The organism is Erwinia artemisiae (assembly GCF_051400835.1).
GTDB lineage: Bacteria > Pseudomonadota > Gammaproteobacteria > Enterobacterales > Enterobacteriaceae > Erwinia > Erwinia aeris.
On record NZ_JBLFFM010000002.1, the window covers coordinates 412,814 to 467,803 of the forward strand.

The window sequence follows — 54,990 nt, forward strand, 5'->3', positions numbered from 1 at the left end:
ATTGGGGTGTCGCCAAGCGGTAAGGCACTGGTTTCTGATACCAGCATTCCGGGGTTCGAATCCCTGCACCCCAGCCAATAAGTAAAGAAGCCCGCGCAAGCGGGCTTTTTTACGTCTGCGATCTTTCCTCACAACTGCTTTGCGATGCGCAGAATGTACAACCGTTTATCACACTCCCCGTCGTATTATCACCAAAAGACTTAAGAAAGTTCCTTTAATGCCCGCTTGCCGCTTTCTTCAGTACGGATGGATTAAAGAGTCGCACCTGAAAACCGATGGGCCTGTTGTCCTCCTCTTATTGATTTGCACCATACACGAGTAGGAATGACGACGAATTCGTTTACCGTGAAGGGCAATGCCGCCTGACAACATGCTACCGAGCGCGCAATCGCTTATCACTCACGACATTATTGGCAAAGTGGAGGTATGTTAGCTCCAGGAGCATGAGTCCGGTCAGGCTAACGCTGGGTTCCGGGCTTTTGACTATATTAGTGCTACATGTAACTACTTCAACATGCGGTTGCGGATAACAATTTTGTAAGGAAGGCGCGGCGACCAGCGAAACAGGCATGGTCCACTGAGATGGTATCAGGTTGGGTCAACATGACATTGATTGAATATAACTGTGGCTATATACTGAACTCGTAAATCACGATGCGTGATAAGGAGTAACATATGACACAGAAGCATGAAGTTAAAAACAGCGAGAAGCCGCGGCAAACTCTTCGACGTTCCGCTGAATACAAGGCACGACTAAGTGCTGCTTCTGAAATTCTTGCGGCCAAAATGGAAGAGAAGCGGCAACAATGGGATTTAAAATAAGCAGATCTCAGGCACTTACAGACATTATCAGCCAATACCCGGTGGCAGCATTACCTATCGAAGAATTTGAGCAATATAAGCGGGAATGCATGGATTTTGGTGACATTCCCGCCCCTCCAATTCATGTTCAGTTACAGCATCCAGCACATATCGATACTATAGGTCGGGATAAGTTAATGGAGCGGCCATCATCTGCCCGTGAGGAAGAGTTGCACCATGTTCACATCTGGCAAGAAGGGTGCTGTTGGGAGGATGAAAGTGGACTAAAGATACAATGGGCGTCGACAAGCGACAGTTATGTGGTTTACTCGTATTTCATCGACCGCGACCGCGACTATCATTTTTATGTGATCGACTACTGCCAGGACGCAGCTCACGCGTTGATAGAAGATGAACGTCAGGTTACCGCGTGGACAGAGCAAGCTAAAGTATTTCGCCAACAAAACATCTAAACATACCATCACGAAGATAAAGCTAAAAAACCAAACTTTGAAAGGTGAGTGAACGTCTTGTTGATGTTACTCAGCAAGTGTTTGCCCTCACGCATTCCACTCGTTCCAGCCTTGATGCCATAGCGACCCTCTATGCGCACCTTAAAAGAGCCAGCCGGTAATGCAACACCTCAGCAGAGAACCTGCCGATATTACCCCATGAACAACCAAGGCATTGTGGTGTTGGGATCTGCAGCTCAGCAAGCATAGATAGTTAAACCCCTACCCAAACGGGATAAGTGCCAATCTGCGTCAGCTAATCCAGTAAGCAGTGCTTATCTACTCTGCCAGAGAAAGTAACGCAGTCAGTAAACAGAAGCTGAACGCCGCAAATAATAAGGTCCTGTCGGACCTTAAGCTTAAAGAAACCTCTTGCGCTTCATACCTGCGCGCTGCATCTGAAGCTGCGTATTAAAACCTATAATCCCAATGCGTAGCGCAACGCCTGCCGCTTCAGCACGCCCGACCTCTCCGCCGCCATCAGACCCAGATTACGCAAAATACGTAGAGGCGCCGCCTGCGTACTGAAGGCGAAATAGAAGAGATCCATGCCGCTCTGCATCAGCAGATTATCCGTATGGCGTGAGCGCTGGTAGCGCAGCAGTACTCTTTCCGACGCCCAGTCTTCGGCCCGCTCACGTGAGGCGGTCAGCGTATCAATCAGCGCGTCCACGTCGCGATAGCCTAAATTCACGCCCTGCCCCGCCAGCGGATTAATGGTGTGTGCAGCGTCGCCTACCAGTGCCAGCCCCGGCAGCACGTAGCGGGTAGCATGTCGGCGTACCAGCGGAAAGGATCCTGCCGCTACCGGCGTCACTTTGCCTAACCGCGCCGGGAAATGCGTTTTGATCTCCTCCGCCAGCTGCGCCATGCTCATAGCCTGTAGCTGACGAATCCTCGCCGGGCTGTCGTACCACACCAGCGACGCCCAGCCGTTAAACAGCGGCAAGAAAGCTCTTGGCCCCGTTGGCGTAAAGTGTTGCCAGGTACAGTCGCCGGCGTCGTGCTCGCAGCGCACGCTGATCAGCATACAGGCCTGCGCATAGTTCCAGCCGCGAATGCCAATGCCTGCCAGCTGGCGTACCTGTGAACTGGCGCCGTCGGCGCCCACTACCAGCCTGGCGTGAAGCTTTTCGCCGTCCGCCAGCGTCAATGCCCAGCCGCCGTTACAGGCCTGCAGCGTTTGCAGCCGCGCAGGCGTTTTCAACGCGACTTCCTGCTGCTGGAGCCGCTGCCAGAGCGCCCGTTGCAGTACGCTGTTCTCCACCATAAAACCCAGCTCCGGCAGGCCCAGCGAAGCGGCGTCAAAACCAACCTGCGCCGTCTGCCACTCCCATGTCTCCAGCTTGCGGTAAGGCGCGCTGCGCATTGCCTGAACGCGAGGCCAGACCTCCAGCTGCTTCAACAGGTCAACCGAAGAGGCGCCCAGCGCGGAAATGCGGATATCCGGATCGCTCTCGGCCACGAATTCAGCCGGCTCCTGCTTTTCCAATACCGTTACCTGAAAGCCCTGCACCGCCAGTCCGCTGGCCAGCGCCGCGCCTACCATCCCGCCGCCCACGATAGCGACATCCCATTTTTGCGTTGTTTCTGTCATCATATTTTCCTGTCCAGTGGACGTCCGACGGGCTAATTCTGTTACCCTAAGTGTACCGGATTTTTAGCGGCTGTTGAGAAAACGGCGCGGTGCTGGTCACCACAGCAGCAAAGCTTTACAATACGCGCCCTGCATTCTCTCCTGCATGATAAATGGCAACCAGATGACGAAAAAACTTTATATCAAAACCTGGGGCTGTCAGATGAATGAGTATGACTCATCCAAAATGGCTGACCTGTTAAACAGCACCCACGGCTATTCCCTGACGGAAGTGGCGGAAGAGGCGGATGTGCTGCTGCTCAACACCTGTTCCATTCGTGAAAAGGCCCAGGAAAAAGTTTTCCATCAGCTTGGGCGTTGGAAAACGCTGAAGGATCGCAATCCCGATGTGGTCATCGGCGTGGGCGGCTGCGTGGCGTCGCAGGAAGGCGAACATATTCGCCAGCGTGCGCATTTCGTCGATATTGTTTTCGGCCCGCAGACGCTGCATCGCCTGCCGGAAATGATCAATACCGTGCGCGGCTCCAAAAGCCCGATTGTTGATATCAGCTTCCCGGAGATTGAAAAATTTGACCGCCTGCCGGAACCCAAAGCAGACGGCCCGACGGCCTTCGTTTCTATTATGGAAGGCTGCAATAAATATTGTACTTTCTGCGTGGTGCCTTATACCCGCGGTGAGGAAGTCAGCCGTCCATGCGACGATATTCTGTTTGAAATCGCCCAGCTGGCGGCGCAGGGCGTGCGTGAAGTCAATCTGCTGGGTCAGAACGTCAACGCCTATCGCGGCGAAACCTTTGACGGCGAAGTCTGTACCTTTGCCGACCTGCTGCGTCTGGTGGCGGCGATTGACGGCATCGACCGCATTCGCTTCACCACCAGCCATCCGATTGAGTTCACGGACGACATCATTGAAGTCTACCGCGACACGCCGGAGCTGGTCAGCTTCCTGCATCTGCCCGTCCAGAGCGGCGCAGACCGTATTCTGACGCTGATGAAGCGCGCCCATACCGCGCTGGAATATAAAGCGATTATTCGCAAGCTGCGCGCGGCGCGACCGGACATTCAGATCAGCTCGGATTTCATCATCGGCTTCCCTGGCGAAACCCAGCAGGATTTCGAGCAGACCATGAAGCTGATCGGCGAGGTCAATTTCGACACCAGCTACAGCTTTATCTATTCTGCCCGTCCGGGTACGCCTGCCGCCGATCTGCCGGACGACGTGCCGGAAGAAGAGAAGAAGCAGCGTTTGTGGATCCTCCAGGATCGCATTAACCAGCAGGCGATGGCATGGAGCCGCCGGATGCTGGGCACCGTTCAGCGTATCCTGGTGGAAGGCACCTCGCGTAAGAACGTGATGGAGCTGTCCGGCCGCACGGAAAACAACCGCGTGGTAAACTTTGAAGGCACGCCAGAGATGATCGGCAAGTTTGTGGATGTTGAGATCGTCGATGTCTATACCAACTCGCTGCGCGGCAAAGTCGTGCGCACCGAAGAGGAAATGGGCCTGCGCACTATTGAATCCCCGGCTTCCGTGATTGCGCGCACGCGCAAGGAAAACGAGCTGGGCGTTGGCCTGTTCCAGCCCTGATCCCACCGAATTTTTGCGGCGAATCTCACAGGTTCGCCGCCTGAAAACGCGTACGCGGCTTGCTTTCTGCGCACTGTGCCCAAATATCTTCACCTGCGCTTGCGCATTAGGGCGCAGCCATAAATAATTCCCTTATGGTCACGGCGTTACCGGCGTGACCAGCCTGTAAAAAGCCATCCTCAACCTGGCCCTGAGCGACCCAAAGGATTAGTTTGAATATTGAAACACGCGAAATCACTTTAGATCCTGCTGATAATCATCGTCTGCTGAGCCTGTGCGGCCCGTTCGACGACAATATCAAGCAGCTGGAACGCCGGTTAGGCATTGAGATTAATCGTCGCGATAACGCCTTTAAGCTGACGGGCAAATCACTGATTGTCGACGCCGCCGTTCGTATTCTGCGCGACCTTTATGTCGATACGGCTCCCGTACGCGGCAATATCCCGGATATCGATCCCGAGCAGATCCATCTGGCGATCAAAGAGAGCCGGGTGCTGGAACAGTCGGCGGAGAGCGTGCCGGAATATGGCAAAGCGGTCACCATCAAGACCAAACGCGGCGTCATCAAACCGCGTACGCCTAACCAGGCGCAGTACGTGGCAAATATGCTCGATCACGATATCACTTTTGGTGTTGGCCCGGCCGGTACCGGGAAAACTTACCTGGCGGTAGCCGCGGCGGTAGACGCGCTGGAGCGTCAGGAAGTGCGCCGTATCCTGCTGACGCGTCCGGCGGTGGAAGCTGGCGAAAAGCTGGGCTTTCTGCCCGGCGATCTGAGCCAGAAGGTCGATCCTTACCTGCGTCCGCTGTATGACGCCCTGTTTGAAATGCTGGGCTTCGAGCGCGTGGAAAAGCTGATTGAGCGCAACGTGATTGAAGTCGCGCCGCTGGCCTATATGCGCGGCCGCACGCTGAACGACGCCTTTATCATTCTGGATGAAAGTCAGAACACCACCATCGAACAGATGAAGATGTTCCTGACCCGCATCGGCTTCAACTCCAAAGCGGTCATCACCGGCGACGTCACGCAGATTGACCTGCCGCGCAACCTGAAATCGGGCCTGCGTCACGCGATTGAAGTGCTGGCCGACGTGGAAGAGATCAGCTTTAACTTCTTCCACAGCGAGGACGTTGTGCGTCACCCGGTGGTCGCCCGCGTGGTTATCGCCTATGAAGCCTGGGAAGCCGCCGACCAGAAGCGCCGTGACGCGCTGGCCGAAGAACGTAAACGCGAGGCGCTGGCGCTGCAGCAGGCCGCGCAGGAGCAGAAATGAGTACCGTAATACTGGATTTACAGCTGGCGTGCGAACAGCCGGAAGGTTTACCGGCCGAAGCGGATTTTCAGCGCTGGCTGGAAGCGGTGCTGCCGCAGTTTCAGGAAGAAAGCGAAGTAACGATCCGCGTGGTGGATGAGGCAGAAAGCCGCGAGCTGAACCACACCTATCGCAGCAAGGACAAACCCACTAACGTGCTGTCGTTTCCTTTTGAAGCGCCGCCGGGCATTGAGCTGCCGCTGCTGGGCGACCTGATCATCTGTCGCCAGGTGGTGGAGCAGGAAGCGGCAGAGCAGGAAAAACCGCTGCTGGCGCACTGGGCGCATATGGTCATTCACGGCAGCCTGCATCTGCTGGGCTATGATCATATCGAAGATGACGAAGCCGAAGAGATGGAGGCGATCGAGACCGAGATAATGCTTGCTCTTGGTTATGCCGACCCGTACATTTCGGAGAAAGAGTTCTAAACCGCGTCCCTTCCCCACCGGAAGGGACACCCTTAATCTCAGCAAGAGTGACAGAAACAAAAACGCCATGAGCGATGACCATTCACAGAACAACGACAGTCCCAGTAGCAAAAAGGGATTTTTCACCCTTATCCTCAACCAGCTGTTTCACGGTGAGCCTAAAAACCGCGACGATCTGCTGGAGCTAATCCGCGATTCCGAGCAGAACGAGCTGATAGACCAGGATACCCGCGACATGCTCGAAGGGGTCATGGATATCGCTGAACAGCGCGTGCGTGACATTATGATCCCGCGCTCGCAGATGGTGACGCTGAAGCGTAACCAGTCGCTCGACGAGTGCCTGGATACCATTATCGAATCCGCCCACTCGCGCTTTCCGGTTATCAGCGAAGATAAGGATCATGTCGAAGGCATTCTGATGGCGAAAGATTTGCTGCCTTTTATGAGCAGCGAATCCGCCCCGTTCAGCATTGAAAAAGTGCTGCGTCCGGCTGTAGTGGTGCCGGAGAGCAAGCGCGTCGACCGGATGCTGAAAGAGTTTCGCTCGCAGCGCTACCATATGGCGATTGTGATTGATGAGTTCGGCGGCGTATCCGGTCTGGTCACCATTGAAGATATTCTGGAGCTGATCGTCGGCGAAATCGAAGACGAATATGACGACGAGGAAGATCGTGATATTCGTCAGCTGAGCCGTCATACCTACACCATCCGCGCCCTGACGCCGATTGAAGATTTCAACGAGGTCTTTGAAACGCACTTCAGCGATGAGGAAGTGGATACTATCGGCGGGCTGGTGATGCAGGCGTTCGGGCATCTGCCCGCGCGCGGCGAAAGCATCGAAATTGAAGGCTATCAGTTCAAGGTCGCCATGGCCGACAGCCGCCGTATTATTCAGGTGCACGTCAAAATTCCGGAAAACGCGACGCAACCGATACTGGAAGAATAATTTCCCTATGGCTATTGCCTCTTTATACCAGCGCCAGCGGGTTCGCCTGCTTTTAGCGCTGCTGACGGGTGCCGCTGGCACCCTGGCGTTTTCGCCTTATGATTTCTGGCCCGCCGCGCTGGTTTCGCTTTGCGGCCTGCTGGCGCTGACCCTTAACCGCTCGACGCGCCAGGCAACCGCTATCGGTTTCGTCTGGGGTTTCGGCCTGTTCGGCAGCGGCGTTAACTGGGTCTATGTCAGTATCGCCACGTTTGGCGGCATGCCTGGCCCGGTCAACGTTTTTCTGGTGATCCTGCTGGCGGCTTACCTTGCGCTCTACACCATGCTGTTTGCCGCTCTGCTGAACCGGCTGTTCCCCAAAACCTCGCTGACGCGGCTGGCGCTGGCCGCGCCCGTACTGTGGCAAATCACCGAGTTTCTGCGCGGCTGGGTGCTCACTGGCTTCCCGTGGCTGCAATTTGGCTACAGCCAGATTGACGGGCCGCTAAAAGGGCTGGGGCCGCTGACGGGCGTGGAGGGCATTACCTTTGTCCTGACCATCGTCGCCGGGCTGGTGGTCTTTGCTGCGGCAAAACGCAGCTGGATAGCGGCCGTCGGCGCGCTGGCGCTGCTGCTGCTGCCCTGGCCGCTGCGCATGATTAGCTGGTATCAGCCGCAGCCCGGACGCACGGTAAATGTCGCGCTGGTGCAGGGCAACATTCCTCAGTCGCTGAAATGGGATCCCAACCAGCTTATCAACACGCTGAAAACCTATACAGCGCTGACGCGGCCTTACGTTAATAAGACGCCGCTGATTATCTGGCCGGAGTCGGCTATTCCCGATCTGGAAACCAATCAGCAGCCTTTCCTGCAAACCATAGACCGCGAGCTGCGTTCCCAGGGCAGCAGCCTGATCACGGGTATTGTCGATTCGCGACTGGAAAATAATCGCTATCACGATTACAACTCGATCATTGTGCTGGGTGATAAGCAGCCTTACAGCTACGAAAGCGGCAGCCGCTACCAGAAAAACCATCTGGTGCCGTTTGGCGAATTCGTGCCGCTGGAGGCGTTATTGCGTCCGCTGGCGCCCTTTTTCGATCTGCCAATGTCTTCGTTTAGCCGTGGCGCCTATCGCCAGCCGCAGCTCCAGGCGGGCGGCTATAAGCTGACGGCGGCAATCTGCTATGAAATCGTGCTGGGCCAGCAGCTGCGGGATAATTTCCGTCCCGATACCGATTTTCTGCTGACTATCTCTAACGATGCCTGGTTCGGTCATTCCATTGGGCCGTGGCAGCATTTCCAGATGGCGCGGATGCGCGCGCTGGAGCTGGGCCGACCGCTGCTGCGCGATACCAACAACGGCGTGACGGCGGTAATTGATGCGGACGGCAGCGCGGAAGAGATGATCCCGCAATTTGTTCCGGATGTACTGGCAACCGGCGTTACGCCAACCCGTGGACTTACGCCGTACGCGCGTTTCGGCAACTGGACGGTATGGATTGTGACAGCGCTGTTTGCTGCGGCCGCCCTGTTTACCGGCCGGCGGAACAGACGCTGATAGTTAAAGCGCAGGGCGTTTTGCCGGCTCCCTGCGCTTTATTTCCTCCATGCCTTTCACATCCCGTTTTTCTGCTTTCTTCCGAACCTTTCCCGCGTAAAAACCACTCACAACAAAGCCATACGGAAAATCTGGCATGGCGATTGCAATTTATTTCCCGACTACGCTGAAAACGTCAGCGACAGCGACCGGCTGGCCGGAAATGCACCATAACTGCTCGTCCTCTGCGCCACCAGCGGGCAGCCCTTCAGGCAATGCATTATTTTGGTGCGGCACGCTTCGCAAAACCGAAACTTTATTGTTTCATACCGTTAACATTCAGCTATGTTATGGCTATCCGGCGCGGCCCTGGCGCTGAAAATACAACAATAAACGGTTACAAACACAACATCACAATCGGCGCACCGTTATGGCGCTTTACAACGAAGGAGTTGGAGATGAAATTTCGGAAAACTGGGCTGTGCCTGCTGGCACTGGCTGGCCTGTCCTCCGCCGTGGCTCACGCAGCTGATGCCCCGCAAAGCACGCTGGACAAAATTGCCAAAAACGGCGTTATCGTCGTCGGCCATCGTGAGTCTTCCGTTCCTTTTTCTTACTATGACAACCAGCAAAAAGTCGTCGGCTATTCGCAGGATTATTCCAACGCCATCGTGGCGGCGATCAAAGCCAAACTGAACAAGCCCGATCTGCAGGTGAAAATGCTGCCGATCACCTCGCAAAACCGTATCCCGCTGCTGCAAAACGGCACCTATGATTTTGAGTGCGGCTCTACCACTAATAACGCGGAACGTCAGCAACAGGCGGCCTTCTCCAATACCGTCTTTGTTATCGGCACCCGTTTGCTGGTGAAAAAAGGCAGTCCGATTAAGGATTTCCCGGATTTGAAAGGCAAAACCGTGGTGGTCACTTCCGGCACTACCTCTGAGATCCTGCTGCACAAGCTGAACGACGAGAAGAAGCTGGAGATGCGTATCATCAGCGCTAAAGATCACGGCGACTCGTTCCGTACGCTGGAAAGCGGCCGTGCCGTCGCCTTTATGATGGACGATGCGCTGCTGGCAGGCGAACGCGCCAAGGCCAAAAAACCGGATAACTGGGAAATCGTAGGCACGCCGCAGTCGAAAGAAGCCTACGGCTGTATGTTGCGCAAAGGCGATACCGCCTTTAAACAGCTGATGGATGAAACCATCGCTAAAGCGCAGACGTCAGGCGAGGCGACAAAATGGTTCGACAAATGGTTTACCCAGCCTATTCCGCCTAAAAACCTGAATATGAACTTCGCGCTTTCTGAAGATATGAAAGCCACGTTCAAAACACCGAATGATAAGGCGCTGAATTAATAACAAAAATAAGGGCGGCGTGCCGCCTTTGATTGTTGAACACGGGCAAGGACAGACAGCGGCCTGAAAAGTTCGGCACCAACAAGCCGACAGTCAGGCTGACGTTTGCCGCGGTCGTTCCCCACGGTAAACACGCCTCTCATCAATCTTCAGGGTAGCGCTGCTACCCTTTTTTCTACCGGAGTGACTTATGTCTATTGATTGGAACTGGGGTATTTTCCTGCAGCAGGCCCCGTTCGGTAATACCACCTATCTGGGATGGCTGTGGTCCGGCTTTCAGGTCACCATCGCCGTCTCCGTCTGCGCCTGGATCATCGCCCTCTGTGTCGGATCGCTGTTCGGTATTTTGCGTACCGTACCCAACCGCTGGCTTTCCGCTCTTGGCACCTGCTACGTGGAGCTGTTCCGCAACGTACCGCTGATCGTACAGTTTTTTATCTGGTATCTGGTGGTGCCGGAGCTGCTGCCGGAAAGCGTCGGCATGTGGTTTAAGTCAGAGCTGGATCCCAATATTCAGTTTTTCACCTGTTCTGTACTCTGCCTGGGCCTGTTCACCGCCGCTCGCGTCTGCGAACAGGTGCGCGCTGCCATTCAGTCGCTGCCGCGCGGTCAGAAGAATGCCGGCCTGGCAATGGGATTGACGCTGCCGCAAACCTACCGCTACGTGCTGCTGCCCAACGCCTACCGGGTAATTGTGCCGCCGATGACCTCGGAAATGCTGAACCTGGTAAAAAACTCCGCTATCGCCTCAACCATCGGGCTGGTCGATATGGCGGCACAGGCGGGTAAACTGCTGGATTATTCCGCGCACGCTTATGAATCCTTTACCGCAATCACCGTGGCCTACATCGCCATTAACGTCGTAATCATGCTGCTGATGAGCCTGGTCGAACGCAAAGTGCGCCTGCCCGGCGGCATGGGAGGCAAATAATGTACGAGTTTGACTGGAGCACCATTGTTCCCAATCTGCCCTACCTGATTAACGGCATGATTATCACGCTGAAAATCACCGCTATCGCCGTGGTGTTCGGCATTATCTGGGGCACGCTGCTGGCCGTGATGCGGCTGTCGAGATTTAAGCTCGTCAGCTGGTTCGCCAAACTGTACGTTAACCTGTTCCGCTCCGTCCCGCTGGTGATGGTGCTGCTCTGGTTTTATCTGGTGGTGCCCAGCTTTTTACAGCAGGTGCTGGGGATCTCCCCTAAAACCGATATCCGGCTGATCTCCGCAATGGTCGCCTTCGCCTTGTTTGAAGCCGCCTACTATTCGGAAATTATCCGCGCGGGCATTTTGAGTATCGCGGGCGGTCAGGGCAAGGCCGCGCTGGCGCTGGGCATGACGCAGTGGCAGGCGATGCAGCTGATTATTCTGCCGCAGGCGTTTCGCGCCATGGTGCCGCTGCTGCTGACTCAGGGTATCGTGCTGTTTCAGGATACTTCGCTGGTGTACGTCCTCAGCCTTGCCGACTTCTTCCGCACCGCCGACACTATCGGCATCAATAACGGCACCGAGATCGAGATGGTGCTGTTTGCCGGCGCGGTTTACTTTGTTATCAGCCTTAGCGCTTCGCTTTTGGTCAGCTATCTGAAGAAAAAAAGGACGGTTTAAATGATTACCCTGAAAAACGTTTCTAAGTGGTATGGTCACTTTCAGGTACTGACCGACTGCTCTACCGAAGTTAAAAAAGGCGAAGTGGTCGTGGTCTGCGGCCCTTCCGGCTCCGGCAAATCGACGCTGATCAAAACGGTCAACGGTCTTGAACCCGTTCAGCAAGGCAGCATCGCCGTCAACGGCACGGCGGTGACGGAGAAGAAAACTAATCTGGCGCAGCTGCGCGCGAAAGTCGGCATGGTTTTCCAGCATTTTGAGCTTTTCCCGCATTTGACGATTGTGGAAAACCTGACGCTGGCGCAGGTTAAAGTGCTCAGGCGTAATAAAGAAGAGGCGCGTCAGAAAGGCCTGAAGCTGCTGGAGCGCGTAGGGCTGTCTGCGCACGCCAATAAACATCCCGGTCAGCTTTCCGGCGGTCAGCAGCAGCGCGTGGCTATCGCCCGGGCGCTCTGTATGGATCCCGTCGCGATGCTGTTTGATGAACCCACTTCCGCGCTGGATCCGGAAATGATCAACGAAGTGTTGGATGTAATGGTCGAGCTGGCGAACGAAGGCATGACCATGATGGTGGTGACGCACGAGATGGGCTTTGCCCGCAAAGTGGCGAACCGGGTGATCTTTATGGATGAGGGCAAAATTATTGAGGATTCGCCGAAAGACGATTTCTTTAATAATCCCAGCTCCGATCGTGCGAAAGATTTCTTAGCCAAAATTCTGCACTAGTCCCTGAGCCAGCGCGGGCAGTAAAAAGGCCCGGCGCTTTAAATGGAATTCGACCCAGGATCTGCCGCGCGGGCAGTAAAGCAGCCCGCGCGTTTACCTGCTGCTCAGGGTTCAAAAGCCTGACGCTGAAACTGATCGTTGCCGCATTCCGGACAGCGCGTCAGCGTTTCCGGCGTATAGATAGCTCGGGTAAACTGGCATTTTTCGCAGACCAGATTGCCCAACCCGACCACCTCGCCGCTCTGATAAACGCCGTGATGATTTAAATCCTGGAAAACCTCGCGCCACTCCAGCTGGCTCTTGTCGGTGATATCCGCCAGTTCTTTCCAGACGCTTTCCCGAATAACCCGCATAAAAACGCTGTCGCCGCTGTCCGCCTGATTTTCCGTATAGCTGCGGGCGAACTCTTCCAGATCGCGGCGCACGGCGCGGGTAACGTCGTCAATCTGACTGCGCGTCAGTTCGCCGCGATTATTCATGCGCTGCCGGGCGGCCTCCACCAAAGCATCAATATCATGCTCGCCTTTATTAATTCTCTCGGTCAGAGAGGAAACCAGTTCACGATAATACTGAGCAACCTTGTTCATTTTATCTCCTGAGCGTGCCGATATATGCTTCATTCAGTTTAGCGCTAAACGGATTATTGCAGCGGGACGGCGGTGAAATTTGCCTGCCATCTTCCAGCTTGCAGAGAAATGCCCGTTGTCGGGGCGGTTACTGTTGTTGCGCCGGGGGCGGATCAGCTATGCTATGCGGATCTGAACGAACATTAAGCCCGGCGCGACTCACCAGGTGCCCGGCGCTATTTACAAAGGACCACTGGCTGCCATGCAAGAGCAATATCGCCCGGAAGAGATAGAATCCCGTGTTCAACAGCACTGGGACGAGAAGCAAACCTTTAAAGTCACCGAAGAGGAAGGCAAAGAGAAGTACTACTGCCTCTCCATGCTGCCCTATCCTTCTGGCCGCCTACATATGGGCCACGTGCGTAACTACACCATCGGCGACGTGATCTCCCGCTATCAGCGCATGTTGGGCAAAAACGTGCTGCAGCCTATCGGCTGGGATGCGTTTGGCCTGCCTGCCGAAGGCGCCGCGGTAAAAAACAACACCGCGCCAGCGCCGTGGACCTACGACAATATCGCCTATATGAAGAACCAGCTTAAGCTGCTGGGCTTTGGCTATGACTGGAGCCGCGAACTGGCAACCTGCCAGCCGGAATACTATCGCTGGGAGCAGTGGTTCTTCACCAAACTGTATGAAAAAGGCCTGGTCTACAAAAAAACCTCCGCCGTTAACTGGTGCCCGAATGACCAGACCGTGCTGGCTAACGAACAGGTTATCGACGGCTGCTGCTGGCGCTGCGACAGCAAGGTCGAGCGTAAAGAGATCCCGCAGTGGTTTATCAAAATCACCGCCTATGCCGACGAGCTGTTAAACGATCTGGACACGCTGGAAAGCTGGCCTGAGCAGGTCAAAACCATGCAGCGCAACTGGATTGGCCGCTCCGAAGGCGTGGAAATCACCTTTGACGTCAAAGACAGTGAAGAGAAGCTGACCGTCTATACTACGCGTCCGGATACCTTTATGGGCGTGACCTATCTGGGTGTTGCTGCCGGTCATCCGCTGGCCATCCAGGCCGCAATGAACAACCCCGTGCTGGCGGATTTCATCGCTGAATGCCGCAACACCAAAGTCGCCGAAGCAGAAATGGCGACAATGGAGAAAAAAGGCATGGCGACCGGTCTGTTCGCCACGCATCCGCTGACCGGCGAACAGCTGCCAGTGTGGGTCGCCAACTTCGTGCTGATGGAATACGGCACCGGCGCGGTGATGGCCGTTCCGGGCCACGATCAGCGTGACTGGGAGTTTGCCACCAAATACGATCTGCCGGTGAAGCCGGTTATCCTCAATGCGGACGGCAGCGAGCCGGATCTGAGCGCGGCAGCGATGACCGAAAAAGGCACGCTGTTCAACTCCGGCGAATTCGACGGCCTCTCCTATGAAGATGGCTTTAACGCCATCGCCACCCGCCTGGCGGAGAAAGGCGTGGGTGAGCGCAAGGTCAATTACCGCCTGCGCGACTGGGGCGTTTCCCGTCAGCGCTACTGGGGCGCGCCAATCCCTATGGTAACGCTGGAGGACGGCACGGTTATGCCGACGCCGGAAGATCAGCTGCCGGTGATCCTGCCGGAAGATGTCACCATGGACGGCATCACCAGCCCGATTAAAGCCGATCCCGAGTGGGCAAAAACCACCGTCAACGGCCGGCCAGCGCTGCGTGAAACCGACACCTTCGACACCTTCATGGAGTCATCCTGGTACTACGCGCGCTATACCTGCCCGGATTTCGACAAAGGGATGCTGGATCCGGCTGCGGCCAACTACTGGCTGCCGGTCGATCAGTATGTAGGCGGCATCGAACACGCGATCATGCACCTGCTTTACTTCCGCTTCTTCCACAAGCTGCTGCGCGACGCCGGTCTGGTCAGCTCCAATGAGCCAGCCAAACGCCTGCTCTGCCAGGGCATGGTGCTGGCTGACGCCTTCTACTGGCTGGGCGCCAACGGCGGGCGCAACTGGGTATCGCCGGTTGACGTAACCGTCGAGCGCGACGAAAAAGGCCGCATCGTGAAGGCCACCGACGAAGCGGGCCACGAGCTGGTGTACGCGGGCATGAGCAAAATGTCCAAGTCGAAAAACAACGGTATCGATCCACAGGTCATGGTCGAGCGCTACGGCGCGGATACCGTGCGTCTGTTTATGATGTTCGCCTCTCCGGCCGAAATGACGCTGGAATGGCAGGAGTCCGGCGTGGAAGGCGCTAACCGCTTCCTGAAGCGCGTGTGGAAGCTGGTCTTTGAACATACTGCGAAAGGCCCGGCTGGCGCGCTCGACCTGAACAGCCTTAATGAAGATCAGAAGTCGCTGCGTCGCGATCTGCACAAAACCATCGCTAAAGTCTCGGACGATATTGGCCGTCGCCAGACCTTTAACACCGCCATCGCCGCCATTATGGAGCTGATGAACAAACTGGCGCGCGCGCCGCAGGAAGAGCCGCAGGATCGGGCGCTGATGCATGAAGCGCTGCTGGCCGTCGTGCGTATGCTCTATCCTTTCACTCCGCACGCCTGCTTCACCCTGTGGGAAGCGCTGGGCGGCGAAGGCGAAGTGGATAACGCGCCGTGGCCGCAGGCTGACGACGCCGCAATGGTAGAGGATTCTCTGCTGGTGGTGGTGCAGGTAAATGGCAAGGTTCGCGGCAAGATCACCGTTCCGGCGGATGCGACTCAGGAGCAGGTGCAGGCGCGTGCCGCACAGGAGCATCTGGTCGCAAAATATCTTGATGGCGTGACTATTCGTAAAGTGATTTACATTCAGGGCAAGCTGCTTAACCTGGTCGTGGGTTAATGTCAGGAGGAAGCGTGCGACAGATTATCTCTTTGCTTATCGCCGGGCTGGTGTTGCTTACCGCCGGCTGTGGCTATCACCTGCGCGGAACCACGTCGGTTCCGCACGAAATGAAAACCATGATCGTGGATACGGGCGATCCGTACGGGCCGCTGGCGCGTGCCGTTCGTGAGCAGCTGCGTCTTAACAACGTAACCGTGCTGGAAAAACCGGGCCTGCGCAAAGACGTGCCGTCGCTGCGTCTGGGGACGGAAACTCAGGGACGCGACACCGCGTCTATTTTCCAGGATGGTAAAACCGCCGAGTACTCGCTGGTGATGACCGTTAACGCGCAGGTATTGATCCCGAATAAAGGCATCTATCCGCTGAGCGCCACGGTTTACCGCTCCTTCTTTGATAACCCGCTGGCGGCGCTGGCGAAAGATTCCGAGCAGGACATCATCATCAGTGAAATGCGCGTGCAGGCTGCCCAGCAGCTGGTGCGTAAGCTGCTGACCGTCCACGCGGCGGAAAACGACAGCTCCGTCAATACGCTGGGGAATTCACCGCCTGCGATTGACCAGACTTCATCGCGCGCTGTTTTACCAGATAGCTCTTACGCCAGATGATCAGGATCTATCCTGAACAGCTTGTCGCGCAGCTCCGTGAGGGGCTGCGCGCCTGCTATATTCTGAATGGTAATGAACCGCTGCTGCTGCAGGAGGCGCAGGATGCCGTACGAGCCAGCGCCCAGCAGCAGGGCTTCACCGAACATTTCAGCGTCGCGGTCGATCAACAGACCGACTGGGACGCCATCTATTCAACCTGTCAGGCGCTCAGCCTGTTCGCCAGCCGCCAGACGCTGCTTTTATCGCTGCCGGAAAACGGCCCGAACGCCGCGATAGCGGAAAAGCTGCTGACGCTCTCCACGCTGCTGCACGAGGATATTCTGCTGCTGCTGCGCGCGCCTAAACTGACCAAAGCGCAGGAAAACAGCGCGTGGTTTAAAGCGCTCAGCGTCAACGCGGTTATCGTGCCCTGTCAGACGCCCGAGCAGGCTCAGCTGCCTCGCTGGGTAAACGCGCGCGCGAAAAGCATGCGGCTGACGGTGGACGACGCGGCCGTGCAGCTGCTCTGCTATTGCTACGAAGGCAATCTGCTGGCGCTGTCGCAGGCGCTGGAACGCCTTTCGCTGCTCTGGCCGGACGGCAAATTAACGCTGCCCAGAGTGGAACAGGCGGTTAATGACGCCGCCCATTTTACGCCCTTTCACTGGGTGGATGCGCTGCTGGCCGGCAAAAGCAAGCGGGCGCAGCATATTTTGCGCCAGCTTAAAGCGGAAGAGAGCGAGCCGGTGATCCTGCTGCGCACGCTGCAAAGAGAGCTGCTGACATTGCTGACGCTACAGCGGCAAATGCAGCAGGCGCCGCTGCGCACGCTGTTTGACCAGCATCGCGTCTGGCAGAACCGTCGCCCGCTGTTTACGGAGGCCCTGCAGCGGCTGACGGCGAAACAGCTGGCGCAGGCGGTGAGGCTGCTGACGCGTATCGAACTGACGATCAAGCAGGATTATGGTCAGGCTGTCTGGCGCGAGCTGGAAACGCTGTCGCTGCTGCTCTGCACCACTGCTTTTCCCGAGACCTTCTGCGATGACTGAACCGGCCACGCTCCAGGCGCTGTTTGGCGGCACCTTCGATCCTGTCCACTACGGCCATCTTCGCCCGGTGGAAACGCTGGCCGCCCGGCTTGGCCTGCAAAAGATTACCCTGTTGCCCAACAACGTGCCGCCCCATCGCCCTCAGCCGGAAGCCTCTCCGGCCCAGCGCGTAAAAATGCTTTCTCTGGCTATCGCTAATAATTCACTTTTTGATATCGACCAGCGCGAATTACAGCGTCAGACTCCCTCGTGGACGATTGATACATTAATTGAGCTTCGCCGGGAGCGTGGAGAACAGCAGCCGCTGGGGTTTATTATCGGTCAGGATTCCCTGCTGACGCTGCATAAATGGCATCGCTGGCAGGAGCTGCTGGATTATTGCCATCTGCTGGTTTGTAAACGTCCCGGCTATGCCGAAAACATGGCCAAGCCGGAACAGCAGCACTGGCTTGACACGCACCGCACAGAAGATATTTCGCGGCTGCATCATTTTCCCGCCGGATCGGTTTTTCTTGCTGATACGTTGCTGCTGCCGATTTCCGCTACCGAGATCCGGCAACGCCGCCGCGCCGGCCTTTCCTGCGACGGGATGCTGCCAGAGGCAGTGATTAACTGGATAAACCAGCAAAATCTTTATCCGGCACAAAAATAATTATTTCGTTCATAACGCTGCTTTATATCCCTTAAATAAAGCAGCGGATTTTGTACGAAGCTGATTCAGCCTTTTTACAGAATGCCTTTCCTTTTTTATCAAGCCTTTACTTTTAGCAAAACTTGTCCTTCTTATAAGCGCATTGGATTAAAGCGGCTGGCATGGTGCCTGGTTTCGGCGTAACGGCGCAGGTCATCAACGGTCGTGTCGAGTGCGGCGGCAGCGCCCTGCCCATCTACCGGGAAATGAACTGGGATTACAACGCAAAAAATCCGGGCGGCAAAAGCTACGCCTGTAAGCGGGTAGGTTAGCAAACGCCTTATAGCGCCTTCAAAAAAGGCGACTATACCGAATGCGTTAAAACGCATTTTCCCGCCCTGGTGATAACCGACAAATAACCGTTAACGGCATAAAGCTACAACTTCGTTAACACAGGCGGAAGAGCCGTTGCGCGCTTGCGCTTTTTTCTTTCTGTCGACGGCCGTACCTCTGCGGCCGTCATCTCTTCTCCGGGGCAACTATCGGCCCGGCAGCCATTGACTCTCAGCCGGGGGCTGTTATTCTCCGCTGCCATGTTTTTTACCCGGCGGCTACACAAGCTCACAATTATTCGACTCAGGAACGTGGATCTTCCGCGCCGACGTGGGATAATAGCGCTTCCGCCTGGCGGACAGACATCTCATTCAACCGTATTCAGAGGGGAACCTTTTGCAAGGTCAAGCACTCCAGGAATTCGTCATCGATAAAATTGACGATTTGAAAGGCCAGGATATTGTCACTGTTAACGTACAGGGCAAATCCAGTATCACCGACTGCATGATTATCTGTACCGGTACCTCAACGCGCCATGTCGCCTCTATCGCCGATCACGTGGTGCAGGAATCGCGCGCGGCGGGGCTGAAGCCGCTGGGCGTTGACGGCAAAGCCGCCGCCGAGTGGGTGGTGGTCGATCTGGGCGATGTGATCGTCCACGTGATGCAGGAAGAGAGCCGTCGTCTCTACGAACTCGAAAAGCTCTGGAGCTAATCCGTGAAGCTGCAGCTGGTTGCCGTCGGCACGAAAATGCCTGACTGGGTGCAAACCGGATTTATGGAATACCTGCGCCGTTTTCCCAAGGATATGCCGTTTGAGCTGACTGAAGTGCCGGCCGGCAAACGCGGGAAGAACGCCGACATCAAACGCATTCTGGAAAAGGAAGGCGAAATGATGCTGGCGGCGGTGGGCAAAGGCAACCGCATCGTGACGCTGGATATTCCGGGGCAGCCGTGGGAAACGCCGCAGCTGGCGACGCAGCTGGAGCGCTGGAAGCAGGACGGCCGCGACGTCAGCCTGCTGATCGGCGGCCCGGAAGGCCTGGCGCCCGCCTGCAAGGCTGCCGCCGAGCAGAGCTGGTCGCTCTCCACGCTGACGCTGCCTCACCCTTTGGTGCGCGTGCTGGTGGCGGAAAGCCTTTATCGGGCATGGAGTATTACCACTAATCACCCTTACCATCGCGAATAGCCCTTAACTGGACAGATTAACGCAGCGGATGAAATTACAACGTAACGCCTTTCGTGACTATACCGCCGAGCAGACGCTGTTTGTTCGGCGGGCAATGATCGCTTTTTTCGGCATCTTACTGCTTTCCGGCATCCTGGTAGCTAATCTCTATCATCTGCAAATTATCCGCTACACCGATTACAGTACCCGCTCCAACGAAAACCGCATCAAGCTGGTGCCTGTCGCGCCAAGCCGCGGCATTATTTACGATCGTAACGGTACGCCGCTGGCGCTGAACCGCACTATCTATCAGATTGAGCTGGTACCCGAGAAGGTCGAAAACCTCGAAAAAACGCTGCTGGCGCTGCGCCCGGTGGTCGACCTGACCGATGAAGATATCGTCGCCTTTGAAAAAGAGCGCAAGCGTTCGCGCCGCTTTACCTCTATCCCGGTAAAAACCGGGCTGAATGAGGTGCAGGTCGCACGTTTCGCGGTGAATCAATACGCTTTTCCCGGCGTGGAAGTCAAAGGCTATCAGCGCCGCTACTATCCTTACGGCTCAGCCCTCACCCACGTGCTGGGCTATGTTTCCAAGATCAACGATCGCGACGTTGAGCGACTGGATAAAGAAGGAAAATGGCCTAACTACGCGGCCACGCACGATATCGGCAAGCTGGGCATAGAGCGCTACTACGAGGATATGCTGCACGGCAAAACCGGCTATGAAGAGGTCGAGGTCAATAACCGTGGCCGTGTGATCCGCCAGCTACACGAACAGTCGCCGCAGGCGGGTCAGGATATCTGGCTGACTATCGATCTCAAGCTGCAACAGTATATCGAAACGCTGCTGGCGGGCAGCCGCGCCGCCGTGGTGGTAACCGATCCGCGCAGCGGCGAAATCCTGGCGATGGTTTCCATGCCCAGCTACGATCCGAACCTGTTTGTCGACGGCATCAGCAGCAAAGATTACAACAAGCTGCTGAAGGATCCGAACCGCCCGTTGATTAACCGTACGACTCAGGGCGCCTATCCGCCAGCCTCCACGGTAAAACCCTATATTGCCGTTTCGGCGCTTTCCGCCGGCGTAATCAATAAAAACACCAGCCTGTTCGATCCGGGATGGTGGCAGCTGCCCGGCTCTGAAAAACGCTTCCGCGACTGGAAGCACTGGGGCCACGGCCACCTTAACGTCACCAAATCGCTGGAAGAATCCGCCGATACCTTCTTCTATCAGGTCGCCTACGATATGGGCATCGACCGGCTTTCCGAATGGATGGGTAAATTTGGCTACGGCCATCTTTCCGGTATCGATCTGGTGGAAGAAACCGCCGGCAACATGCCGACCCGCGAATGGAAAATGAAGCGCTTTAAAAAACCCTGGTATCAGGGCGACACCATTCCGGTAGGTATCGGCCAGGGCTACTGGACGGCCACGCCGGTGCAGATGAACAAAGCGATGATGATCCTGATTAACGACGGCATCGTGCGTACGCCGCATCTGATGATGGCCAACAAGGTGAATAACGTTACCGTGCCGTGGAAGCAGCCGGCGATCCCGCCGGTCGCCGATATTCATTCCGGCTACTGGGAAATCGCCAAGGACGGCATGTATGGCGTAGCCAACCGACCTAACGGCACGGCGCGCAAAAGTTTTTCCGACGCGCCTTATAAAATCGCTGCCAAGTCAGGAACGGCGCAGGTATTCGGCCTGAAAGAGAACGAAACCTATAACGCCCATAAAATTTCCGAACTGCTGCGCGACCATAAGCTGATGACCGCTTTTGCGCCTTACGATCATCCTCGGGTAGCGGTGGCGATGATCCTGGAAAACGGCGGCGCGGGGCCAGCGGTCGGCACCATTATGCGGCAAATTCTCGACCATATTATGCTCGGGGACAACAATACCAACCTGCCAGACGCCGCTCCGGTGCCGTCTGGCTATGAAGGCGAATAACCATGAACGATCGGCACCAGAAAAGCACTATCTGGACGAGGATCCACGTCGACCCGACCTTTTTTATTCTGATTTCCGCCCTGCTGGTTTACAGCGCGCTGGTTATCTGGAGCGCCAGCGGCCAGGATCCGGGCATGATGGAGCGCAAGCTGGGCCAGATTGCGATGGGCGTGGTGATCATGCTGGTCATGGCGCAGATCCCGCCGCGCGTTTACGAAGGCTGGGCGCCCTATCTTTACATCCTTTGTGTGATCCTGCTGATAGCCGTGGACGCTTTCGGCCATATCAGTAAAGGCGCGCAGCGCTGGCTGGATCTGGGCGTGGTGCGCTTTCAGCCCTCGGAAATAGCCAAAATAGCCGTGCCGCTAATGGTGGCGCGCTTTATCAACCGCGACGTCTGTCCGCCCACGCTTAAAAACACCGCGATTGCGCTGGTGCTGATCTTTATGCCCACGCTGCTGGTGGCGGCGCAGCCCGATCTGGGAACGGCTATCCTGATCGCCTCCTCCGGCCTGTTTGTGCTGTTTTTATCAGGCATGAGCTGGAAGCTGATCCTCGTGGCCGTGATGCTGGTCGCCGCCTTCATTCCGGTGCTCTGGTTCTTCCTGATGCACGACTACCAGCGCGACCGCGTCATGATGCTGCTGGATCCGGAAAGCGATCCGCTGGGCGCGGGCTACCATATTATTCAGTCCAAAATCGCTATCGGCTCCGGCGGGCTGCGCGGCAAAGGCTGGCTGCACGGCACCCAGTCGCAGCTGGAGTTTTTACCCGAGCGTCACACCGACTTTATCTTTGCCGTGCTGGCCGAAGAGCTGGGCCTGGTCGGCGTGCTGGTGCTGCTGGTGCTCTATATTCTGGTGATCATGCGCGGCCTGCTGATGGCGGCCAGAGCGCAAACCACCTTTGGCCGCGTGATGGCAGGCGGCCTGATGCTGATCTTCTTTGTTTATGTCTTTGTGAATATTGGCATGGTCAGCGGTATATTACCCGTGGTCGGCGTCCCGCTGCCGCTGGTAAGCTACGGCGGCTCCGCCCTGATTGTTCTGATGGCCGGGTTTGGCATTATTATGTCGATCCATACCCACCGTAAACTGTTGTCGAAAAGCGTTTAAGAGGCTTATATGCGTAAGGATTGGCTCTGGATTAGTCTGGCAGCGGCGCTGCTGGCAGGCTGTGTTACTGAACAACAGCAGGCACCGGTTACACAGCAACAGCAAACCTATAACGGCCCGGTCGTTGAAATCGGCGGCGTCGAGCCGCGCTACGAGCCGTTAAGCCCCAATGCCAACCAGGATTATCGGGTCAACGGCCAGAACTACCGCATCGTCACCGATCCGTCTAATTTCAGCGAAACCGGGCTGGCCAGCTGGTATAGCGAATCGGCCGACGGCAGCCGCACGGCGATTGGCGAGCAGTACGATCCGCAGGCGCTGACGGCGGCGCACCCTACTCTGCCGCTGCCGTCCTATGTGCGCGTCACCAACCTGGCGAACGGACGACAAATCGTGGTGCGGGTCAACGATCGCGGGCCTTACAAGCCGGGCCGCATTATCGATCTGTCCAAAGCGGCGGGCGATCGCCTGAATATTTCCAATAACTCCCGCGTGAAGGTGGACTTTATTAAGGTCGCGCCGGACGGCTCGGTTTCCGGCCCCGGCACCATCGGCACCACGGTCGCGAAACAAAGCTACGCGCTGCCGCCTCGCCCGGATCTCAGCGGCGGCATGGTGGTAATGGGCGGCGCGGCGGCGGCACAGGGCATGACAAGCGCGCAGGAAAGCACCGGCGCCTCGTCTTCTGAACAAACACCGCCTGACGTCCGGCCCGTGGATAACAGCACGCTCAGCAGCGACGACAACCTGGGCGCGCCGGTACGCAGCAGCGGCTTTTTAGGCGCGCCGCAGCCGTTGGCCAATGGCGTCCTGGAAGGCAGCGAGCCTGCACCAGCGGAACCGGCACCGGTGCCGACTCAGCCAGCCCCTGTCTCGGCGCCAGCCGCAGCGACTTCGGCACCGGCCGCAGCCGGAACGGCCTTTACGGTGCAGGCGGGCGCGCTGAAAGATGGCGCACGCGCACAGCAGCTGGCGGCCTCGCTGAGCAAACAATTTGGCGTGCCGGGCAGCGTTGACGCGCGCGGCGGCGTTTATCGCGTGCAGCTGGGGCATTTTACCTCGCGTCAGCAGGCGGCAGCGCTGCAGCAACGGCTTGCCAGCGAAGCCAACCTCACCTCTTTCGTGACCACGGCAGCTGGCAAAATGTGATAACGATCCGGCAATCCATCTTTACCTGGCGTTACGCTGTATGAGCCAGGTAAAGACGGATGCCGCTCCGAAATGCATTTGCTATAGTGAGTCACTTTTTTTTAACTTAGCCATGGATGTTGTTGTCCCCGACATGAATACTCTGACCTCTTCCCAACTGTTCAAACGCCTGACGGCAGGTTCGCTGATCGCCCTCAGCCTTACCGCCTTCGCCCACGCTGAAGACGTGAACATCAAAACCATGATCCCGGGCGTGCCGGATATTGATGCCGAAGCCTATGTGCTGATCGATTACAACTCTGGCAAAGTGCTGGCGGAGAAAAACGCCGACGCGCGCCGCGATCCGGCCAGCCTGACAAAAATGATGACCAGCTACGTGATTGGCCAGGCGGTCAAAGCGGGCAAAATTCATCAGGATGATATGGTCACCGTGGGTAAAGATGCCTGGGCGACCGGCAACCCGGTGTTTAAAGGCTCTTCGCTGATGTTCCTGAAGCCGGGCGATCGCGTGCCGGTTTCGCAGCTGACTCGCGGTATCGTGCTTCAGTCCGGCAACGACGCCTGTGTGGCGATGGCCGACTATGTCGCAGGCAGTCAGGACACCTTTGTCGGCCTGATGAATAACTACGTTAAGGCGCTGGGTCTGCAAAATACCCATTTCCAGACCGTACACGGCCTGGACGCCGAAGGTCAGTACAGCTCGGCGCGCGATATGGCGCTGATCGGCCAGGCGCTGATCCGTGACGTGCCGGATGAGTACTCGGTCTATAAAGAAAAAGATTTCACCTTTAACAATATCCGCCAGACCAACCGCAACGGCCTGCTGTGGGATACCAGCCTGAACGTTGACGGCATCAAAACCGGCCACACCAATGCGGCAGGCTATAACATCGTCGCTTCCGCGACCGAAGGCCAGATGCGTCTGATTTCGGCCGTGCTGGGTGGACGTACCTTTAAAGGCCGCGAAGTAGAGAGCAAAAAGCTGCTGACCTGGGGCTTCCGCTTCTTTGAAACCGTGGCGCCACTGAAAGCCGGTAAAGAGTTCGCCTCCGAGCCGGTGTGGTTCGGCAACAGCGACCGCGTGCAGCTGGGCGTGCAGAAAGACGTTTACCTGACTATCCCTCGCGGCCGCATGAAGGATCTGAAAGCCAGCTACACGCTGAGCAACACCGAACTGCACGCGCCGCTGGCGAAAAACCAGGTGGTCGGCACCATCAACTTCCAGCTGGACGGCAAAACCATTGAGCAGCATCCGCTGGTGGTGCTGAACGATATGCCGGAAGGCGGATTCTTCGGCCGTATCGTTGACTACATCAAGCTGATGTTCCATCACTGGTTTGGCTAAATCTGTCGCGTTCCGCGCTTGATTTCGGCCTGAATGGCCCGCATATTGATATTATCTGTAGGCTCCCGCTGTTGGCGGGAGTCTTTGTTTTAGCGTTACCGGAGCCCCTATGAAAACCAATCTTAAAGAACTGCTCGAATTTCCTACCCCGTTCACCTATAAAGTGATGGGTCTGGCGCAGCCGGAGCTGGTTGATCAAGTAGTTGAAGTCGTACAGCGCCATGCGCCTGGCGATTACTCTCCGGATGTAAAACCCAGCAGCAAAGGCAACTATCACTCGGTTTCTATTACCATTACGGCGACCCATATCGAGCAGGTGGAAACGCTGTATGACGAGCTGGGCAAAATAGAAATCGTGCGGATGGTGCTGTAGCCATCACCGATCGGGGGCTGACCACGGCCCTCGTTCGGCGTTATACTCCCTTCTTTACTCCCTGACCGGACTCTCCATGCATCAGGATACCCTACTCGTTCGTCAGCTCGATTTGCAGCCCTGGGCGCCCGTCTCTCAGGCCATGCACGATTTTACCAATCAGCGCGGCGCGGAAACGCCTGACGAAATCTGGCTGGTGGAACACCCGCCGGTATTTACTCAAGGCCAGGCCGGTAAAGCGGAGCATCTGCTGATGCCGGGCGATATCCCGGTTATGCAGAGCGATCGCGGCGGACAGGTCACCTATCACGGGCCAGGTCAGCAGGTCATGTACGTGCTGATAAACCTGAAACGGCGCAAAACCGGCGTGCGGGAGCTGGTTACCGCCATTGAGCAAACGGTGATTGCCACGCTGGCGCACTACGATATCGAGGCCGCTGCCCGGCCGGATGCGCCCGGCGTTTACGTCGAGGGCAAAAAAATTTGCTCGCTGGGCCTGCGCATCCGCAACGGCAGCTCTTTTCACGGGCTGGCTTTGAACGTGGATATGGATCTTGCGCCTTTTCTGCGCATCAATCCCTGCGGCTACGCCGGGCTGGAGATGACACAAATCAGCGCCTATAAAAAGGGCGTGACGCTGGCCGACGTGCAGCCGTTGTTAATCAAGCATTTTGCCCGCGAGCTGGCGATAGCGGACGTAAAGTGGCTGGACGAGCGAACGCCATAAATTTACAATTCCGTCACATTTTCTCCTCTGCCCTGGCTGAAACCCGCGCCGCGAGGTGATATAATTTTTGCGCTTTTCTCAAAAAAATTTGAACGTCACGCGGCTGATTAGCGCATGCCAACCTGGAAACAGCAAGATTATGAGTAAACCTATTCAGATGGAACGCGGCGTTAAGTACCGCGACGCAGATAAGATGGCGCTGATCCCGGTCAAAACCGTGGTCACCGAACGCACAGAGATTTTACGTAAGCCGGAGTGGATGAAAATCAAACTCCCTGCCGACTCCAGCCGCATTCAGGGCATTAAAGCCGCCATGCGTAAAAACGGTCTGCACTCCGTCTGTGAAGAGGCTTCCTGCCCTAACCTTGCAGAATGTTTTAACCACGGCACCGCCACCTTTATGATCCTGGGCGCGATTTGTACCCGCCGCTGTCCTTTCTGCGACGTGGCGCATGGGCGTCCCGTGCAGCCCGACGCCAACGAGCCGGAAAAGCTGGCGCAGACCATCGCCGATATGGGCCTGCGCTACGTGGTGATCACTTCCGTTGACCGCGATGACCTGCGCGACGGCGGCGCTCAGCACTTTGCCGACTGCATCACTGCTATCCGCGCTAAAAATCCGACCATTAAAATCGAAACGCTGGTGCCGGACTTCCGTGGCCGTATGGATCGCGCGCTGGATATTCTGAACGCCACGCCGCCGGACGTGTTTAACCACAACCTTGAGAACGTGCCGCGCGTATACCGCCAGGTTCGTCCCGGCGCCAACTATGAGTGGTCGCTGAAGCTGCTGGAGCGCTTTAAAGAAGCGCATCCTGAGATCCCGACCAAATCAGGCCTGATGGTGGGTCTGGGCGAAACCAATGCCGAGATCGTGGAAGTGATGCGCGATTTACGCCGTCACGGTGTGACCATGCTGACGCTGGGGCAGTATCTTCAGCCAAGCCGCCACCATTTACCGGTACAGCGCTACGTCAGTCCGGCGGAATTTGACGAAATGAAAGAGGCGGCGATGGAAATGGGCTTTACCCACGCGGCCTGCGGCCCGTTCGTGCGTTCTTCCTACCATGCGGATATGCAGGCGAAAGGCCTGGAAGTGAAATAACTCTTTACATATTTGCAACAAAAACAAAAACGGATGACCCTGTCATCCGTTTTTTTATCGCTTAACGCGGGCGTTACTCTTTATGAGCAACCTGTTCAGCCGCTTTTTCTTCAGCGACAGGCGCTTTCTTCGCGGAGGTGTCATCGTCGCTCATCGCCTTTTTAAAGCCTTTGATCGCCGAACCCAGATCGCCGCCCAGCGAGCGTAACTTGTTGGTTCCAAAAAGCAATACAATCAGAGCGCCAATAATCAGCAGTTTGGCAATACTGATACCTTCCATACACACCTTCTTTATTTAACCGGACCGGTAAAGGTCAATAAGCATAAAGTGTATTAACGCGCAGATTGTCGGTCAATACAAACTGCCATCTGTAACAGAGTAATATCTGCACAGCGGCCTGCGAAATGATATCAGATAAAGCGGCTCAGGAAAGCCTGAAATCGCGGATGTTGGGGGCTGGTGTACCACAACGCGTTATCAATGCCACACCATTGTTCCATAGCGGTATGGTGATATCACCCGTTGCCCTCTCACTCCGAAGCGTTCCTTACCCAATATTTCAAAGCTTCCGCGAGCTGATAAGTTCAGGGCGAGCAAAACGGCGATTCTCCAGCACCGGCAGCACGCTACGCGCATGAGCGATACGGGCGGGATCCAAATCAGCAAAAAGCAATATCGGCGCTTCAGCCGCCCTGGCTATCGCCACGCCCAGCGGATCGACCGTCAGGCTGCAACCAATATTACGCGGGCCGCAGTCGCCGACGGCCACCATATAACAGGTGTTTTCCAGCGCACGCGCCGTTACCAGCACCTCCCAGTGCATCTCCTTCAGCGGCCCTCTCACCCAGGCGGCTGGCAGCACCAGCACTTCCGCGCCGTCCAGCGCCAGACGACGAGCCTGTTCAGGAAAACGCACGTCGTAACAGGTCATCAGACCCACTTGCATACCGGCAACTTCCACCAGCGGCGGCACCTCGTCACCGGCGGTGACATTGCGGGATTCCTGCATGGTAAAAGCGTCATAAAGATGCAGCTTGTCGTAGCGGGCAAGGATTTCGCCATTGCGAATGACGATAAGCACATTCAGCGCTTTGCCGTTATCGGTCGGCACGTGTACGGTCATTATTGTGGTTAACCCGTTGCCGCGACTGGCTGCACGGATTTCGTTTAAAAATGGCCCGTCCAGCGGCTGAGCGGCTTTCAGCACCAAATCCGGATCGGCGATATCACGAGCCAGCACGGCTTCCGGTAAAACGAGCAGATCGGCACCGCCGGCCAGCGCCCTGGTCATTAAGTCCGTACAGGTTGCCGCATTCTCCTGCCAGCTGCGGCTGACCGCAAACTGTCCTGAAGCCACTTTCATTATGTCTCTCCGTGGGGATAAAAAGCGTGCGCATCGAGATTTTTAATCAGGTAGCGGGGAGCCTCGCTATAGCCTTCCCGGCTATAAAAGGCGTTAGCCTTGGTGCGCTGCTCATGGCAGTGGACTTCCATCCGATCGCAGCCGTGGGCTTTTGCCAGCTTCTCGGCGTGGCTTAACAGTTGATGTCCGACGCCTTCGCTACGCTTGCCGTCCGCGATACAAAAATAGCTGATGCGCGCGAAATCCCCCGCCAGCGCCAGCTGCGGAATAAAATGTAGCGAGAGAAAGCCTAATACGGTGCTGCCCTGCTCGGCAATCAGCAGCTGTTCTGCCCTGTCGTCGATCAGCTGCGCCAGACGACGCTCAATAAAGACTTCGGTGTTGGCATAGCCCAGTTCGGTTAACAGCGCGCTCAGGGCAAAACCGTCGTGCGTATTCGCCAGTCGGATCCTCATTCTCTCTCCTGTTAATTGCGGCCCGCTCAGGGCGTCAGCGCTTTTCTTCTACAGGTTATATAGCCTGACTGACACGATAAGCAACCCGACCGACGCCGACGCCTGTTACAGAATAAGCCGCGTTTGGGCTTCACAGACCGCAAAACAGGCATCTGCACCCGGCGCAGTTAACGATGACTGTTTCGTTTATCACGTTTTGGCACAATCTTTACGCAAGCAGGAAGAAGCGCTAACAGGACAGGATCTTTGCGCACGCAAGCAGAGAGCAGGACTCGCAGGCGGAAATCTGTGCGGCACGCATGCACTGAGCATTAAGGGAACCTACGCGGCACGCCAGCAAAGGGCGGTACTTACAGACGGTAACCTGCACGACACGCAAGCACAGAGCATTAAAGGAACCTGCGCGGCAGGCCAACAGAGGGCGGAACTTACAGGCGGCAATCAGCGCGACACGCATGCACAGAGCATTAAGGGAACCTTTGCAACACGCAGGCAAAGAGCGGTAAGCGGTACTTACGGCGGGAACCTGCGCAATATGCAGGCACAGAGCAGTACGGGAACTTTCGCAACAGCTATCCGGCTTACAGGCTCACCTGGCCGGGCATTCCATGGAGACGAGGCATCACTCAGGCGAAAAAAAACCCGCCATAAGGCGGGTTTTTAAAATTCTGTCTGATAACTTAAATAGCGGCAACGTTAGCAGCAGATGGGCCTTTGGCACCGTTGGTGATTTCGAACTCTACGCGCTGACCTTCAGCCAGAGTTTTGAAACCGTTGCTCTGGATGGCAGAGAAGTGAACGAACACGTCTTTGCTACCATCTTCAGGAGTAATGAAACCGAATCCTTTGGACTCATTAAACCACTTAACGCTACCTTTGATCTTAGACATCTATATTACCTTTACATGAAAAATGGACACTAAACTGTGTCGACGGTTAGTACAGCAATTGCTGAGCCTTTTGTCCAGTGGCCTTTCACGAAAAAGTGATAAATATCGCTTTTTTTACGCATCAATTTTAATTTTAGCGTGCGCCTGTTGTTAAAACTGCCAGCGCAGCCAGGCAAAATAGACGTTGCCGTTGTTGTAAGTCCCCGGAATATAAGTCATCTGGAAGGTGGCATCACGAAAACCTATTGAAGCAAGCGGCAAAACCGCCGGAACCGGGATATATTTCCAGTTGTCTCTTGCCGTTACCCCAGCCGTATAGCCCAACCCCAGCCGAAAATCTTTATTGCGCAGCGGCTGCCAGATTTTTTCCCAGCCGTAGCCGCCGAAGGGTTCCCATTTGTTAAAGGAGTCCTTGAAGGCCATCACGTACAGGCCGTTCCAGTTGCCTTTTTCGTCATAGCGCGACATGCCGCCGCCTGCACCCCAGGGGCGCTCGTTGTATTTATCAATATGCGCCTGGTCGTAAGTCCAGCGGTTGTGCCAGGTGATAGCCGGCACGTAAAGGTCGTAATGCTGCGGCTCGTTCCAGGTCGTGCTGACGCCGTCGCTAAAATTTTGCCAGCCGCCGGAGATCGCGGCGCCCAGTGTTTGTGCCTGAGCTGTAGCGGACAGGCTTCCTGCGCCTGCCAGGCTCAGGAAAAGAAGAAAAAAGCGAAAAAATGTCATTTTAATCTACCGCTCACCCGTGGTGCTGTTAAAAAATCTCTGCCGTTGCTGATTAAAAACGGCAGGCCTGGTCATATTGTTAATCCGGCCCCTATTGTAATTACCGCCATTAAACGGTTCATGAATGCACAGCGAACAAATTTTCAACTGTGCAAATTTTTTTAAAGTTGAGCCGGTCGACATTGCGGTTATGCAAAGTTCTCTTTTTTTTCTGATTAAAAACGGGACGAAATAATGCGCTAATGGGGTCAGTTACAATCATGAATTGTTTTAATGGAGTTTGATCTGGATCATTTATTTAGCGCAATTAATGCTTATTTAACCAAAAAAAGAAATAAAAGCGCCCAAAGTAACAATATTCATCGTCTCCCTATTGTAAATAAAAGGAAAGAACTGGGTTATCTCTTTTGAATCATGTTGTTATGGGTTAATATCATTTCACGAAACTGATAAATATTATTTATCGATCTATACGCGTTTTTTGGTAAAATTAATCCTGGTTAACACAGAAATTTAAGGAGCCGACGTGAGAATACGATGCGGGAGATGTGGGCACGCAGAGCTCATTTTCACGACTCGCGGCGACCGCTTTGGCGATCATCACGGGGCGATATGTGCGTATTGTTGGAAACCCATCACCTTAAAAGATTGCCTGTTTCGTCAGGCTATCGCGGTAACTGAGCAGGATGAAGCCGACATATTCCATCAGTTACCGGATAAAAAGGAAAAAATGACCGCGGCGTCCGCTCTGGCGAAACCGGCGGGCAAAAGGTGACAATACGCGCGTATTGCCACCTGATGACTAATCAGAAAAGTACTTTAAAGACGCCGGTTAACGTCAGCAGGCCGACAATAAAAATAATCGCAATAATCCAGAGAATAATCTTCATTCCATTTTCCTCAGCCAGATAAAAAAATTACTACTGTGTAGCCACTTGATTATAGAAGAAGATTTCCGTCCTGCCGTTTTCGCCGTCCGTTTTTTCCGGCCGCCGCCCGCGGTAAAACAGCCTCCGTCGCTTTTCATGATGACCTTTTACCGCTTCGTTCGCAGACGTTCCTGACCTCTGCCAGCAATTTAGTACCATTTTTCGCCTTTTATCCTTAAATCATTGTGATTTCAGGCACCTTCACGGTTTTTAAATAAAAATAGTTAAAAATCAATGAATTAAATAAATATCCAGCCATGCATTTTTTAAGCGACAGCGATCGCACTTTGCGCTTTCTTTACAGAGGAATCTTAGGCGCGCAGGCAGGCGCTGGCTAGACTTAACAGGGCTTGCGATACCAATCCCTGACGGTAATAAGGAGATCTTATGAGCACTCTGGACAGCAGCCTGGGTCGATACAGCCTGAAGGCAAAAAACGAGGGCGATCATATCCACGGCTCAATTGCCATTAATGATGAAGGCGGCTCGCCGCTGACGCTGCAGGAGTTCGATGAGCATTATCTGGATGATGTGATCAATAACGTTATCTATCCTGTCACCGGCGGCAACCGTGCCATTACCAACGCCTTTAAAGAAGAGCTGGTGAAGGCCGGGTTTAAACAGCCGCACTGACAGCGTAAGGGCCAACTTTCGTGGCCCTTTTTTTATGACGAGCCTGTGGTCGGCAGGGTCAAAAAGCGCTGCATGCTTTCCGCCTGTGCGATAAAGCGTTCAAACAGCGCCAGCAGCTGGTGCGGCTCCAGTAAAATAAAAGGCTCGCGGGTCCACAGCAGCACGCTTTGCTGCTCCGGCAGCGTGGCGGTCAGCACCGGCGGATGCGCCAGCCCCAGCAGATTGCACTGCAACAGCATGTTCAACGTGGCGGGATCGGCAAAATCACTTTCGCGCATCGGCAGCTGACAGCTTAGCGTCAGGTAATCTCGCGGGCTCTCCTCCCACAGCAGCGCGATGCCCTGCGCTTCCATTACGTAGCTTCCGCTCTCTTCCAGCTGCGCCTCATCAATGCGCAACTGACGCAGCAGCGGAGCCAGTAGCGTTTTCAGTCGACTGATAGCCATAATTTTCCTGTTAAGCGTTTACACGCCGCGGTTAATGTTGCGCATCAGCTCCGCCACCTCTGTACGGGTCGCATCATCCTGACGACGGCGCCGGGATTCATACACGGATCGCTTCATCTCTGGTTTTAGCTCGGTGGCATCGCCGCCGCTTTCGGTTTGATAGTACACATTGATATTTTTCGAGGCCTGATATTGCTGATACAGCCCGCCACCGTGGCGCCGGGCAATCTGTTTCAACGAGCTGAGATCCTTACTGTCGATAGGCTGCCCCTCCCGCCGCATCTCGCGCTGGTAAAGCGCATTGACTTCCTCGCGGCTGGCCTTGTCGCCATGCACTAATCGCTCCCGCACCTCGGGATTAGCGGCCTGCGGCGCGTACTCTTTCACGATGCGATAGCGTTTGGACAGGTCGTAGTTCTGCTCTTTGTCGGCACGGCCATAGAGCGGCCAGGCATCGGAATAGATGCGCTCGCCGTTGATGCGCCTGTCGCCTACCATCACAAAGGCGTGATCGCCATCCAGCGCGCTGCAAACGGCTACCGGCTCGCTGATGCCGGAGGAGGCCAGCAGCAGGCCGTTTACTGCCGCCATTTCGCCGCAGTTTCCGGCCCGAAAGCGGGCGGCGCGCCATGGGCGGTTATCCTCAGAGCTGTTTTCGGCCCGGCAGGCGACCGTACGTTTTACCACGCCGCCGCGCGTGTGCAGGATGTCGTGGATCTGGTTAGCAGACCCCTTATCTAATGTTTTCCAGGTGTCTTCGATCGAGCGATTCGCTTTTTTCAGGATCTGCTGCTGGCTTTCCGTCACGGTGATGATGCGGCCATTGCGCGTCCCTTCCAGGCCCGGCTTGCCCGGCAGCATTACTTTCGCGTCATGACGGGTGCGGTGGCTGGCGCCAGAAGAGGTACCAAAAAGATTAAAGGGCATAAATTTTCCATCTGGTAAAAATCCGTAGCAGTAAGTGGCGTGACAAAACGGGAAGTTCCCCTCAGGCGGAACCCATACCGCCTCCGGGCCACTAATCATCACTCTTCCCTGGTCTACGCTTAAGGAAATTCATGATGACCCCAATTTCTTCCGCTAACGCTTTGCCGCCGACTATCCCCGGCCTGGATAGTTTGTTGTCGCCCGGCGAAGATTTACTTAGTCCGCTTAATGAAAAACACCAGGCCTCGATTAATTTCGCGCAGTCAGGCAGCCAGGGCACCTCGCTGGAAAGTCTGCTTGATAATAACGGCAACGACACGCAGCAAAACAGCGACCTGTCGCAGCAGGTATCGCAGCTGATATCGGAAATCATGAAGGCCGTGCTGCCGCTGATCCAGCAGCTGCTTCAGGGCCAGCAGGCCAGCAGTGGCGAAAACGGCGCTACCGGTTCAGGCAGCACCACCGCGCCAGTAACGTTCAAAAACAGCGGTAACCCAGCGGAAAACAGCGGAGCGCAAACCGCTGTCCCAGCGCTGTCCGCAGCCCAGACGAGCGCGACGTCAGGCAGCTCTCCGGCCCTCTCTCTCGGCAGCAGCGATCTTCATCTGCCCGACTCGCTCAAGCCTTTTGAGGCCGACATTCAGGATGCGGCGCAGGCTACCGGCGTGCCTGCTAACGTGCTTGCCGCGCAAATCTGGCAGGAGTCCCGCGGCAATCTGGGCGCGGCGACGGTCAACGGCGGCAACGGGCTACAGGATGCCGGTCTGATGCAGGTCAACAGCAATACCTTTGCCGATCTGCAAAGTAAAAATCCGGATTTGCTGGGCGCCAACGCCAGCCCTGATAACGCGCATGACAATATCATGGCGGGCGCGCTCTACATGAAAGAGCAGCTCGGCGCATTTGATGGCAGTATGGGCGCAGCTCTGCGCGCCTATAATTCCGGGCCAAACAACGTCAACACCGCTGATTTAAGTGATATTTCCAAAACGGGCACGGGCGACGCGACCTATGTCGATAAGGTGATGGATTTTGCCAATACCATTGCTACCGGTAAAGGCACTCTGCCAGCCTGATAAAAAAAGGGCGATCGACGATCGCCCTGAAAAGGTATGCCGGAAAACCTATTTGCTTTCGCCGCCGCCCTGCGCACCAGCGCCGCCGGAAAGGGCTGAAAGAATGGCGCCCAGGCCCAGCATCTGCAGGGCACCGCCCAGCTTAGCAGCCAGCCCGCTGCTGCCCTGCTCGTCTTCGGCTCCCTTACCACCCTGCGTTGCGCCGCCCGAGCCGCCTGAGCCACCCTGGCCGGATGCGTTGGCGCCTTCAGATGACTGCCCCAGCATCTTTTTAATCATCTCCATCAGCTGGGTCATGATATCGCCGCTGCCGGCGGCTTCCTGAGCGCCGGACGTTCCGTTGCCAGAGCCCGAAGAGCCAGAGCCGTTTTTATCGCTGTTCGCCTCGCTGCCTTTCAACAGCTCCAGAATGGCGTTCAGCAATTGCGTAATACTGCTTTCGTTGCCTGTCGACTGGCTGCTGCCGTTACTGCCGTTACTGCCGTTCTGGGCAAGCGCCTCTTTGCTGCCAAACTGCACGCCCTGGCCGCCGCCGCTGTTTGACGTCGAAGTAGCAAAATTCAGGATATTACCCAGTCCCGGGCTGCCCTGACCGTTATTTTGCTTGTTGCTGAGTGGTAGCTCCAGACCCGCATCGCCACCCGTTTTGCCGCCGCCAATCGCGCCGTTTACACCGCCGCCTATTTTCATGCCGCTTCCTCTGTTCAGTGAAATGATCGTCACGAGTCCACCCGTCAAGGCTTCGTCTCCGTGTTGGGTGGCGATCGGGCCGGGCATGTTCCATTGGCGCTGGTAAAGTCTTAATTACGGTAAATTAAATTACACATTCTTAACGTTTTGTAATCTAAATAATGCGCTTGTTTACATCAGCTTACCGCTGCGCTGCGAAATTTGTGTAGGGATTTCCCTACCTTGCCCCACGGAGATCCCCACAACAACTTCAGAGGAAACTGATAGCCTCTCAAGGCCGCGCTAGTAAATAGTAAGCGAATATTGAGTGTTACCCCGAGCAGCCCGCCGCTGATCCCGTGTTGTTTTCGCTTAAGTTGCAGCAGATTGCTAACTGCATAGTCCGAGGGTAGACAGGAGAAAATATGGTAACGGGTAGTGAGAAACAATCAGGCAGTATCCGTCACGATAAAGTCACGGCTTTCCTTACCGAGCCTGGCGCAGCCAGAACGGATATCCACGCCAGCCTGCATCCGCTGATCGACAACCTTGCGCCGCTGAAAGTCGATCTGCTGCTGGAAGGCGAAACCGGGACGGGCAAAGATACGCTGACCCGCCGCATCTACCAGCTTTCGGGCGCGAAAGGGCCGCTGATTTCCGTGAACTGCGCGGCTATCCCGGAAAACCTGGCGGAAAGCGAACTGTTCGGCGTGATCGCCGGCGCCTACACCGGCGCCACGCATTCCCGGCCGGGCTACATTGAAGCCTCTGACAAAGGCATTCTGTTTCTGGATGAAATAGACAGCATGCCGCTGATATTACAGGCGAAGCTGCTGCGCGTGCTGGAAACCCGCGCCATTCACCGGCTGGGTTCCACGCAGCCCGTGCCGCTGGATCTACGCGTGATCGCCGCTTCCCAGACGCCGCTGATTGAGCTGGTGGACGCAGGACGTTTTCGCCGCGACCTCTATTTTCGGCTTTCCACCATCAAGCTGGAGACGCCGACGGTGCGTTCCCATGCCGAACTGATTATCCCGCTGTTTCGCCGCTTTACCCAGGAAGCGGCCATGCGGCTACAGCAGCCTATTCCGCCGCGTTCGCTGGCGCTGGACGAAGCCCTGCTGCTGCACAGCTGGCCCGGCAATATTCGCGAGCTGAAAGCCGCGGCGGAACGCCACGTGCTGCATCTGCCGCCGCTGTGTAATATCACGCCGGGCGAAGGCGAAGCGACATTATTAAAAGATCGCCTGCGTCGCATTGAGCGCAGCCTGATTAAAGAGTGTCTGCATCGCCACGGCCATAAGATTGATGACGTGGTGCATGAATTAGGTATTCCGCGCCGCACCCTTTATCACCGTATCAAATTGTTGAATATTGTTGCCTGATGCGTTTATAAAAATAATTTATTTTCTTTGGAACCCTTTTTGCGCCACACCCACTTAATTAACGAATATGCTAACAACCACCCCTTAATATAATCAGGAGCCACACTATGTCTTCAGTATCCTCAGGTATCTCTACTGCAGCTACAGCGGCAACAAGAGTTGAAAGCGCAACTGATGGCGCAAGCTTTATGTCACAGATGCAGGATGTTCAGGGCCAGATGCAGCAGGATATGGTCGATAAAGCCAAGCTTGATGCACAGAACAACAAAATGAACGGCGTTGCAGACAGTGCCAGTAAGGCGGGTTCTGCTGCCGCTCAGGTAAAAATCCAGTACTAGTTTCGCCTGCTGGTGCGGGTCTGCGCCCCTGACCCGCACCGCTTTTCGTTCTGTTATCCAGCGCGAGATCGTTATGAAAATAAATTCCTCCCCGGCAGATTTAACCGAGCTTCCGCAAATAAAAACCACGGCGGAGCCGCAGCAAAGCGACGTCGATTTTTTTTCGGCCCAGCTTAAAGAACCGCAGGTTGAAAAAGTTTCCGCCCCTGCCGAAGTCACGAATTTTCTTTCCGGCATTGCCAGTTCATTAAGTAATAATGAACACCAGAGAAAAGAAGCCTATCAGGATTTACAAAAAGCTTCCCGCTCGTCCAATTTATTAGAATTTAGTCAGGCTAATGCCGCCTTATCTAATTACTATATTGAAAATTTAATGAATGCAAAAATCGTCGCCAAAGGCGTTCAGAGCATTGATAAACTGACCAACCTACAGTAAGCCCCTATGAAACTTTTGCTGAAATGGCTAATGATTAGCTCGCTGGCGCTTTTTCTGGTCGGCTGCGGCGATAAAACCGTGCTGTACAGCGGGCTGGCGGAAAGCGACGCCAACGATATCATCGCCGAACTGAATCAGCATCAAATTGCCGCGCAAAAGCTGATTGAAAAAGCGGGCATTTCCGTGTCGGTCGATGCGGAAAATATCGAGCGCAGCGTAAAAATCCTCGACTCCGCCGGGCTGCCGCACAAGGCGCGCACCAATCTTGGCGAGGTGTTCCAGAAAAGCGGCGTGATTTCCAGCCCGATGGAGGAGCGCGCCCGCTATATCTATGCGCTTTCGCAGGAGGTGGAATCGACGCTGGCGCAGATCGACGGCGTGGTGGTGGCGCGCGTGCACGTAGTGCTGCCGGAAAGGCTGGCGCCCGGCGAGCCGGTACAGCCTGCTTCCGCCTCGGTGTTTATCAAATACCATAACACCCTGGATCCGGACAGCATTGAGCCGCGCATCCGCCAGATGGTTTCCACCAGCATTCCGGGCCTGGCGGGCAAAAGCGATAAGGATTTAGCGATCGTTTTTGTGCCGGCGCAGACCTATGAAGACAAGATTGAAGTGGTACAGATGGGGCCGTTTCAGCTTTCGCCGGATGAGTACGGCACGGTGAAATGGGTATTCGCGCTGTTCGCCATCGTGCTGCTGATCGCCTTCGCTTTGCTGCTGTTCAAACCCGGCCGGAAAAAAGAAAAACCGGCCAGCGCCGCTGCGGCGACAGGAAAATAAGCCGTGGAGCAGGCTTCCATCGCGGACTGGCTGCACTGGTGGCAGCAGGGCTGGTGGCAACAGGCGGAGGCGGGCTGGACATCCGACTTTTTCGCTCTGCCGCCGGCGGCGCAGCAGGCATTGAGCTGGCAGCAGCCGCAGGCCGTCGCGGCCAGCTTCGGCATCTCCCCCGCCCTGCCGCCGGAACCGTCAGCGCGGATGCTGGCGCTGATCGCGTTCGACGACGAGCGCTGGCAGCGTCTACTGGCGCTGCTGGCCGCCACCTGCGCCCCGCAGGCCGCGCCGTCCGGGATGGCGGGCAGCGATTTGATCTGGTGTCGGCGCTTAAGCAAAGGCCTGCGCTGCGACAGCTGGCTGGATGCCGCCTGCTTTCATCCCTGGCCCATCGGCGGCCTGCTACTGCTGCGCGCGCTACATCCGGAAAGCTGGCCTCGTTTACGGCTGCGTTTTCCCCCTGAATGGGCCGCACAGCTGGAAGAATACCCCACGTTAACGCTGCCGCACGCCAGGCTGGCGGCGCTTTACGACGCGGCCATCTGGCAGTGTCAGCAATCAGGAACCGAGCCGCATGTGGATCACTAAAAAACTTGCCGTGCTGGCGATGCCTGCGGGGCCGCTGCTGAGCCGCGAAGCGCTGGTTGACCATCAGCAGGCGCTGAGCCTGCTGCAAACGGCGGAACAACAGGCGCAGCAGCGGCTGGCCCGTGCCGAAGAAGAAGCCGATCGGCTGCTGGAAGAAGCCAGAACGCGCGCGGACGCGGCCGTTGCCGATCGACAGCAGGCTTTTGTCGCGCAGGCGGAGCAGTTTTTCGCCGACTGGCAGCAGCAGCAGCAGCAGTGGCAGGAGGCGCTGATCCCCCAGGCCGAGGCGCTGCTGAAACAGGCAATGAATCAGCTGCTGGCGGCGCTGCCCGCCGATGACCGCCTGACCGCCATGCTGCGGCAGCTGCAACAGGCGCAGGGCCGTCAGGCTGCCGCTACGCTAAGCTGCGCGCCCGTCCGACAGGATGAAGCTGCCGCCTGGCTGAAGCAGCATCCGCTCGACTGGCAGCTGGTCAGCGACAGTTCGCTGGATGCCGACACGCTGCGGCTGACCACCGACAACGGCGAGCTGAGCCTGAGCTGGACTCAGGTTTGCGCGGCGCTGATCCCCGACTAGCGCCCTTCTTTTCTGCCACAACAATTTTTTCGCCTCGTCGGAACCCGCTCGCGTTCTCCGCCACTTAATGGCACCCCCCAACCGGAGACTGAAACGATGAGCTATGAAGATTCGATCCAGCGTCGCCTGACCAGTCAGGTCGCGCACGCGCAAAAAGATATGTATCAGTTCGCGCAAGAGAGTCAGGACCAGCCGTTTAACGTCAGTGATATGTACGCCTTCCAGAACGAGATGCTCGACGTCTCCAACGCCAACTGGGCCAGCTCGCAGTACACCCAGTACAAGCATGGTATCCGCAAGGCCATCATTGATGCCATCAACTGATGTCGCCGATCTGATTGAAGCCTGTCTGGATAAAACCAACGGCGAGCTGGCGCTGTGGATTGACGAGATGCCGATCACGCTACAGCGCCTGCCCGGCGGCTGGTTTTTTTTTGCCGAGCTACAGCTGCCTGTGCCTGTTAATGATGCGCTGATGCAGCGGGCGCTGCGGCTGACCGACCCGGCGCTGCATCACTTCGGCGACCTTACCGCCGCGCTTTGCCTGCATCCGCAGCGCGAAACGCTTTGTCTGCTGGCGCGGTTAAAAAGCGACGCAAAAGAGGCCGCCGTCGCGCTGTTAGAAAGTCTTTGTAATCAATGTGAAATCTGGCAGGACACCCTGCTGATGCTAATGCGGCCAACGAGCCTGTAACAAGGAGAGAAGCGTGCCTACGCCGTCTGCTTTTTTACCCTTTCGCCCTTTGCTGCTGGCTTTGGCGATCGGGCTTTCTGTCTCACACAGCTACGCCACTACACCGGAAGAATGGCGCGAAGGCGCCTACGCCTATTCCGCTGACAATACGCCGCTCAGCGTGATCCTGCAGGATTTCGCCGGCAGCCACGGCGTGGATGCCAACGTCACCGGCCTGCCCGATACCTTTGTCACCGCGCGCCTGCGCTCCGACAATGCCGAGGCCTTTCTGAACAGGCTGGCGCTGGAGTATCGCTTTCAGTGGTTCGTCTATAACAACACGCTTTATGTCAGCCCACAGTCGCAGCAGACCTCGCGTCGTCTGAAGATCAGCCCGGATGCCGCGCCCGATATTAAACAGGCGCTACAGGGCGTCGGCCTGCTGGAGCCGCGATTCGGCTGGGGCGAGCTGCCCGACGACGGCGTGGTGCTGGTCACCGGGCCGCCCAAATATGTCGATCTGATTGCGGATTTCAGCAAAAAATCCGAGCCGGAAACCAGCGAAGACAAGCAAATGATGGCGTTTCCGCTGAAATATGCTGACGTGGCGGATCGCACTATCAAATATCGCAACCAGACGCTGGTGGTACCCGGCGTGGCCACCATGCTTAACGAACTGCTGGGGCAAAACAGCAACGGTTCGGCCAACGGCGCCACCACCACGCAGAACGGTCGCGGCGGCAGCGACAGCCCCTACCAGGCGATGCAGAACGAAAGCCGCAGCATCATGGAACAGATGATTGGCCGCAATACCCGGCTTGGCCGCAGCAACGAGCAGCAGCCGGGCAAAACGCTGCAGGGGAAAGTCTCCGCCGACGTACGCAACAACACGCTGCTGGTGCGCGACAACAAAAAGCTGCGCTCGGAGTATCAGGAGCTGGTCAGAATGATCGACGTGCCGCAGAAGCTGATTGAAATCGATGCGGTCATCGTGGATATCGACCGCAACGAGCTGGCCCGTCTTTCCACCAACTGGTCCGGGCAGTTCGGCAACGTAACCGCCGGCGCGTCGATGCTGAACGGCGCCAGTACCCTGTTCGTTACCGATTTTAACCGCTTCTTCGCCGATATTCAGGCGCTGGAAGGCGAAGGCACCGCGTCGATTATCGCCAATCCGTCGGTGTTGACGCTGGAAAACCAGCCTGCGGTGATCGACTTCAGCAATACCGCCTTTATCACCGCCATCGGCGAGCGGGTTGCGGACATTCGGGAAGTAACGGCGGGCACCAGCCTGCGCGTCACGCCGCGTTCAATCGGTGATAACCCGGAAAAAGCCGCCGTGCAGCTGGTGGTGGATGTGGAAGACGGCAAGCTGGACAAAAACGAGGACGGCAGCGCGCAGGGTACGGAAAACGGCGTGATCAGCACTCAGGCACTGGTGCAGGAAAAACGGTCGCTGGTGATGGGCGGTTTCCACACCAAGCAGAGCGGCGATGACGAAGAGCGCGTGCCGATCCTCGGCAAAATTCCACTGCTGGGCAAGCTGTTTACCTCCAACAACCGCACCACTTCTCAGCGCGAGCGGCTGTTTATTATTACGCCGCACCTGATTGGCGACCAGGTCGATCCTTCCCGCTACGTTGATGCGCAAAACAGCGCGCAGATTAACGATGCGCTGCGGGATATCAACCGACGCCATCAGTTCGGCGACATGAAGCGCACCATCGAAAATGCGATGCAGGATCTGGCCGAAAGCCGTCAGCCGGGCGGTTTACAGCCCAGCCAGACGGGGCTGCCGCTCGGCTCGCTCTGTTCGGTACCGCTGACCTTCCGCGCCAGCGCTCGCCAGCAGTGGTACGGCAACGACGCGATGCAGATTTCGGTAGGCGTGATCACCAACACCAGCGGAAAAGAGGCGCGCTTTGACGAGGCATCCTGCCGGGGCGATCGCACGCTGGCCGTGGCCGCCTGGCCGCATACCCGCCTGCAACCGGGCGAATCTACCGAGGTGTACGTGGCTTACGATACGCAGGCGCCGGCCAGACCTGGCCGCGTATCGCTGCTGCAATCGGCGCCGGTGTCGCTGTCCACCAGCGGCGTAAAAACGACGCGCCTGCTGTCGCGCTAATGAGGCTGATAATGAAAAAACCTGTTCTGATCCTGCTGATGGCGATGCTGCTTACCGCCTGTGCAAAGCCTAAGTTCGCGGGCTGTAGCGAGATGTCTTGCCGCCCGGTGTCGGACGATCGGGCCGTCACCATCTGGTGGCAGCCGGATATGCGCAACGGGCCTTTTGACTATTCACAGGCCTCGGTTAATCAGTGATCCGCGTCGATTCCCATCGCGCCTTTCTGGCTGCATGGCAGCGTGGTGAGGCGTGCTGCTGGTGCGATCCCGTCGGACACGAGCTGCGTTTTTATGCGCAGCCCGTGCCGACGCTCCAGCTGCTGCCCGCTCCTTTTTCCCCTTTCCGGCTGCGCGAGGCGCTGATGCGCCGCTTTCTCGCGCCCGGCCGTTACGAAGGCTGTTATCTTTCCGCTACGCCCGAAGGCGCGCCGCTGCTGATGCTCCAACTCACCGGCAGCGAAGTGCCGCAGGATGCGATCGGCACGCTGTATTCGCTGGCGGATATGACGTAGCCAGCAGGCCCCGACATAAAACGGGGAAACGTATAATATAAAAAAGCGTATTCCCGTTTAGGCTACGGATTATCTGGCACTAAATTTCCTTAAGCAGTTTCCGTAGCGGAAAGGTTTCCGTATTCCGGGAAATAAGCCGTAAACGGCCATCTTCAAATGGAAGCTTTACCATTAATATATTGATTTTAATGATATAAATCCAATCAGCCAACTTTGAACTGACTAAAAATGACATCACACCCGAGCTCAGTAAAGCGGCCCTGGCATTGCACGCTCTGTTACTCTTCGATTTCCAGCACTTCATCCAGCTGCTGATCCTCCAGCTCTTTCAGCAGGCGATAGACCTGGGCGACGGCCTTCAGCGTTTCTCGCGGGATATAGTCGCCTTCATTCACCGTTCTGAACAGCGTGCGGGTCAGCCAGACGAAACGGATCACCGGCATCTGCCGTTTTTTGGCTTCCTCAATAATATCCTGCGCATCTAAGCCTTCCGCCTTAAACAGCAGGCGCGGCAGCGGCGTTTCACCGGCGCGGTAATAAAGCCCGACGGCAAAGTGCGTAGGGTTGACCAGCACCATATCCGCCTCTTCCACCGCCACTTCTCTTCTGGGCCTGGGCTCTTCGTTAAGGATCTGATGCGACAGCGATTTGCGATGCCCTTTCATGTGTGGATCGCCTTCGCTCTGCTTGAACTCGTTGCGGATATCGTCATGGCTCATGCGCTGCTGTTTGAGGAAGAAATATTTTTGCAGGCCGAAATCGAACGCGCTCAGCACCAGCAGCAACGCCAGCGTTTCCCGCACGATTTTTATAAACAGCGCCAGCACCGCCTGCCAGAAGCCGTTGAGATCCTCGCCGTAGGCCAGCTGCGCCAGCGGCCCCAGGTCGGGTTCGATCGCCAGGTAAAAAATAACGCCGATGGCGACCGCCTTCAGCACGCTGGTCAGCAGCGTGCTCAGTTGTTTGCCGGAAAACATATTCTTCAGGTGGCCGACCGGATTGATGGCGTCGAACTTTGGCGCCAGCGCCTCGGTAGAAAACAGCGGGCCGAACTGTAGCCAGCCGCCGATAATGCGCAGCAGAAAAATCAGCGCGCAGACGATGCCGCAGAAATAGCAAAGCACCATCACCCCGTCCAGCATCACTTCCTGCATGGCATGGCCGAAAGGATCGTTCAGGCGGGCAAGCGGCAGCATAATCATCGCCTCCAGCCGCTGCATGCCGCCGCCGACCAGCGCGAAAATCGTCTCCATCACGCCTACGCAAATCAGCAGTTTGGGAATATCCGGCGTCTGGGCGACCTGACCCTTTTTGCGCGACTCCTTGAGCTTTTGGGGCGTGGCGTCTTCGGTTTTTTCCGCCATCAGCGCACCCCTTTAAACATGTCCGCCAGCTGCGGCACCAGATCTTTTAAATCGAACAGCCGCTCGCCCGCAACGTAATTCAGGATCGGCAAATAGAGCACAAAGAACAGCATGCCCAACAGGCATTTGGCGGGCATCGCCAGCACGGTAGCCTGGAGCTGCGGGCTGTAGATGCTGAGGATGCCGACGCTAAAATCCACCAGCAGCAGCAGCGCCACCAGCGGCCCGGCGTAAAGCACCATATGCGTGAAGATACCACCCAGCAGCTCCAGATAGACCTTCAGCCCGGCTTCGCCCGGCAGCGGCAGCCACTGCATCGGCGGCCAGAGGCTATAGCTATCCCAGATAATCTGCGTAATGGTCGACAGGCCCAGCCCGACTACCAGCAGCAGGATAATCGACTGCTGCATCAAAAAGCCGAGCGGCGTGGCGTCCGGCCCGAGCTGCGGGTTGAGCTGGCCGCCCGTCAGCGCGCCACGCTGGTTATCAAACAACGCGCCCACCGACTCGAACAGCCAGAACGGCATCGCCATCAGCAGGCCGATCGCCACGCCGATAATCACCTCTTTCAGCGCCAGCGCCGCCAGCAGAAACAGCGAGGGATCGTCCGCCGCCAGCTGCTGCTGGATCATCGGTGCGGGAAACAGCGCCAGCGCCAGCACGATGCCGGAGCGCAGGCCGCCTTTAATGGCGTTGAACGAGAACACCGGCGACAGCAGCAGGCAGGGGAAAATGCGCGCCATCGCCAGCGTCAGCGCAAGGATAAAGTGGTAGCCATCAAAAAGGACGTTGTTCCACATATTGTTAAATCTTTCGGGTTGCCGTTTATAGCTGAGTGGCAGAAAACCACAGAAAGTTCACTAAAAAAGCTATACGGATGTACGGATTACTTAAAGATGGTAAGCGCCTGCTTACGTTCATTGCGGGCAAGATTATTCTTACAAGATATTTTAAGAAAAACCCCCATCACAAGCCCCTTGCAAAAAAAATAAAAAAAGGTAAATCGCGCCCTGAAAAATAATATTAACGATCATCGTAAAAAAATCATATTCGTAACGAATTTCCCATGTTAAAAAAGAAAACAGGCGCAGTTAAGACCCTTACAAGGTTGCATAATATTAAATGAAACCGGATATTTAAGATTAAATACCCAATGGGTTAACTCGCCTGGTTAATTAAAAATTATTTTTTCATTGGAGAAAAAAATGCCCACTACTACTGTTAATGACGTACATACGAAAAGCGTTGCCACTTTTAACGATCTGCGCAAGCTTGCCCCTGCCTATGAAGGCGAAAGCGTGCTGCTTCGCTGTCACACCGCCCCTGGTGAGGCCATTTATAAAGGCACCGGCGGCGGCTGGTTTGTCGGCTCGCTGACGGCAGCAACGGACGATGGCGGCACCATTGCCAATACCGCCGGCAACGCCTACCACTGGCGTCGACAAATCAATAACCTGGCAGATTTAAACATTGGCGACTTTGGCGCCGTACCGGATGGTAAAACGGACGCTATCGCCGCGATCAAAGCCATGTATAACTTCACGTTTAAGCATTCAGGCGAGGCATATAAAGCCTGGATTACTTTTCCTGAAGGTAATTATGCCGTATCCAGCCTGAATATTTCTTCTGTTTACCTGCGTATGCTGAGAATTAATGGGCCTACCGTTGCTTACGGCTACTCGCCTGTGGCAAAGCTCACGCTTATAGGCGATGAAGGCAGTTTTGTTTTTAATACCAATGCTCGCCGCACGGAAGTTTCCTGCCTCGAAATTTATGGTCAGTACGATTTAGCAAAAAATACGCGCGGCTTTATGACGAATAAATGCGCCGAAGGACAGTACTATCAGTGCGACAGGCTTAATATTAGCCAAACGGGCGGCATCGTATTTAATATGATCGATACGCTGGATACGAAGTTCAACAGCTTTTACACCAGCAATACTTACGACTCTATTTTGAAAGGCCGTCCGTCTTATCAAAATTCATGGAATCATCTTACCGCTATCGAACTCAGCAACTTTAACGTGCAGGAAAGCCACTCTACTACGCCGGCCTTTGATTTACCGCGCGCCACCCAGTGCTGTATCTACAACGGCTGGATGGAGAAATGTAACTACCCGATGGATATCAGTAACGGCGAGTGGACCATTGACGTGTTCAGTATGGAAGGCGCAACGGTGCCTGCCGATATCACCTTTACAAAAGCTATTTTGCGCCATATCAATTTGCAAAACGCCGCGTTTAACCGTAATAACGCCACGGTAGTGCGCTATCTCGGCGGTTACGATATGGGCTACCGTCGTGAAGAATCTTTTGGCACCACGCTGGCCGGATCCATGGCGGCTAACTGGTACAGCTCCAATCTGCGCTTTAACAACACCACCGAAGCGCCGGTATGGGTTTACGTTGGCGACTATGTCACCACGGCCGAAAGCGATCAGGTTACCGTGCGCTTTTTAGGCGCCCGTTCTGAGAGCCCGGCAGCAAGCGGCGCCATTAATAATCTGACCAATAACTTTGGCGGCGGGGAAGCTATCCTGCGTATGCGCCGGGCGAAAGGCAACGATACGGTTAAAGCAGTGGGCGCGGTGGAAGTCAGGGGATCGAGCCCGGTAACCGATATCCGGCTAAACCGGCCCTATGCGAATAATGTGAGCATCTATGTGAAGCTGCCCGCCAACAGCGGCTACGTTCACGTACAGGTTGAAAGCACTACCGACAGCCGTTTTCATGGCGGCAAGTGCTTCCTGTGGACACCGCGTGGCGAGGTCGTGGCAGATACGGTAGTCAGCAAGCTGAGCTCTCCGTGGACACCGGTTGATGCCGCTGCTTTTGGTACGCTTAGCGGGCACGGCATCGCTTTTGATACCGACGGCACGCTGGTGCTGACCACGAAAGCACTGCCGAAAGACAACAAGCTGCGCGTGCGCATCAACGGTATTAACTATCGTATTCCGTTGGAAATCGATTCCTGACTATCAGCCGGTTTTTATGACCGGCCAACATTAATGGCACGACGGTAAAAGGCAGCGGCAGTAAAATTTATGTTGATGGCGAGCTGCAACAGGCACTTACGAACACCTCGTTTCCTGGCGGCGAAGCTGTCGCGGCACGCAAAATAACGGCTATGAAGTCGCTGACAGAGAAATTTACAGCGCCTGATTGCCAGAGCAGTCGCGTGAATAAACCTGTCCTTTACCCTGTAATAACAACCCGCCGATCCGGCGGGTTTATTTTTTTATAAAGCTAACTTCTGGTTAGTACTTCACGTTAGGCATCATGGCAAAGGCGCTTTGCGTGAGTTCGGTCAGCTCCACGCCGATCCAGCGGCCGGTCAGCGCCAGCGCGACGCCCACCGCCACCAGCTTAATGGCGAAAGGCAGCGTCTGATCCTGAAGCTGCATCACCGCCTGCAGCAGCGAGACGATGACGCCGACGATCACCGCCACGATCAGCGGCGGCGCGGAAAGGATCACCACCAGCAGCATCGCCTGGCGGAAAAGGGTCAGGATATCCATTTTTCCCTCACAGATAGCTGTAAAACAGGCCGTCGAGCAGCCGCGTCCAGCCGCTGACCAGCACGAACAGCAGAATTTTCAGCGGCAGCGAAATGGTCATGGGCGACACCATCTGCATCCCCAGCGCCAGCAGCACGTTGGAGACGATCAGATCCACCACGATAAAGGGAATAAAAATCAGAAAGCCGATCTTGAAGCCGTTTTGCAGCTCCGACAAAACAAACGAGGGGATCAGCAGCAGCGGGCTGTCGTGAGATACCGTGGCCGACATCTCTTTTGGCCACATACGCTGCGCGTTTTCCTGTAGGTGGATCAAGATATCCGGGTCGGTATTCTTCACCATAAAGCGCTTCAGCGGCTCCGCGCCGTTGCTGACCGTATAGTCGAGCCGCTCCGCGGACTGGGTGTCAATCGGCACCGTTTTTACCCGCTGGCTGATTTCGTTGAAAACCGGTGCCATTACAAACAGCGAGGCGGCCAGCGCAATGCCGTAAATCGCCATGTTGGGCGGCACCTGCTGCACGCCCATCGCGTTGCGGGTCAGCATCAGCACCATAGAGATTTTTAAAAAGCAGGTGCAGACAATCATTAAAATCGGCACCAGCGACAGCGCGCCAAGAAACAGCGCCAGCGTCATCGGGTTCAGCGATAAAGCATCCATGCGTCTACCGCGCCAGCGGGTTGTGGCCCGGCAGCATCTGGGTGATTTGCAGGCCAAGGCGGCCCTCCACGTCGACCAGTTCGCCTTTCGCTACCGCATAGTCGCCGTGGCAGAGCAGCGCTTCGCCGGGCGTCACGTTGTCGATCATCACCGTCGCGCCCGGAGCGAGGGCAGAGAGTTCTCCCAGCGTCAGCTGCAGCTGGCCGCAGCGTACCGACAGCGCCAGCGGCAGTACGGAGAAATCCGTGGCTTCCGTCGTCGATCCCTCGTCCCACTGGGGATCGGGAGTGATCGGCTGCTCAAACTCGTCAGGGGGCAAAGTCACGTCATCGTTCTCCATCTCGCTAAGATAAAAATGAGCCGTCGTACCGGGCGTTATCCGCAACTCTCCGTGCAGCAAACGCCCGGCGCAACGGATCGTTCCACGCCCGTCCGGGGCAAAAAAAGGCTGCGGCGGCAGCACCACATCACCGCGCTTCAGCGCGCCTGGCGACAGCTCGACTTCGCCGATAATCAGCGGCAAAGCCAGTGGTAAATCGGGCGGAAGCGGCATGGCTTCTCGCTGCCAGCCGGGTTTGCTCAGAAGACGCGACAGGGCGTCGGCAGAGAGCGCCAGCAGGCTGCGCGCCTCTCTGTCTCCCCATGCCAGCGTCATCACCAGCAGAAATTCGCCCGCTGCTTTTTCTTCCGTTACAGCTATGTGGCCGAACAACGCCAGAAGTTCGCCAGAAAGTTGACTTTGCCACCACGGCCAGTACCAGCTTTGTTCCGGCGCGGATGCAGGCAGGGCAAAAGTAGGCGTGGCGGCCATCAGCGACAGCACCGCCTGCGCGTCGGTAAATGCCAGCGTGCCCGCTTCGCACTGCCAGACGCTCATTTCGCCGGGCTGATAGCCGTCAGCCAGCGCCAGACGCAGCACGCCCGCTTCACCGGCCAGCTGCCAGGGATAAAAACAGCCCGCGCCAATTTGCCCGCGCAGCCGCGCGGCCTGTTTACTGAGTTTTTTTAGCGACAGCCTGTTCATGCTTCCTGCTCCGACGAGCGTCGTTCGAAACGCAGCCGTACCTGACAGGCCATGCGCTGACGCAGCGACAGACGACAGCGCTCCTGATGCGGCAGCAGGACGCGCCAGGCGGCGGGCTGCAGCTGCAGGGCGATATCCCAACCGCCTGCGGCCAGCGCGGAAAAGCGGGCGTCGACGTGGCCCAGCTTCGGCAAGAGCAGCGTCAGCGTCATCTCAGCGGGCGGGCGCTGCTCCGTGGCAGCGAGCAGATCCGTCTCGATTTCCTGCCACATCGCCATCGCGGGCGGCGCGCCGTAAGCGCTGCTTTCATCCAGCTGCGCAAAGCCCTGCTGCTGAGAATCGGACTGGCTGAAAGGCGGCGGCGTAAACGGCCTCTCGCCCTCTTCCAGCAGTTCGCTGAACAATGCATCTTCTTCACGCGCGGGCTTGCGCGGCTCGCGGCGTAGCGCAACCTTTTCACCGTCGTCGGCAGGCTTCTCTTTACGCTGCGCGATGCGCGCTTCGCCGCGCTGCTCCCTGTGGCGTTCCGTTGTCTGGCGCTGGAGATCGTGCTGCTGTTGCAGCCGCGCCGCCTGTCTCTGTGCGGAAAGGGTAATCATTCGCTTACCTCCTGCTGTAGTAAAAATTCCAGTTTCTCCACATCGCGCTGTCGCTGCCGCGTCTCCTGACGCGCCGCCTCGACGCGCTGCTGCTGATCATGCTGAGCCTGGGTCAGTTCGTGCAGTTTCAGCTGTCCGCTGTGCACCTTTTTCAGCGCCTGCTGCTCCTGTTCGAGGGCGCGCTCCAGCAGATAGCTGGCCTGACGCACGCCGCAGTTTTGCGCCGCGAAACCCGCTCTCAGCTGCTGATAGCCCTGCCGCCGCTCGTTCAGCTGTTCGCCAGCCCGATCTGTTTGCGTCTCCAGCTGGCGCAGCGTCTGCTCCTGCTCGCGCTGCTGTCTTTCACTGCGGTTGAGCCGCTGACGACGGATCGGCAGCAGCAGATCCAGCGTGCGCCGCAGCTCAACGGCGGCGACGTCGGCAACCGGCTCCGGTTCCGGATTAACGTGACGGCGCATAGCGGCTCACCTCTGACAGCTGAAAACAGGTCTGCTCGAAGCCGGACGGCGCGCGCATCGCCTGTTGCAGATAGCCGTTGATGGCGTCCTGCGCCTCTACCGCCGCATCCGTCAGGCTGTCGTTGCCCGGCTGGTATTCGCCCAGCCGGATCAGCATTTCCACCTGCTGCCAGGCCGCCATCAGCTGGCGCACGGCGGTCGCCTCTTTAATCTGCTGGCGCGCCACCACGTTGCTCATGGTGCGGCTGAGGCTGGCAAGAATGTCGATAGCCGGATAATGACCGCGCTCCGCCAGCTTGCGCGTCAGCACGATATGGCCGTCAATCAGCGAGCGCACCTCGTCCGCGACCGGATCGTTCATCGAATCCTGTTCAATCAGCACCGAATAGAGCGCGGTGATCGCGCCGGTAGTGGTTTGTCCGGCGCGTTCAAGCAGGGTTGGCAGCAGCGTATAGACCGAGGGCGGCAGGCCGCCACGTCCCGGCGGTTCGCCGAGCGCCAGGCCGATTTCACGCTGCGCGCGGGCGAAACGGGTCAGGGAGTCCAGGATCAGCAGCACGCTTTTGCCCTGGTCGCGAAAGGCTTCGGCGATGGCGGTGGCGGTAAAAGCCGCGCGGGCGCGCTCCATGCTGCTGCGATCGGACGTGGCGCACAGCAGCACCGTACGGCTGCGCAGCTCGCTATCCAGCTCATGGTCAAGAAACTCACGCAGTTCGCGGCCGCGCTCGCCTATCAGACCAAACACAATCACGTCGCACGGCGTATTGCGCGCCAGTTCGGCCAGCAGCGTGGTTTTGCCGCAGCCTGCACCCGCGAAAATACCCACGCGCTGGCCGACGCCCAGCGTCAGCAGCCCGTCGATGGCGCGCATCCCGGTCGGCAACGGCGTGTCGATCCTGGGTCGGGCCGTTGGCGGCGGCGCATCGCCCAGCACCGGTTTGACATTGTCCGCTTCGCCCGGCAACGCAAACGCGCTGACGCTGCCCGCTTCAATCGGGCGACCAAAGCCGTCCAGCACGCTGCCCAGCAACTGCTCCGACACGCGGATGCTGTGCGGCAGAAACAGCGGCGTCACGCGGGCGCCCTGGGCGATGCCGTCCAGCTGGCCTAAGGCGGAAAGCAGCGTGTGCTGAGGGTTGAATCCCACCACTTCCGCCAGCACCCGCGTGTTGTTTTTGCCCTCAATCTGGCAGAGATCGCCAATGCGGGCGCCCGGCAGGCTACTCTCCAGCAGAATGCCGCTGATGCCGGTGATGCGTCCGTAAATAGCCACCGGCGAGAAGCGCGCCAGCCGCTGCTGATGGGCGGTAAACCAGTCGTCAAGCAGAGGAAAATCAGACTTCACCAGTTCACCTTTATCTGTTCCCGACCGGCGAATTCAACTTCGCTGGAGGTGATCGCCACCAGCCGCAAATCGCCAACCTGATCGCCGACAAACAGCCGTTCGCCGGCGTCCGTCACCACGTTAGCCCGCTTGCCGGTGGTGATCTGCACGATGCGGAAAGGCAGCTTCGCGCTGCGCAGTCGCGTATGGTTAACCAGCTGTGGTAGCACGTTATACTGCGCCTGAAAGCGCGTCAGCATCCTGTCGAGGATCTGTAACCGCTCTTTGCTCAGCTCGCCGTTCAGGATCAGCCGTCCTTTATCCATATCGATTTTCACCCCCGGCGTCAGGCCTCGCTCCCGCAGCATCGCCAGCAGCGGCGGCCGCACCTCCTGTAAGGTTTCCAGCATTTTACGGCTGGAAGGCGTGGTGGCGGTCTGCGCCACGGTGGGCTGAAGGATCCAGCTGATAATCGTGAAGCTCAGCAGCAGGATCAGACTGACCGACAGCACCTGAATACCGCGAGAAAAAAGGCGCGAAGGCGCGGGCGCGGAGGCAGCAACCGGTGCGGCGACGGCCGCAGGTGCAACGGGCAGCGGCGCCGCGCGCATCGCTTCCCAGGGCTGCTCCGCCGGCGCCAGACAGAGCCAGACCTCGCCCAGCGCAAAAGGCGTATCGGGCGACAGCGGATCCAGCAGCGTCAGCGGCTTGCCCTCCGCCTGGCGCACCTGGCCTTCAATGCCGTGCAGCTGCCAGCGCTCGTCTTCAAAACACAGCGCGGCGTGCTGAGAAGCCACGCCGTCGTCAGTTAATTGCAGATCGGCCTCTTCGCTGTGGCCCAGCGTCCAGCGCCCGCCGCTGACCGGCAATGCCGCTCCCTGATGGCGGCCCGTGAGTACGCGTAGCTCAAACATAATCCGCTCCTCAGGCATCGAAAGCGTCGATGCCCTCCTCCAGTTCAAGACGACCGACAACGTTAATCGCCAGGTTGGTTTGCAGCTCGGCAAACGACAGCACCGGCACCTGATGGAACTCATCCTGAATCAAACCGCGCAGCGGACTGCGCAGATCCTGCGCCACCAGCAGCACCGCCAACGCCGACTGTTCCGGCATAAAGGCGCTGCGCAACTGGGTCAGGATGGCCATCGTTTGTTCCTGGGTCAGCGCAAAAAAGACCTCGTTCTGCGTCTGGCGCAGCGCGTCGCGCAGCTGCTCTTCCATCTCCGGCGTCAGCAGCCAGACGTGCAGGCCATCATCCTGCGCGTACTGATAACAGATGTGTTCTTTCAGCGAGATACGCACCAGATCGGTCAGCAGACTGATATCCCGCTCGTGCTGACCGTGTTCGATCAGCGCTTCGGCAATGGCGCGCACCGAGCGCAGCGGGATGCGTTCCGCCACCAGGTTTTGCAGCACGTTAGAGAAACGCGCGATCGGCATCACCCGCTGGAGCTCCTGCGCCAGCTCGGGCTGCTCGCTCTCCAGCCAGCCCATCAGCGCGCGCGTCTCCTGCAGACCGATAAAGTTGGGCGCGCTGGCGTGGATGGCGTTTTCCATCCTTTTCATCAGCAGTTCGTGAAAACCCCAGCGCGGCACGTTTTCGTCCTGGAGCACCGCGTGATCGGCGGGCAGCCACAGCAGCGTCGTTTCTCTTCTGGCTTCCGTGCCGGGCTGCACGCCCTCCTGCGCCGCCAACGCTTCATGTTCGTGGCGGCTGACGGCAGGCGTCGTTACGCCAAAGGTGCCGATAACGCGCGGGATCTCGTAGACCGAATAGCGAAACTCATCGGCGGGCTGCTGCTCCTGAAACTCGATATCAAAAGCGGGCAGCGTAAAGCCGTAGTTATAAACGATGCTGTTGCGCAGGCGACGGATAGCCTGCACCAGCTCCAGCGTTTCCGCCGTGCCGCGCGCGTTGGCCGGAAATTGCAGCAGATAGGGCCGCGTGGGGTTGAACTGGCGTAAATCTTCCGTGCCGTTCAGCTCGGGCGGGATCACCTCGTTTTCCATCTGCGGCTGGCTGGCTACCAGCTCTCTTTTTGTGCGCCACACCTGAAAACTGCCCGAGGCCAGCGTCAGCAGCGCCAGCACCACAAAGACGCCGGTCGGCATCCCCGGCAGCAGCGCAAAGCCGAACATGCCGATGGAGGAAAAAATCCAGGCTTTAGGCTGGCTGGTGAGCTGCTCCGCAATTTCCCGACCGATATTGTTATCCATGCTGCTGTCGCCGTCGGACGAAACGCGGGTGATAATCATCCCGGCCGTCAGCGAGATCAGCAGCGCCGGGATCTGCGCAATCAGGCCGTCGCCGATAGTCAGCACCGAATAGGTGTGCATCGCATCGCCTGCCGGCATTCCCAGCTGCATTACGCCGATGCTGAAACCGCCGATCAGGTTAATAAAGAGGATAACTAACCCGGCGATCGCATCGCCTTTTACAAACTTCATTGCGCCATCCATTGCGCCGAACAGCTGGCTCTCTTTCGCCAGATCGACACGTTTGCGTTTGGCGGTATTCACATCGATGATGCCCGCGCGCAAATCGCTGTCGATCGACATCTGCTTGCCCGGCATCGCGTCCAGCGTAAAGCGTGCGGCCACCTCCGCCACCCTTTCCGACCCTTTGGTGATCACCAGGAAGTTCACCACGGTCAGGATCAGGAACATCACCATCCCCACCGCAAGGTTGCCGCCGACCACGAAGGTGCCGAAAGCGGCCACGATATGGCCCGCGTCCTGCTGTACCAGGATCTGTCGCGTGGTGGAAATCGACAGCGCCAGCCGGAACATGGTGGTCAGCAGCAGCACCGCCGGAAAGCTGGAAAACGCCAGCGGCTTGGGCAGATACATCGCCAGCACCACCAGCAGCGAAGAGAGACAGATATTGACGGCAATCAGCGCATCGATCAGCCCCAGCGGCAGCGGAATAATCAGCATAAACACGATCGCCAGCGCAAACATCGCGCCGATGATCTCGGAGCGCTGCATGGCCGCCAGCGCGATACGGTTAAGGATCAAAAACAGGTTGTTCATACCGCTCCCTGACTTCCCGCGCGGTTCTGGTCATTGATAAGTTTGGTGATGGTGGCACGCAGCAGCGTCGCTGCTTCCGGCTGATTTTTCTGGTCCCGCCACAGCTTCGGCGGCATATCGTTGACCAGCGGCAGCAGCC

Annotated in this window: 62 protein-coding genes and 1 tRNA gene (1 of these 63 running past the window's edge); 41 read left to right on the forward strand and 22 right to left on the reverse strand. The window is 56.8% G+C overall.

Annotated elements, in window-relative coordinates; all coding sequences use genetic code 11:
* The first annotated feature begins 2 nt into the window (after positions 1-2).
* The 3 genes from ACMGEE_RS06550 (at position 3) to ACMGEE_RS06560 (ending at position 1,274) form a co-directional block, all read left to right on the forward strand.
* A tRNA-Gln gene (locus ACMGEE_RS06550) sits at positions 3-77 on the forward strand.
* A 598-nt stretch (positions 78-675) separates the two neighbouring features.
* Positions 676-822 carry a hypothetical protein gene (locus ACMGEE_RS06555; protein WP_301252596.1) on the forward strand — a complete coding sequence of 49 codons (147 nt, stop codon included), beginning with the start codon at positions 676-678 and terminating at the stop codon, positions 820-822.
* On the forward strand, positions 807-1,274 hold the full coding sequence (locus ACMGEE_RS06560) for a type II toxin-antitoxin system YafO family toxin (protein ID WP_301252595.1): 468 nt from the start codon (positions 807-809) through the stop codon (positions 1,272-1,274). The genes ACMGEE_RS06555 and ACMGEE_RS06560 overlap by 16 nt, the downstream gene beginning before the upstream one ends.
* A gap of 457 nt (positions 1,275-1,731) precedes the next feature.
* Here the strand turns inward: ACMGEE_RS06560 and ubiF are convergent, their stop codons facing one another.
* A complete protein-coding gene (gene ubiF, locus ACMGEE_RS06565; protein WP_253461079.1) occupies positions 1,732-2,910 on the reverse strand; it encodes a 3-demethoxyubiquinol 3-hydroxylase in 1,179 nt (392 codons plus the stop codon).
* Positions 2,911-3,073: 163 nt separating this feature from the next.
* Here ubiF and miaB point away from each other — a divergent pair, with 163 nt between their 5' ends.
* The 10 genes from miaB to ACMGEE_RS06615 all read left to right on the forward strand — a co-directional run bounded on the left by miaB (position 3,074) and on the right by ACMGEE_RS06615 (position 12,399).
* On the forward strand, positions 3,074-4,498 hold the full coding sequence (gene miaB / locus ACMGEE_RS06570; RefSeq protein ID WP_253454906.1) for a tRNA (N6-isopentenyl adenosine(37)-C2)-methylthiotransferase MiaB: 1,425 nt from the start codon (positions 3,074-3,076) through the stop codon (positions 4,496-4,498).
* 212 nt (positions 4,499-4,710) lie between these two features.
* Positions 4,711-5,772 carry a PhoH family protein gene (locus ACMGEE_RS06575; RefSeq protein WP_253454907.1) on the forward strand — a complete coding sequence of 354 codons (1,062 nt, stop codon included), beginning with the start codon at positions 4,711-4,713 and terminating at the stop codon, positions 5,770-5,772.
* Entirely contained in the window at positions 5,769-6,239 is a 471-nt protein-coding gene (ybeY, locus tag ACMGEE_RS06580) for an rRNA maturation RNase YbeY (RefSeq protein ID WP_301252594.1), read from the forward strand. The genes ACMGEE_RS06575 and ybeY overlap by 4 nt, the downstream gene beginning before the upstream one ends.
* Before the next feature lie 67 nt (positions 6,240-6,306).
* Positions 6,307-7,185, forward strand: coding sequence for a CNNM family magnesium/cobalt transport protein CorC (corC, locus tag ACMGEE_RS06585; protein ID WP_125288572.1), 879 nt, complete (start codon positions 6,307-6,309; stop codon positions 7,183-7,185).
* 7 nt (positions 7,186-7,192) lie between these two features.
* Positions 7,193-8,725, forward strand: a complete 1,533-nt coding sequence (gene lnt / locus ACMGEE_RS06590; protein ID WP_253454909.1) for an apolipoprotein N-acyltransferase — start codon at positions 7,193-7,195, stop codon at positions 8,723-8,725.
* Between the two features lie 136 nt (positions 8,726-8,861).
* Complete coding sequence (locus ACMGEE_RS06595; protein WP_253454910.1) at positions 8,862-9,083, forward strand: hypothetical protein; 222 nt, start codon at positions 8,862-8,864, stop codon at positions 9,081-9,083.
* Between the two features lie 79 nt (positions 9,084-9,162).
* Positions 9,163-10,065, forward strand: a complete 903-nt coding sequence (locus ACMGEE_RS06600) for a glutamate/aspartate ABC transporter substrate-binding protein (RefSeq protein WP_253454912.1) — start codon at positions 9,163-9,165, stop codon at positions 10,063-10,065.
* Between the two features lie 190 nt (positions 10,066-10,255).
* A complete protein-coding gene (locus tag ACMGEE_RS06605) occupies positions 10,256-10,996 on the forward strand; it encodes an amino acid ABC transporter permease (protein ID WP_253454913.1) in 741 nt (246 codons plus the stop codon).
* Positions 10,996-11,673, forward strand: a complete 678-nt coding sequence (gltK, locus tag ACMGEE_RS06610; RefSeq protein ID WP_253454914.1) for a glutamate/aspartate ABC transporter permease GltK — start codon at positions 10,996-10,998, stop codon at positions 11,671-11,673. Before ACMGEE_RS06605 ends, gltK begins: the two co-directional genes overlap by 1 nt.
* Positions 11,674-12,399 carry an amino acid ABC transporter ATP-binding protein gene (locus ACMGEE_RS06615; protein ID WP_253454915.1) on the forward strand — a complete coding sequence of 242 codons (726 nt, stop codon included), beginning with the start codon at positions 11,674-11,676 and terminating at the stop codon, positions 12,397-12,399.
* Positions 12,400-12,503: 104 nt separating this feature from the next.
* On the opposite strand, the gene ACMGEE_RS06620 is transcribed toward ACMGEE_RS06615, so the two are convergent.
* Positions 12,504-12,986: a zinc ribbon-containing protein gene (locus ACMGEE_RS06620; RefSeq protein ID WP_253454916.1), complete on the reverse strand. Its 483-nt coding sequence runs from the start codon at positions 12,984-12,986 to the stop codon at positions 12,504-12,506.
* Positions 12,987-13,227: 241 nt separating this feature from the next.
* Between ACMGEE_RS06620 and leuS the strand changes: the two genes are divergently transcribed.
* The 14 genes from leuS (at position 13,228) to lipA (ending at position 27,345) form a co-directional block, all read left to right on the forward strand.
* A complete protein-coding gene (gene leuS, locus ACMGEE_RS06625; RefSeq protein WP_436829820.1) occupies positions 13,228-15,810 on the forward strand; it encodes a leucine--tRNA ligase in 2,583 nt (860 codons plus the stop codon).
* Between the two features lie 14 nt (positions 15,811-15,824).
* Entirely contained in the window at positions 15,825-16,418 is a 594-nt protein-coding gene (lptE, locus tag ACMGEE_RS06630; protein ID WP_301252591.1) for an LPS assembly lipoprotein LptE, read from the forward strand.
* Positions 16,415-17,446 (forward strand): DNA polymerase III subunit delta, encoded by a 1,032-nt coding sequence (gene holA, locus ACMGEE_RS06635; protein ID WP_436829821.1) that lies wholly within the window; start codon positions 16,415-16,417, stop codon positions 17,444-17,446. The genes lptE and holA overlap by 4 nt, the downstream gene beginning before the upstream one ends.
* Positions 17,439-18,098, forward strand: a complete 660-nt coding sequence (gene nadD, locus ACMGEE_RS06640; RefSeq protein WP_436829822.1) for a nicotinate-nucleotide adenylyltransferase — start codon at positions 17,439-17,441, stop codon at positions 18,096-18,098. Before holA ends, nadD begins: the two co-directional genes overlap by 8 nt.
* 161 nt (positions 18,099-18,259) lie before the next feature.
* Positions 18,260-18,409 (forward strand): hypothetical protein, encoded by a 150-nt coding sequence (locus ACMGEE_RS06645; protein ID WP_370734487.1) that lies wholly within the window; start codon positions 18,260-18,262, stop codon positions 18,407-18,409.
* Between the two features lie 397 nt (positions 18,410-18,806).
* Positions 18,807-19,124 carry a ribosome silencing factor gene (rsfS, locus tag ACMGEE_RS06650; RefSeq protein WP_253454921.1) on the forward strand — a complete coding sequence of 106 codons (318 nt, stop codon included), beginning with the start codon at positions 18,807-18,809 and terminating at the stop codon, positions 19,122-19,124.
* Positions 19,125-19,127: 3 nt separating this feature from the next.
* Positions 19,128-19,598 carry a 23S rRNA (pseudouridine(1915)-N(3))-methyltransferase RlmH gene (gene rlmH, locus ACMGEE_RS06655; RefSeq protein ID WP_253454922.1) on the forward strand — a complete coding sequence of 157 codons (471 nt, stop codon included), beginning with the start codon at positions 19,128-19,130 and terminating at the stop codon, positions 19,596-19,598.
* A 28-nt stretch (positions 19,599-19,626) separates the two neighbouring features.
* A complete protein-coding gene (mrdA, locus tag ACMGEE_RS06660; protein ID WP_253454923.1) occupies positions 19,627-21,531 on the forward strand; it encodes a peptidoglycan DD-transpeptidase MrdA in 1,905 nt (634 codons plus the stop codon).
* A 2-nt stretch (positions 21,532-21,533) separates the two neighbouring features.
* Positions 21,534-22,646 carry a peptidoglycan glycosyltransferase MrdB gene (gene mrdB / locus ACMGEE_RS06665; protein WP_253454924.1) on the forward strand — a complete coding sequence of 371 codons (1,113 nt, stop codon included), beginning with the start codon at positions 21,534-21,536 and terminating at the stop codon, positions 22,644-22,646.
* 9 nt (positions 22,647-22,655) lie between these two features.
* The gene (rlpA, locus tag ACMGEE_RS06670; protein ID WP_253454925.1) at positions 22,656-23,795 is read left to right on the forward strand and encodes an endolytic peptidoglycan transglycosylase RlpA; all 1,140 of its coding nucleotides are present in this window, start codon (positions 22,656-22,658) and stop codon (positions 23,793-23,795) included.
* A gap of 133 nt (positions 23,796-23,928) precedes the next feature.
* On the forward strand, positions 23,929-25,140 hold the full coding sequence (dacA, locus tag ACMGEE_RS06675; protein ID WP_253454926.1) for a D-alanyl-D-alanine carboxypeptidase DacA: 1,212 nt from the start codon (positions 23,929-23,931) through the stop codon (positions 25,138-25,140).
* Between the two features lie 109 nt (positions 25,141-25,249).
* Positions 25,250-25,513, forward strand: coding sequence for a DUF493 family protein YbeD (gene ybeD / locus ACMGEE_RS06680; RefSeq protein WP_013201269.1), 264 nt, complete (start codon positions 25,250-25,252; stop codon positions 25,511-25,513).
* Between the two features lie 76 nt (positions 25,514-25,589).
* The gene (gene lipB, locus ACMGEE_RS06685; RefSeq protein WP_436829823.1) at positions 25,590-26,240 is read left to right on the forward strand and encodes a lipoyl(octanoyl) transferase LipB; all 651 of its coding nucleotides are present in this window, start codon (positions 25,590-25,592) and stop codon (positions 26,238-26,240) included.
* Positions 26,241-26,379: 139 nt separating this feature from the next.
* Complete coding sequence (gene lipA / locus ACMGEE_RS06690) at positions 26,380-27,345, forward strand: lipoyl synthase (protein WP_253454928.1); 966 nt, start codon at positions 26,380-26,382, stop codon at positions 27,343-27,345.
* Positions 27,346-27,418: 73 nt separating this feature from the next.
* Here the strand turns inward: lipA and tatE are convergent, their stop codons facing one another.
* The 6 genes from tatE to ACMGEE_RS21725 form a co-directional block, all read right to left on the reverse strand.
* Positions 27,419-27,625: a twin-arginine translocase subunit TatE gene (gene tatE / locus ACMGEE_RS06695; protein WP_125288552.1), complete on the reverse strand. Its 207-nt coding sequence runs from the start codon at positions 27,623-27,625 to the stop codon at positions 27,419-27,421.
* A 280-nt stretch (positions 27,626-27,905) separates the two neighbouring features.
* Positions 27,906-28,709, reverse strand: coding sequence for a deaminated glutathione amidase (locus ACMGEE_RS06700; RefSeq protein WP_301252587.1), 804 nt, complete (start codon positions 28,707-28,709; stop codon positions 27,906-27,908).
* Entirely contained in the window at positions 28,709-29,164 is a 456-nt protein-coding gene (locus ACMGEE_RS06705; RefSeq protein WP_253454930.1) for a GNAT family N-acetyltransferase, read from the reverse strand. The genes ACMGEE_RS06700 and ACMGEE_RS06705 overlap by 1 nt, the downstream gene beginning before the upstream one ends.
* Before the next feature lie 680 nt (positions 29,165-29,844).
* On the reverse strand, positions 29,845-30,054 hold the full coding sequence (gene cspE / locus ACMGEE_RS06710) for a transcription antiterminator/RNA stability regulator CspE (protein ID WP_004156612.1): 210 nt from the start codon (positions 30,052-30,054) through the stop codon (positions 29,845-29,847).
* Between the two features lie 150 nt (positions 30,055-30,204).
* Positions 30,205-30,780 carry a lipid IV(A) palmitoyltransferase PagP gene (pagP, locus tag ACMGEE_RS06715; protein WP_253454931.1) on the reverse strand — a complete coding sequence of 192 codons (576 nt, stop codon included), beginning with the start codon at positions 30,778-30,780 and terminating at the stop codon, positions 30,205-30,207.
* A gap of 806 nt (positions 30,781-31,586) precedes the next feature.
* Positions 31,587-31,670, reverse strand: a complete 84-nt coding sequence (locus tag ACMGEE_RS21725) for a small membrane protein YohP (protein WP_445084017.1) — start codon at positions 31,668-31,670, stop codon at positions 31,587-31,589.
* Between the two features lie 426 nt (positions 31,671-32,096).
* Here ACMGEE_RS21725 and ACMGEE_RS06720 point away from each other — a divergent pair, with 426 nt between their 5' ends.
* Positions 32,097-32,342: a hypothetical protein gene (locus ACMGEE_RS06720; protein ID WP_253454932.1), complete on the forward strand. Its 246-nt coding sequence runs from the start codon at positions 32,097-32,099 to the stop codon at positions 32,340-32,342.
* Between the two features lie 32 nt (positions 32,343-32,374).
* Here ACMGEE_RS06720 and ACMGEE_RS06725 read toward each other — a convergent pair whose 3' ends face one another.
* Together ACMGEE_RS06725 and ACMGEE_RS06730 are read right to left on the reverse strand one after the other, a co-directional pair.
* Entirely contained in the window at positions 32,375-32,788 is a 414-nt protein-coding gene (locus ACMGEE_RS06725; RefSeq protein WP_253454933.1) for a CesT family type III secretion system chaperone, read from the reverse strand.
* An 18-nt stretch (positions 32,789-32,806) separates the two neighbouring features.
* The gene (locus ACMGEE_RS06730) at positions 32,807-33,715 is read right to left on the reverse strand and encodes a hypothetical protein (protein ID WP_253454934.1); all 909 of its coding nucleotides are present in this window, start codon (positions 33,713-33,715) and stop codon (positions 32,807-32,809) included.
* 131 nt (positions 33,716-33,846) lie between these two features.
* Here ACMGEE_RS06730 and ACMGEE_RS06735 point away from each other — a divergent pair, with 131 nt between their 5' ends.
* A complete protein-coding gene (locus ACMGEE_RS06735; protein WP_301252579.1) occupies positions 33,847-34,791 on the forward strand; it encodes a lytic transglycosylase domain-containing protein in 945 nt (314 codons plus the stop codon).
* A 48-nt stretch (positions 34,792-34,839) separates the two neighbouring features.
* Here ACMGEE_RS06735 and ACMGEE_RS06740 read toward each other — a convergent pair whose 3' ends face one another.
* Positions 34,840-35,481 carry a hypothetical protein gene (locus ACMGEE_RS06740; protein WP_436829824.1) on the reverse strand — a complete coding sequence of 214 codons (642 nt, stop codon included), beginning with the start codon at positions 35,479-35,481 and terminating at the stop codon, positions 34,840-34,842.
* Between the two features lie 404 nt (positions 35,482-35,885).
* Between ACMGEE_RS06740 and ACMGEE_RS06745 the strand changes: the two genes are divergently transcribed.
* From ACMGEE_RS06745 to ACMGEE_RS06795, 11 genes are all read left to right on the forward strand, one after another.
* Entirely contained in the window at positions 35,886-36,845 is a 960-nt protein-coding gene (locus ACMGEE_RS06745; protein ID WP_253454937.1) for a sigma 54-interacting transcriptional regulator, read from the forward strand.
* Between the two features lie 107 nt (positions 36,846-36,952).
* Entirely contained in the window at positions 36,953-37,183 is a 231-nt protein-coding gene (locus ACMGEE_RS06750; protein WP_253454938.1) for a hypothetical protein, read from the forward strand.
* Positions 37,184-37,256: 73 nt separating this feature from the next.
* On the forward strand, positions 37,257-37,619 hold the full coding sequence (locus ACMGEE_RS06755; protein ID WP_301252577.1) for an EscF/YscF/HrpA family type III secretion system needle major subunit: 363 nt from the start codon (positions 37,257-37,259) through the stop codon (positions 37,617-37,619).
* Positions 37,620-37,625: 6 nt separating this feature from the next.
* Positions 37,626-38,399 (forward strand): type III secretion system inner membrane ring lipoprotein SctJ, encoded by a 774-nt coding sequence (sctJ, locus tag ACMGEE_RS06760; protein WP_253454940.1) that lies wholly within the window; start codon positions 37,626-37,628, stop codon positions 38,397-38,399.
* Between the two features lie 3 nt (positions 38,400-38,402).
* On the forward strand, positions 38,403-38,981 hold the full coding sequence (locus tag ACMGEE_RS06765) for a type III secretion protein HrpD (protein WP_394148849.1): 579 nt from the start codon (positions 38,403-38,405) through the stop codon (positions 38,979-38,981).
* Positions 38,968-39,558, forward strand: coding sequence for a type III secretion system stator protein SctL (gene sctL, locus ACMGEE_RS06770; protein WP_301252576.1), 591 nt, complete (start codon positions 38,968-38,970; stop codon positions 39,556-39,558). The genes ACMGEE_RS06765 and sctL overlap by 14 nt, the downstream gene beginning before the upstream one ends.
* A 96-nt stretch (positions 39,559-39,654) precedes the next feature.
* Positions 39,655-39,882: a type III secretion protein HrpF gene (locus tag ACMGEE_RS06775; RefSeq protein ID WP_253454943.1), complete on the forward strand. Its 228-nt coding sequence runs from the start codon at positions 39,655-39,657 to the stop codon at positions 39,880-39,882.
* Positions 39,869-40,252 (forward strand): type III secretion system chaperone, encoded by a 384-nt coding sequence (locus tag ACMGEE_RS06780; RefSeq protein WP_253454944.1) that lies wholly within the window; start codon positions 39,869-39,871, stop codon positions 40,250-40,252. Before ACMGEE_RS06775 ends, ACMGEE_RS06780 begins: the two co-directional genes overlap by 14 nt.
* A 13-nt stretch (positions 40,253-40,265) precedes the next feature.
* Positions 40,266-42,359 carry a type III secretion system outer membrane ring subunit SctC gene (sctC, locus tag ACMGEE_RS06785; RefSeq protein WP_253454945.1) on the forward strand — a complete coding sequence of 698 codons (2,094 nt, stop codon included), beginning with the start codon at positions 40,266-40,268 and terminating at the stop codon, positions 42,357-42,359.
* Positions 42,360-42,370: 11 nt separating this feature from the next.
* Positions 42,371-42,556, forward strand: coding sequence for an HrpT family type III secretion system protein (gene hrpT / locus ACMGEE_RS06790; protein WP_125288536.1), 186 nt, complete (start codon positions 42,371-42,373; stop codon positions 42,554-42,556).
* Complete coding sequence (locus tag ACMGEE_RS06795) at positions 42,553-42,870, forward strand: hypothetical protein (protein WP_253454947.1); 318 nt, start codon at positions 42,553-42,555, stop codon at positions 42,868-42,870. Before hrpT ends, ACMGEE_RS06795 begins: the two co-directional genes overlap by 4 nt.
* A 278-nt stretch (positions 42,871-43,148) precedes the next feature.
* On the opposite strand, the gene sctU is transcribed toward ACMGEE_RS06795, so the two are convergent.
* Complete coding sequence (sctU, locus tag ACMGEE_RS06800; protein WP_253454948.1) at positions 43,149-44,234, reverse strand: type III secretion system export apparatus subunit SctU; 1,086 nt, start codon at positions 44,232-44,234, stop codon at positions 43,149-43,151.
* The gene (gene sctT / locus ACMGEE_RS06805; RefSeq protein WP_253454949.1) at positions 44,234-45,034 is read right to left on the reverse strand and encodes a type III secretion system export apparatus subunit SctT; all 801 of its coding nucleotides are present in this window, start codon (positions 45,032-45,034) and stop codon (positions 44,234-44,236) included. Before sctT ends, sctU begins: the two co-directional genes overlap by 1 nt.
* A 405-nt stretch (positions 45,035-45,439) precedes the next feature.
* Between sctT and ACMGEE_RS06810 the strand changes: the two genes are divergently transcribed.
* The gene (locus tag ACMGEE_RS06810; protein ID WP_436829825.1) at positions 45,440-47,209 is read left to right on the forward strand and encodes a putative phage tail protein; all 1,770 of its coding nucleotides are present in this window, start codon (positions 45,440-45,442) and stop codon (positions 47,207-47,209) included.
* Between the two features lie 282 nt (positions 47,210-47,491).
* On the opposite strand, the gene sctS is transcribed toward ACMGEE_RS06810, so the two are convergent.
* The 9 genes in view from sctS to sctW are tightly spaced (at most 14 nt apart) and all read right to left on the reverse strand, a layout consistent with a single transcriptional unit that may run on beyond the window.
* Positions 47,492-47,752, reverse strand: a complete 261-nt coding sequence (sctS, locus tag ACMGEE_RS06815; protein ID WP_253454951.1) for a type III secretion system export apparatus subunit SctS — start codon at positions 47,750-47,752, stop codon at positions 47,492-47,494.
* A 7-nt stretch (positions 47,753-47,759) separates the two neighbouring features.
* Positions 47,760-48,413 carry a type III secretion system export apparatus subunit SctR gene (gene sctR, locus ACMGEE_RS06820; RefSeq protein ID WP_125288530.1) on the reverse strand — a complete coding sequence of 218 codons (654 nt, stop codon included), beginning with the start codon at positions 48,411-48,413 and terminating at the stop codon, positions 47,760-47,762.
* A gap of 4 nt (positions 48,414-48,417) precedes the next feature.
* Complete coding sequence (locus ACMGEE_RS06825) at positions 48,418-49,437, reverse strand: FliM/FliN family flagellar motor switch protein (protein WP_436829826.1); 1,020 nt, start codon at positions 49,435-49,437, stop codon at positions 48,418-48,420.
* Positions 49,434-50,036, reverse strand: a complete 603-nt coding sequence (locus tag ACMGEE_RS06830; RefSeq protein ID WP_253454953.1) for a type III secretion system HrpP C-terminal domain-containing protein — start codon at positions 50,034-50,036, stop codon at positions 49,434-49,436. The genes ACMGEE_RS06825 and ACMGEE_RS06830 overlap by 4 nt, the downstream gene beginning before the upstream one ends.
* A complete protein-coding gene (locus ACMGEE_RS06835; RefSeq protein ID WP_301252571.1) occupies positions 50,033-50,494 on the reverse strand; it encodes a type III secretion protein in 462 nt (153 codons plus the stop codon). The genes ACMGEE_RS06830 and ACMGEE_RS06835 overlap by 4 nt, the downstream gene beginning before the upstream one ends.
* Positions 50,478-51,821 (reverse strand): type III secretion system ATPase SctN, encoded by a 1,344-nt coding sequence (gene sctN, locus ACMGEE_RS06840; protein WP_369895050.1) that lies wholly within the window; start codon positions 51,819-51,821, stop codon positions 50,478-50,480. Before sctN ends, ACMGEE_RS06835 begins: the two co-directional genes overlap by 17 nt.
* A gap of 14 nt (positions 51,822-51,835) precedes the next feature.
* On the reverse strand, positions 51,836-52,732 hold the full coding sequence (locus tag ACMGEE_RS06845; protein WP_369895007.1) for an FHA domain-containing protein: 897 nt from the start codon (positions 52,730-52,732) through the stop codon (positions 51,836-51,838).
* Between the two features lie 10 nt (positions 52,733-52,742).
* Entirely contained in the window at positions 52,743-54,851 is a 2,109-nt protein-coding gene (gene sctV / locus ACMGEE_RS06850; protein WP_253454957.1) for a type III secretion system export apparatus subunit SctV, read from the reverse strand.
* Positions 54,848-54,990 carry the final stretch of a type III secretion system gatekeeper subunit SctW gene (gene sctW, locus ACMGEE_RS06855; protein ID WP_436829827.1) on the reverse strand. It continues 1,021 nt past the right edge of the window, so 143 of the gene's 1,164 nt are visible here — the last part of the coding sequence; its start codon lies off the right edge, out of view; it ends in the stop codon at positions 54,848-54,850. Before sctW ends, sctV begins: the two co-directional genes overlap by 4 nt.

What these genes read in the sequence shown, in the direction of transcription:
- ACMGEE_RS06555 (WP_301252596.1), top strand. Translation starts at nt 676, where the DNA reads ATGACACAGAAGCATGAAGTTAAAAACAGCGAGAAGCCGCGGCAAACT.
- ACMGEE_RS06560 (WP_301252595.1), top strand. Translation starts at nt 807, where the DNA reads ATGGGATTTAAAATAAGCAGATCTCAGGCACTTACAGACATTATCAGC.
- ubiF (WP_253461079.1), bottom strand. Translation starts at nt 2,910, where the DNA reads ATGACAGAAACAACGCAAAAATGGGATGTCGCTATCGTGGGCGGCGGG.
- miaB (WP_253454906.1), top strand. Translation starts at nt 3,074, where the DNA reads ATGACGAAAAAACTTTATATCAAAACCTGGGGCTGTCAGATGAATGAG.
- ybeY (WP_301252594.1), top strand. Translation starts at nt 5,769, where the DNA reads ATGAGTACCGTAATACTGGATTTACAGCTGGCGTGCGAACAGCCGGAA.
- corC (WP_125288572.1), top strand. Translation starts at nt 6,307, where the DNA reads ATGAGCGATGACCATTCACAGAACAACGACAGTCCCAGTAGCAAAAAG.
- lnt (WP_253454909.1), top strand. Translation starts at nt 7,193, where the DNA reads ATGGCTATTGCCTCTTTATACCAGCGCCAGCGGGTTCGCCTGCTTTTA.
- ACMGEE_RS06595 (WP_253454910.1), top strand. Translation starts at nt 8,862, where the DNA reads ATGGCGATTGCAATTTATTTCCCGACTACGCTGAAAACGTCAGCGACA.
- ACMGEE_RS06600 (WP_253454912.1), top strand. Translation starts at nt 9,163, where the DNA reads ATGAAATTTCGGAAAACTGGGCTGTGCCTGCTGGCACTGGCTGGCCTG.
- ACMGEE_RS06605 (WP_253454913.1), top strand. Translation starts at nt 10,256, where the DNA reads ATGTCTATTGATTGGAACTGGGGTATTTTCCTGCAGCAGGCCCCGTTC.
- gltK (WP_253454914.1), top strand. Translation starts at nt 10,996, where the DNA reads ATGTACGAGTTTGACTGGAGCACCATTGTTCCCAATCTGCCCTACCTG.
- ACMGEE_RS06615 (WP_253454915.1), top strand. Translation starts at nt 11,674, where the DNA reads ATGATTACCCTGAAAAACGTTTCTAAGTGGTATGGTCACTTTCAGGTA.
- ACMGEE_RS06620 (WP_253454916.1), bottom strand. Translation starts at nt 12,986, where the DNA reads ATGAACAAGGTTGCTCAGTATTATCGTGAACTGGTTTCCTCTCTGACC.
- leuS (WP_436829820.1), top strand. Translation starts at nt 13,228, where the DNA reads ATGCAAGAGCAATATCGCCCGGAAGAGATAGAATCCCGTGTTCAACAG.
- holA (WP_436829821.1), top strand. Translation starts at nt 16,415, where the DNA reads ATGATCAGGATCTATCCTGAACAGCTTGTCGCGCAGCTCCGTGAGGGG.
- nadD (WP_436829822.1), top strand. Translation starts at nt 17,439, where the DNA reads ATGACTGAACCGGCCACGCTCCAGGCGCTGTTTGGCGGCACCTTCGAT.
- ACMGEE_RS06645 (WP_370734487.1), top strand. Translation starts at nt 18,260, where the DNA reads ATGGTGCCTGGTTTCGGCGTAACGGCGCAGGTCATCAACGGTCGTGTC.
- mrdA (WP_253454923.1), top strand. Translation starts at nt 19,627, where the DNA reads ATGAAATTACAACGTAACGCCTTTCGTGACTATACCGCCGAGCAGACG.
- mrdB (WP_253454924.1), top strand. Translation starts at nt 21,534, where the DNA reads ATGAACGATCGGCACCAGAAAAGCACTATCTGGACGAGGATCCACGTC.
- rlpA (WP_253454925.1), top strand. Translation starts at nt 22,656, where the DNA reads ATGCGTAAGGATTGGCTCTGGATTAGTCTGGCAGCGGCGCTGCTGGCA.
- dacA (WP_253454926.1), top strand. Translation starts at nt 23,929, where the DNA reads ATGAATACTCTGACCTCTTCCCAACTGTTCAAACGCCTGACGGCAGGT.
- ybeD (WP_013201269.1), top strand. Translation starts at nt 25,250, where the DNA reads ATGAAAACCAATCTTAAAGAACTGCTCGAATTTCCTACCCCGTTCACC.
- lipB (WP_436829823.1), top strand. Translation starts at nt 25,590, where the DNA reads ATGCATCAGGATACCCTACTCGTTCGTCAGCTCGATTTGCAGCCCTGG.
- lipA (WP_253454928.1), top strand. Translation starts at nt 26,380, where the DNA reads ATGAGTAAACCTATTCAGATGGAACGCGGCGTTAAGTACCGCGACGCA.
- tatE (WP_125288552.1), bottom strand. Translation starts at nt 27,625, where the DNA reads ATGGAAGGTATCAGTATTGCCAAACTGCTGATTATTGGCGCTCTGATT.
- ACMGEE_RS06700 (WP_301252587.1), bottom strand. Translation starts at nt 28,709, where the DNA reads ATGAAAGTGGCTTCAGGACAGTTTGCGGTCAGCCGCAGCTGGCAGGAG.
- ACMGEE_RS06705 (WP_253454930.1), bottom strand. Translation starts at nt 29,164, where the DNA reads ATGAGGATCCGACTGGCGAATACGCACGACGGTTTTGCCCTGAGCGCG.
- cspE (WP_004156612.1), bottom strand. Translation starts at nt 30,054, where the DNA reads ATGTCTAAGATCAAAGGTAGCGTTAAGTGGTTTAATGAGTCCAAAGGA.
- pagP (WP_253454931.1), bottom strand. Translation starts at nt 30,780, where the DNA reads ATGACATTTTTTCGCTTTTTTCTTCTTTTCCTGAGCCTGGCAGGCGCA.
- ACMGEE_RS21725 (WP_445084017.1), bottom strand. Translation starts at nt 31,670, where the DNA reads ATGAAGATTATTCTCTGGATTATTGCGATTATTTTTATTGTCGGCCTG.
- ACMGEE_RS06720 (WP_253454932.1), top strand. Translation starts at nt 32,097, where the DNA reads ATGAGCACTCTGGACAGCAGCCTGGGTCGATACAGCCTGAAGGCAAAA.
- ACMGEE_RS06725 (WP_253454933.1), bottom strand. Translation starts at nt 32,788, where the DNA reads ATGGCTATCAGTCGACTGAAAACGCTACTGGCTCCGCTGCTGCGTCAG.
- ACMGEE_RS06730 (WP_253454934.1), bottom strand. Translation starts at nt 33,715, where the DNA reads ATGCCCTTTAATCTTTTTGGTACCTCTTCTGGCGCCAGCCACCGCACC.
- ACMGEE_RS06735 (WP_301252579.1), top strand. Translation starts at nt 33,847, where the DNA reads ATGATGACCCCAATTTCTTCCGCTAACGCTTTGCCGCCGACTATCCCC.
- ACMGEE_RS06740 (WP_436829824.1), bottom strand. Translation starts at nt 35,481, where the DNA reads ATGAAAATAGGCGGCGGTGTAAACGGCGCGATTGGCGGCGGCAAAACG.
- ACMGEE_RS06745 (WP_253454937.1), top strand. Translation starts at nt 35,886, where the DNA reads ATGGTAACGGGTAGTGAGAAACAATCAGGCAGTATCCGTCACGATAAA.
- ACMGEE_RS06750 (WP_253454938.1), top strand. Translation starts at nt 36,953, where the DNA reads ATGTCTTCAGTATCCTCAGGTATCTCTACTGCAGCTACAGCGGCAACA.
- ACMGEE_RS06755 (WP_301252577.1), top strand. Translation starts at nt 37,257, where the DNA reads ATGAAAATAAATTCCTCCCCGGCAGATTTAACCGAGCTTCCGCAAATA.
- sctJ (WP_253454940.1), top strand. Translation starts at nt 37,626, where the DNA reads ATGAAACTTTTGCTGAAATGGCTAATGATTAGCTCGCTGGCGCTTTTT.
- sctL (WP_301252576.1), top strand. Translation starts at nt 38,968, where the DNA reads ATGTGGATCACTAAAAAACTTGCCGTGCTGGCGATGCCTGCGGGGCCG.
- ACMGEE_RS06775 (WP_253454943.1), top strand. Translation starts at nt 39,655, where the DNA reads ATGAGCTATGAAGATTCGATCCAGCGTCGCCTGACCAGTCAGGTCGCG.
- ACMGEE_RS06780 (WP_253454944.1), top strand. Translation starts at nt 39,869, where the DNA reads ATGCCATCAACTGATGTCGCCGATCTGATTGAAGCCTGTCTGGATAAA.
- hrpT (WP_125288536.1), top strand. Translation starts at nt 42,371, where the DNA reads ATGAAAAAACCTGTTCTGATCCTGCTGATGGCGATGCTGCTTACCGCC.
- sctU (WP_253454948.1), bottom strand. Translation starts at nt 44,234, where the DNA reads ATGGCGGAAAAAACCGAAGACGCCACGCCCCAAAAGCTCAAGGAGTCG.
- sctT (WP_253454949.1), bottom strand. Translation starts at nt 45,034, where the DNA reads ATGTGGAACAACGTCCTTTTTGATGGCTACCACTTTATCCTTGCGCTG.
- ACMGEE_RS06810 (WP_436829825.1), top strand. Translation starts at nt 45,440, where the DNA reads ATGCCCACTACTACTGTTAATGACGTACATACGAAAAGCGTTGCCACT.
- sctS (WP_253454951.1), bottom strand. Translation starts at nt 47,752, where the DNA reads ATGGATATCCTGACCCTTTTCCGCCAGGCGATGCTGCTGGTGGTGATC.
- sctR (WP_125288530.1), bottom strand. Translation starts at nt 48,413, where the DNA reads ATGGATGCTTTATCGCTGAACCCGATGACGCTGGCGCTGTTTCTTGGC.
- ACMGEE_RS06825 (WP_436829826.1), bottom strand. Translation starts at nt 49,437, where the DNA reads ATGAACAGGCTGTCGCTAAAAAAACTCAGTAAACAGGCCGCGCGGCTG.
- ACMGEE_RS06830 (WP_253454953.1), bottom strand. Translation starts at nt 50,036, where the DNA reads ATGATTACCCTTTCCGCACAGAGACAGGCGGCGCGGCTGCAACAGCAG.
- ACMGEE_RS06835 (WP_301252571.1), bottom strand. Translation starts at nt 50,494, where the DNA reads ATGCGCCGTCACGTTAATCCGGAACCGGAGCCGGTTGCCGACGTCGCC.
- ACMGEE_RS06845 (WP_369895007.1), bottom strand. Translation starts at nt 52,732, where the DNA reads ATGTTTGAGCTACGCGTACTCACGGGCCGCCATCAGGGAGCGGCATTG.
- sctV (WP_253454957.1), bottom strand. Translation starts at nt 54,851, where the DNA reads ATGAACAACCTGTTTTTGATCCTTAACCGTATCGCGCTGGCGGCCATG.